The 43,764-nt window shown below is 40.0% G+C and carries 40 protein-coding genes and 1 riboswitch (1 of these 41 cut by a window edge); of the genes, 24 read left to right on the top strand and 16 right to left on the bottom strand.

All coding sequences use genetic code 11. The annotated features are described in order from the left end of the window. Positions 1-21 precede the first annotated feature (21 nt). On the bottom strand, positions 22-1,368 hold the full coding sequence (locus MKL51_RS04705) for a PGAP1-like alpha/beta domain-containing protein (protein WP_442866708.1): 1,347 nt from the start codon (positions 1,366-1,368) through the stop codon (positions 22-24). 211 nt (positions 1,369-1,579) lie between these two features. Between MKL51_RS04705 and MKL51_RS04700 the strand changes: the two genes are divergently transcribed. Together MKL51_RS04700 and parE are read left to right on the top strand one after the other, a co-directional pair. Next, complete coding sequence (locus tag MKL51_RS04700) at positions 1,580-2,161, top strand: YqiA/YcfP family alpha/beta fold hydrolase (protein ID WP_017387585.1); 582 nt, start codon at positions 1,580-1,582, stop codon at positions 2,159-2,161. A 14-nt stretch (positions 2,162-2,175) separates the two neighbouring features. Continuing rightward, complete coding sequence (gene parE, locus MKL51_RS04695) at positions 2,176-4,059, top strand: DNA topoisomerase IV subunit B (protein WP_017387584.1); 1,884 nt, start codon at positions 2,176-2,178, stop codon at positions 4,057-4,059. 119 nt (positions 4,060-4,178) lie between these two features. Here the strand turns inward: parE and MKL51_RS04690 are convergent, their stop codons facing one another. Together MKL51_RS04690 and alc are read right to left on the bottom strand one after the other, a co-directional pair. Next, entirely contained in the window at positions 4,179-4,682 is a 504-nt protein-coding gene (locus tag MKL51_RS04690) for an ureidoglycolate lyase (RefSeq protein ID WP_017481825.1), read from the bottom strand. Next, positions 4,679-5,689 carry an allantoicase gene (gene alc / locus MKL51_RS04685; protein ID WP_017481824.1) on the bottom strand — a complete coding sequence of 337 codons (1,011 nt, stop codon included), beginning with the start codon at positions 5,687-5,689 and terminating at the stop codon, positions 4,679-4,681. The genes MKL51_RS04690 and alc overlap by 4 nt, the downstream gene beginning before the upstream one ends. A gap of 199 nt (positions 5,690-5,888) precedes the next feature. Between alc and hpxO the strand changes: the two genes are divergently transcribed. Next, positions 5,889-7,046, top strand: coding sequence for an FAD-dependent urate hydroxylase HpxO (gene hpxO / locus MKL51_RS04680; RefSeq protein ID WP_017481823.1), 1,158 nt, complete (start codon positions 5,889-5,891; stop codon positions 7,044-7,046). Between the two features lie 51 nt (positions 7,047-7,097). Here hpxO and MKL51_RS04675 read toward each other — a convergent pair whose 3' ends face one another. The 5 genes from MKL51_RS04675 to puuE form a co-directional block, all read right to left on the bottom strand. Continuing rightward, the gene (locus MKL51_RS04675; RefSeq protein ID WP_014207944.1) at positions 7,098-7,823 is read right to left on the bottom strand and encodes an outer membrane protein OmpK; all 726 of its coding nucleotides are present in this window, start codon (positions 7,821-7,823) and stop codon (positions 7,098-7,100) included. A gap of 121 nt (positions 7,824-7,944) precedes the next feature. Beyond that, positions 7,945-9,312: a nucleobase:cation symporter-2 family protein gene (locus MKL51_RS04670; protein ID WP_017387580.1), complete on the bottom strand. Its 1,368-nt coding sequence runs from the start codon at positions 9,310-9,312 to the stop codon at positions 7,945-7,947. Between the two features lie 24 nt (positions 9,313-9,336). Beyond that, positions 9,337-9,660 carry a hydroxyisourate hydrolase gene (gene uraH, locus MKL51_RS04665; RefSeq protein WP_005066767.1) on the bottom strand — a complete coding sequence of 108 codons (324 nt, stop codon included), beginning with the start codon at positions 9,658-9,660 and terminating at the stop codon, positions 9,337-9,339. Further along, complete coding sequence (gene uraD, locus MKL51_RS04660) at positions 9,657-10,160, bottom strand: 2-oxo-4-hydroxy-4-carboxy-5-ureidoimidazoline decarboxylase (RefSeq protein ID WP_014207943.1); 504 nt, start codon at positions 10,158-10,160, stop codon at positions 9,657-9,659. The genes uraH and uraD overlap by 4 nt, the downstream gene beginning before the upstream one ends. A 99-nt stretch (positions 10,161-10,259) precedes the next feature. Further along, the gene (gene puuE, locus MKL51_RS04655; protein WP_005804409.1) at positions 10,260-11,225 is read right to left on the bottom strand and encodes an allantoinase PuuE; all 966 of its coding nucleotides are present in this window, start codon (positions 11,223-11,225) and stop codon (positions 10,260-10,262) included. Positions 11,226-11,477: 252 nt separating this feature from the next. Between puuE and MKL51_RS04650 the strand changes: the two genes are divergently transcribed. The 4 genes from MKL51_RS04650 (at position 11,478) to dsbD (ending at position 15,152) form a co-directional block, all read left to right on the top strand. After that, on the top strand, positions 11,478-11,828 hold the full coding sequence (locus MKL51_RS04650) for an HPF/RaiA family ribosome-associated protein (protein ID WP_001019316.1): 351 nt from the start codon (positions 11,478-11,480) through the stop codon (positions 11,826-11,828). Positions 11,829-11,981: 153 nt separating this feature from the next. After that, positions 11,982-12,527 carry an ankyrin repeat domain-containing protein gene (locus MKL51_RS04645; protein ID WP_005066773.1) on the top strand — a complete coding sequence of 182 codons (546 nt, stop codon included), beginning with the start codon at positions 11,982-11,984 and terminating at the stop codon, positions 12,525-12,527. Positions 12,528-12,539: 12 nt separating this feature from the next. Continuing rightward, positions 12,540-13,307, top strand: coding sequence for a transporter (locus tag MKL51_RS04640; protein ID WP_014207941.1), 768 nt, complete (start codon positions 12,540-12,542; stop codon positions 13,305-13,307). 18 nt (positions 13,308-13,325) lie between these two features. Next, positions 13,326-15,152 (top strand): protein-disulfide reductase DsbD, encoded by a 1,827-nt coding sequence (dsbD, locus tag MKL51_RS04635; RefSeq protein ID WP_017481822.1) that lies wholly within the window; start codon positions 13,326-13,328, stop codon positions 15,150-15,152. Here the strand turns inward: dsbD and MKL51_RS04630 are convergent. Together MKL51_RS04630 and MKL51_RS04625 are read right to left on the bottom strand one after the other, a co-directional pair. Next, positions 15,147-16,340 carry a GGDEF domain-containing protein gene (locus MKL51_RS04630; protein WP_017481821.1) on the bottom strand — a complete coding sequence of 398 codons (1,194 nt, stop codon included), beginning with the start codon at positions 16,338-16,340 and terminating at the stop codon, positions 15,147-15,149. The two genes, dsbD and MKL51_RS04630, sit on opposite strands and share 6 nt — an antisense overlap. Positions 16,341-16,514: 174 nt before the next feature. After that, positions 16,515-17,426, bottom strand: a complete 912-nt coding sequence (locus MKL51_RS04625; RefSeq protein WP_017481820.1) for an alpha/beta hydrolase — start codon at positions 17,424-17,426, stop codon at positions 16,515-16,517. A gap of 152 nt (positions 17,427-17,578) precedes the next feature. Between MKL51_RS04625 and MKL51_RS04620 the strand changes: the two genes are divergently transcribed. Then, on the top strand, positions 17,579-18,016 hold the full coding sequence (locus MKL51_RS04620) for a DUF2147 domain-containing protein (RefSeq protein WP_002121971.1): 438 nt from the start codon (positions 17,579-17,581) through the stop codon (positions 18,014-18,016). A 38-nt stretch (positions 18,017-18,054) separates the two neighbouring features. Here the strand turns inward: MKL51_RS04620 and MKL51_RS04615 are convergent, their stop codons facing one another. Together MKL51_RS04615 and MKL51_RS04610 are read right to left on the bottom strand one after the other, a co-directional pair. Further along, on the bottom strand, positions 18,055-18,405 hold the full coding sequence (locus MKL51_RS04615; protein WP_002121996.1) for an arsenate reductase: 351 nt from the start codon (positions 18,403-18,405) through the stop codon (positions 18,055-18,057). A gap of 452 nt (positions 18,406-18,857) precedes the next feature. Next, positions 18,858-19,682, bottom strand: a complete 825-nt coding sequence (locus MKL51_RS04610; RefSeq protein WP_017481819.1) for an exodeoxyribonuclease III — start codon at positions 19,680-19,682, stop codon at positions 18,858-18,860. Between the two features lie 38 nt (positions 19,683-19,720). Between MKL51_RS04610 and pyrE the strand changes: the two genes are divergently transcribed. From pyrE to MKL51_RS04595, 3 genes are all read left to right on the top strand, one after another. Beyond that, entirely contained in the window at positions 19,721-20,371 is a 651-nt protein-coding gene (gene pyrE / locus MKL51_RS04605) for an orotate phosphoribosyltransferase (protein WP_000211305.1), read from the top strand. Positions 20,372-20,526: 155 nt separating this feature from the next. Then, positions 20,527-21,294, top strand: a complete 768-nt coding sequence (locus tag MKL51_RS04600; protein ID WP_017481818.1) for a helix-turn-helix domain-containing protein — start codon at positions 20,527-20,529, stop codon at positions 21,292-21,294. 98 nt (positions 21,295-21,392) lie between these two features. Further along, positions 21,393-22,232, top strand: a complete 840-nt coding sequence (locus MKL51_RS04595) for a sterol desaturase family protein (protein WP_017481817.1) — start codon at positions 21,393-21,395, stop codon at positions 22,230-22,232. Positions 22,233-22,664: 432 nt separating this feature from the next. Here the strand turns inward: MKL51_RS04595 and MKL51_RS04590 are convergent, their stop codons facing one another. Both MKL51_RS04590 and MKL51_RS04585 read right to left on the bottom strand, forming a co-directional pair. Continuing rightward, positions 22,665-24,848: a TonB-dependent receptor gene (locus MKL51_RS04590; protein ID WP_031945067.1), complete on the bottom strand. Its 2,184-nt coding sequence runs from the start codon at positions 24,846-24,848 to the stop codon at positions 22,665-22,667. Between the two features lie 230 nt (positions 24,849-25,078). Next, positions 25,079-25,291, bottom strand: a complete 213-nt coding sequence (locus MKL51_RS04585; protein ID WP_002122004.1) for a DUF1737 domain-containing protein — start codon at positions 25,289-25,291, stop codon at positions 25,079-25,081. Between the two features lie 160 nt (positions 25,292-25,451). Here MKL51_RS04585 and gshB point away from each other — a divergent pair, with 160 nt between their 5' ends. From gshB to lpxC, 8 genes are all read left to right on the top strand, one after another. Further along, positions 25,452-26,396 carry a glutathione synthase gene (gene gshB / locus MKL51_RS04580; protein WP_017481815.1) on the top strand — a complete coding sequence of 315 codons (945 nt, stop codon included), beginning with the start codon at positions 25,452-25,454 and terminating at the stop codon, positions 26,394-26,396. A gap of 237 nt (positions 26,397-26,633) precedes the next feature. Continuing rightward, positions 26,634-27,731, top strand: coding sequence for an undecaprenyldiphospho-muramoylpentapeptide beta-N-acetylglucosaminyltransferase (gene murG / locus MKL51_RS04575; protein ID WP_005078668.1), 1,098 nt, complete (start codon positions 26,634-26,636; stop codon positions 27,729-27,731). A gap of 11 nt (positions 27,732-27,742) precedes the next feature. Beyond that, positions 27,743-29,191 (top strand): UDP-N-acetylmuramate--L-alanine ligase, encoded by a 1,449-nt coding sequence (gene murC, locus MKL51_RS04570; protein WP_017481814.1) that lies wholly within the window; start codon positions 27,743-27,745, stop codon positions 29,189-29,191. 37 nt (positions 29,192-29,228) lie between these two features. Further along, a complete protein-coding gene (locus MKL51_RS04565) occupies positions 29,229-30,155 on the top strand; it encodes a D-alanine--D-alanine ligase (RefSeq protein WP_005066802.1) in 927 nt (308 codons plus the stop codon). 2 nt (positions 30,156-30,157) lie between these two features. Continuing rightward, positions 30,158-31,012 carry a cell division protein FtsQ/DivIB gene (locus MKL51_RS04560; RefSeq protein ID WP_017481813.1) on the top strand — a complete coding sequence of 285 codons (855 nt, stop codon included), beginning with the start codon at positions 30,158-30,160 and terminating at the stop codon, positions 31,010-31,012. Between the two features lie 60 nt (positions 31,013-31,072). Continuing rightward, positions 31,073-32,335, top strand: a complete 1,263-nt coding sequence (gene ftsA / locus MKL51_RS04555; RefSeq protein ID WP_002122057.1) for a cell division protein FtsA — start codon at positions 31,073-31,075, stop codon at positions 32,333-32,335. A 164-nt stretch (positions 32,336-32,499) separates the two neighbouring features. Further along, positions 32,500-33,675, top strand: a complete 1,176-nt coding sequence (gene ftsZ, locus MKL51_RS04550) for a cell division protein FtsZ (RefSeq protein WP_002121912.1) — start codon at positions 32,500-32,502, stop codon at positions 33,673-33,675. Positions 33,676-33,785: 110 nt separating this feature from the next. Further along, on the top strand, positions 33,786-34,688 hold the full coding sequence (gene lpxC, locus MKL51_RS04545) for a UDP-3-O-acyl-N-acetylglucosamine deacetylase (protein WP_002121967.1): 903 nt from the start codon (positions 33,786-33,788) through the stop codon (positions 34,686-34,688). Positions 34,689-34,785: 97 nt separating this feature from the next. Here the strand turns inward: lpxC and MKL51_RS04540 are convergent, their stop codons facing one another. Beyond that, positions 34,786-35,232: a DciA family protein gene (locus MKL51_RS04540; protein WP_017387570.1), complete on the bottom strand. Its 447-nt coding sequence runs from the start codon at positions 35,230-35,232 to the stop codon at positions 34,786-34,788. A 100-nt stretch (positions 35,233-35,332) separates the two neighbouring features. Between MKL51_RS04540 and MKL51_RS04535 the strand changes: the two genes are divergently transcribed. From MKL51_RS04535 to MKL51_RS04515, 5 genes are all read left to right on the top strand, one after another. Further along, positions 35,333-36,025: a M23 family metallopeptidase gene (locus MKL51_RS04535; RefSeq protein ID WP_016142757.1), complete on the top strand. Its 693-nt coding sequence runs from the start codon at positions 35,333-35,335 to the stop codon at positions 36,023-36,025. Positions 36,026-36,274: 249 nt separating this feature from the next. Next, complete coding sequence (gene aceE, locus MKL51_RS04530) at positions 36,275-38,992, top strand: pyruvate dehydrogenase (acetyl-transferring), homodimeric type (protein ID WP_014207931.1); 2,718 nt, start codon at positions 36,275-36,277, stop codon at positions 38,990-38,992. Positions 38,993-38,994: 2 nt separating this feature from the next. After that, positions 38,995-40,983: a 2-oxo acid dehydrogenase subunit E2 gene (locus MKL51_RS04525; RefSeq protein WP_017481812.1), complete on the top strand. Its 1,989-nt coding sequence runs from the start codon at positions 38,995-38,997 to the stop codon at positions 40,981-40,983. A gap of 146 nt (positions 40,984-41,129) precedes the next feature. Then, positions 41,130-41,408: a hypothetical protein gene (locus MKL51_RS04520; RefSeq protein WP_005066815.1), complete on the top strand. Its 279-nt coding sequence runs from the start codon at positions 41,130-41,132 to the stop codon at positions 41,406-41,408. A gap of 36 nt (positions 41,409-41,444) precedes the next feature. After that, positions 41,445-41,630, top strand: a riboswitch (yybP-ykoY riboswitch). 15 nt (positions 41,631-41,645) lie between these two features. Further along, positions 41,646-42,221: a TMEM165/GDT1 family protein gene (locus tag MKL51_RS04515; protein ID WP_005066819.1), complete on the top strand. Its 576-nt coding sequence runs from the start codon at positions 41,646-41,648 to the stop codon at positions 42,219-42,221. A 60-nt stretch (positions 42,222-42,281) separates the two neighbouring features. On the opposite strand, the gene MKL51_RS04510 is transcribed toward MKL51_RS04515, so the two are convergent. After that, positions 42,282-43,764 carry the 3' portion of a TonB-dependent siderophore receptor gene (locus MKL51_RS04510; protein ID WP_017481811.1) on the bottom strand. It continues 674 nt past the right edge of the window, so only the last 1,483 of its 2,157 coding nucleotides appear in the window; its start codon lies off the right edge, out of view — the gene reads right to left on this strand; its stop codon occupies positions 42,282-42,284.

Genomic DNA, 43,764 nt, shown 5'->3' with positions numbered 1-43,764 from the left:
GCGTTAGATTGGCTTACACCATTAGAGAAATTTGCTCAGCTTGTTGATTATCATAAGACTTTTCAAACTGTCGCACCTCATGTTTGAATTCGCCCCTTCTTGAACGTAATCATTAGCATGAGGATATAACCAGCGAGTGATCTGTTCGGCAACACTTGAATGATACTGAATTTCAAAGTGATTTAAGCCATAAAACACCGCTTTATGTGAGTCTGGAACTTTAAGCTGAAAACGTGGGTTAGGGTGTTCGCCTAGCGCGCTTTTTACACTCACTAAGTAGTCGCCAATTACGGTCAACGCTTTATTGCGCACCTTTTCAAATTCTAAGGTCCCTGCCACTAAAAAGGTGTTGATATGGGAAGGTAGCGGAGCAGGGGCGCGGTTATCATCCATCATACCAATACGGGCATCCATATGTTCCCAATCATCATCACGAACGCTGCCGTGGCGTAGGTCTAAAATACCATTACTCCGAATATTAACCAGTTGACCGAGTAAGCCGACAAAAGGGAAAGCCCCAAGTTTATCTTGTATGGTAAAGCCAAAGCGCTCTAAGACTGCCCCATGATGTGGAGAGCCAATACAGACTAGATTCTCGACCATATGGATCCATTGATACATATTTTGTTTGCCATAAAACAAGGCACTACGAGAGACTAGCCCGCCCATACTATGGCCAATGATATCGATGCTGGTAATTCTTGGATTACGTTGTACCAAGTCTTCTAATAAGTTCGAAAAACTGCGTCCATTGGCTGAAATACGTCGGCCTGTATTGTAATTTAAATACAACATGGTGTTATGGTCACGCTGCGCTAACAGGCGCTCACCAATGCCGCCATAGTGTGCATTTGACCAAGTCAGATGGTTCATACATAAACCATGAGCTAAAATCACGATACGGCCTGCAAGTTCCCCTTGTTGTATTGCACCGTAGTGATCATATAGCACCATGGGTAAGGCGAGGGGGCTATGCTGTTTCAGTAGATAATCCCCAAAAATCCCATTCAAAATGCCGACTAAAAAATGTAGGCTTGGGGTGAGTGGTTTTTCGTGAAGTGTAGGATATTTTTCAATAATATGACGTAAGCTTGGCGCTAAAAAACAACTCCCATATTTTTGTAAAGCGCCATAAGAAAACTGATATGCCTTTTGCACAAATGGTCGTTTTTGAAAGTTTTTAGCATTTTGTGTGCTCACACCAAAAGCATTTTTTAATACTTCAATATTAATAACTTGAATTAATTCATGTACACCATTTAAGCTGGTACTGAACAGTTGAGCTAAACCTTCTAATACGTCTGCCTGACTAGGTGGCGTACGATCCCATTTACAATAAGTTTCATGTAGTGGTGTTAAGCTCGGCATATCTTTTCCCCATATACGTTATAACCGACGTTTTAAGCTGTACTTTTTATCAACGGCAGCTAACGTTTCCATCTTAGTAGTTTAAATAACACATGTTTTTAAAATACTGATGAATGGTTAGTTGAGTGGTTTTTCTTGTCTGACAATAGTGTTTTTATATACAAACTGAGAACAAAAATGTGAGTTTATTCTCAATTTAGAGGGAAAATATATGAATATTATCTACCTCCATGGCTTTAATAGTAGCTCTCTTTCAATTAAAGGGCTGAGCCTTAAGCAGTATTGTAGCGAATTGGGCATAAATGTGCATTTGCCAGATTTAAACAGATCTCCTGATCTAGTGGTTGAGCAAGTTTCAGCGCTTATTGAATCGTTACAAGACGTGGCTTTAGTTGGTAGTAGCCTTGGCGGGTTTTTTGCGACATATTTTGTCGCAAAATATAATGTTCCAGCTGTACTGATTAACCCTGCTATGCAACCATGGAAACTGTTTGATGAGTTATTTCAAGTTGAAAGTATGCCCTATGTGGTGAATGATCAATGGTCAATTGACCATGTTCAGTTACGGCAGTTACAACAACTGGAACTGAAACAACCTGAAAATGCCGACAAAATACTCGTCTTATTGCAACAAGGCGACGAAATTTTGGATTATCGTCAAGCACAACGCTATTATAGTGCTGCAACGCCATCCTCATTGATTTTGACGGATGCTCATGGCAATCATGCTATGGAAGATTTTGAAGAAAAATTACCGTTAGTGATCGAATTCTTTGCGCACACCATCAAATAAGGAAAACGTACAACGTGACACAATATACGGCTCAATCGCTTGAAGTTCTTTCTGGTTTAGACCCTGTTCGTCGTCGTCCAGGGATGTATACCGATACGACTCGACCTAACCATTTAGCCCAAGAAGTTATTGATAATGCTGTTGATGAAGCATTAGCTGGTCATGCCGACAAAATATGTGTCACGGTTTATAAAGATGGTTCGTTGTCGGTTGAAGATAATGGCCGTGGTATGCCAGTCGATATTCACCCTGAATATGGTCAAAGTGGTATCGAAATCATTCTGACCAAGCTCCACGCAGGCGGTAAATTCAGTACCGATAACTATCAGTTTTCAGGTGGTTTACATGGTGTGGGGATTTCGGTTGTAAACGCTTTATCTACACGTGTTGAGGTCGAAGTTCAACGTCAGGGTAACCTATACCAAATGGCCTTTGAGCAGGGTGAACCAGTAGCACCTTTAGCTGTTATCGAAGGGAAAGCTCCAAAGCGCGCGACGGGTACAACTGTACATTTTTGGCCAGAAGCTAAATATTTTGATAGTCCAAAATTTGCGTTAAAAGCACTGAAACACAATTTAAAAGCCAAAGCTGTTTTAGCTGCTGGTTTAAAAATTACTTATATTGATCAAATTAACGATGAAAAAATCGAATGGCAATTTGAAAATGGCCTCGTCGATTATTTGATGGATGAATTGCAAGACCGCGAAATTTTGCCAAACCCTGCATTTGTGAGCAGCGGTCAGGCAGACCGAGCGGCATGTGAATTTGCGATTTGTTGGAATGTGGAAGGTGGTGAACAGGTTCAAGAAAGTTACGTCAACTTAATTCCGACTGCACAAGGCGGTACTCATGTGAACGGTTTGCGCTCTGGGGTTACCGAAGCATTGCGCGAGTTCTGTGAATTGCGTAATTTGCTACCACGAAACCTTAAACTTTCGGCAGAAGATGTTTGGGATGGCGTGAACTATATATTGTCGCTCAAGTTCCAAGAACCGCAGTTTTCAGGTCAAACCAAAGAGCGTCTTTCGAGTCGTGAAGCATCAAATATTGTTTTAAATATTGCTAAAGATGCTTTCGCGCTCTGGCTCAACCAACATGCTGAAATTGCTATGCAGTTGGCAGAAATGGCAATTTCTAAAGCAGGTCGCCGTTTAAAAGCAGCAAAGAAAGTCGAGCGTAAAAAAATTGTTTCCGGCCCTGCATTGCCGGGTAAGTTGGCAGATTGTGTTGGTCAAACACGTGAAGACAGTGAGTTATTTATTGTCGAGGGCGACTCTGCTGGCGGTAGTGCCAAGCAAGCGCGCGATAAAAACTTTCAGGCGATCATGCCGATTCGTGGAAAAATCTTAAATACGTGGGAAGTTTCTTCAGATGAAGTATTGGCTTCTCAAGAGGTCCACGACATTGCCATTGCGATTGGTGTAGATCCGGGCAGTGATGATTTATCTGAACTCCGTTACGGTAAAATCTGTATTTTGGCCGATGCTGACTCGGACGGTTTACACATTGCGACTTTGCTTTGTGCTTTATTCGTTAAACACTTCCCAGCATTGGTTGAAGAAGGACATTTGTATGTGGCAATGCCACCATTGTTCCGTATCGACATTGGTAAAGATGTTCATTACGCGCTTGATGATGATGAACTTGAAACTATTTTGAAAAATATTAAAGGTAATCGTAATCCGCAAATTACCCGATTCAAAGGATTGGGTGAGATGAACGCGATTCAACTACGTGAAACCACGATGGATCCTAATACACGCCGTTTGGTTCAATTAGATCTTGATGATGCCCATTTTACGGCGGGTTTACTCGACAAGTTACTTGCGAAAAAACGTTCGGCAGATCGTAAGCAGTGGCTTGAGCAGAAGGGTAACTTAGCTGATATCACTGTCTAAAAAGGCGTAAAAAATCCCCGCTCAATTGGCGGGGATTTTTTATGTAAATCTAAATTGTTGGAAATCACCACAACGATTTCTAATATTAAATTAAAATAGACAGATCTGTATATTTTAATTTAGGTCGTAATTTTTATAGCCTGTGGAAATTGAAAAACATCGCAATTCGCTCCACCTCCAATTCGATCCACCACTGCAAAATCACTTGGTGCCTCAAAAGTAAGCAAAGGATGATGCCATGTGCCTGCCCGATAATTAATACTTTGCTTTCCATTCGAGACGAAAGCACATAGTTTTGAAATATCAGGAGTATTTTCGTCTAAAGCAGGCGCCACAATAATTAAAAACTTTTGTTGCTGTAGTGGAATAAATGCTTGAGAACCTTTGGGATGGCGCTCTAACATTGAAATCTCTAAAGGCAGTACACTGGCTTTAATATTACGGAAAATACTAATTCCTGCCTTTGCTTCCCCTTTAATTTCAGTTTCAACAAGCGCATGATAGCGCTCAGTGTGGGCATCGTTAATATGAAAAAAGTCATGCCCATCGCAACAAATGACTTCTCCAAAGGACTGAAAGTTCTCAATGGTTAATGGCTGAATTTGAACATTCTTCATGATCATGACTTGGCAATTTTTCCCCATAAACGAACACGACTAATACCACCGTCTGGAATCATGTTAATACGAATATGCGAGATTTTTTCATGCTGTAAAATCTCATTCACATATTCATGAATATGATCCATTTGCATCGGTTGGGCTTCTAGTAAGTAAGGCCAAAACATACTTTGAGGAATTAACTGTGCATCGGTTGCATTTTCGAGGTAAACCGCCTGAATAGATACTTGTGCAGGGAAGTTCCCTTTAAAATGAGCCGTATCAATTTCAAGTTTCTCAATTTTTCCGCTTTTACCCAACGCAAGAATACACCAGTCATAACCCGGTGCACGGCGGCGTTTGGTTTCCCATCCATCGCCCATGTTGACTCCACGGCCTGGGTTAATCAAATTACGAGGATGTCCAAAGTGAGCATCGCTATACGCAACTACGCGGCCACCATTTTCGAGGGCCAATAAATCGAGAGTCTGTTCGCTGTCAGTTACCTGAATATGAACATCACCATAGACACGTAAACGGGCAATACCACCATCTGGGAAAATGTTAAGGCGTATATGAGTGAAAAGTGCATCATTATTGACCATAAAAATATGATGCTGGCTTGGGCCGAGTTCAGTATTTCCTAAAACATTCTCCCATTTTGCCCCTGTCAGGTCCCCATTTGGTGCATAACATGCTTCTAATGATGCAGAAGCAGGATAATTTCCTGTAAAAAAGCTGGTATCAATATCAAGAGCAGTGATTTTTCCACTTACACCTAACTTCACAATACACCAGTCATAGCCCGCATGACGCTTACGACGCGTTTCCCAGCCGTCCATCCATTTGCCGTTACCATCAAATTTATCTTCAACAAAAATAGGTGCATCAAATTGCAGCATACGCTTTGCTTCTGCAAAGAAATCATCTGAACACTCAATGACTTGTGCACCAATTCGGGCATCTGCTAAATTGGTTTTCGTATTCAAAATCTCAGGAAGTTCAAAAGCTGGAGCGTGCAATGTTGCCATAAGGGGGTATCCGTATTTCTTGTTAAAAACATGATTTTTCATTTAAAACTGCGCCAACACAGAGCGTGCTGAGACGAGTTTTATACATAAATATATAAGCATGGTGCATGCCAGTTTTGTGGAAAAGCTAAATAAATTTTGAACGATGGCATGTTTTTAGCATAAGCACCCTATAGGTGAATATCTATAGGAGCGTGTTATGAATGTGGTGATTATTGGTGCGGGAATGGGAGGTCTAACCACAGGCATTGCATTAAAGAAATTTGGTCACCAAGTTCGAATTTTTGAGCAAACTGAAAAAATTCTTCCTGTCGGCGCGGCAATTTCGCTCTGGTCGAATGGTGTGAAATGTCTGAACTATCTAGGATTAACTGACAAAATCGCCAAACTTGGTGGACAAATGGATGATTTGGCCTATGTGGATGGTTTAACTGGAGATGTGATGACACAATTCAGTTTATTGCCATTAATTGAAGAAGTGGGCCAACGACCTTATCCGGTTGCACGTGCTGATCTACAAAATATGTTGATGGATGAATTTGGTCGTGATCAGATTTATCTAGGCAAAAAAATGGTCAGCCTTGAAGACAAAGCTGATTATGTCGAGGTTCATTTTGCAGATGGCAGTTCAACGCAGGCTGATCTATTAATTGGGGCCGATGGTACGCATTCACTTACACGGACCTATGTGTTGGGGCAGCAAGTACAGCGCCGTTACGCAGGTTATGTAAATTGGAATGGTTTGGTTGAGATCTCTGAAGATTTGGCTCCAGCCCAGCAATGGACGACTTATGTGGGCGAAGGCAAGCGAGCTTCTTTAATGCCAGTTGCAGATGGCAAATTCTATTTCTTTTTGGATGTGCCTTTGCCAGCAGGTTTAGACAATAATCGAGATGACTATAAAAAACTTTTAAAACAATATTTTGTTGATTGGTGCCAACCCGTACAGCAGCTTATTGAACGCTTAGACCCGCAAAAGACCAATCGGGTAGAAATACATGATATTGAACCGTTCACTCAATTTTATAAAGGTCGTGTGGTGATTTTGGGTGATGCTGCACACAGCACAACACCTGATATTGGGCAAGGTGGTTGCCAAGCCATGGAAGATGCGATTTATTTAGCGCGTTCTCTGCAAATTAACACTTTGGGGCTAGAGGATGCTTTACGTCGCTATCAAAACAAGCGTAATGAACGTGCTAATGAATTGGTACTTCGTGCACGCAAACGTTGTGATGTGACGCATATGAAAGATGAAGCCGTTACACAAGCATGGTATGAAGAATTACGCCGTGAACAAGGTGGACATATTATGCAGGGGATTATTAGTAATATTGTGGGTAATCCACTTGATTAAAAACAAAACAGCAAGGAATTTTCCTTGCTGTTTATCTTCTAAATTTGGATTTTAGAAGTGGTATTTAACCAAGGCACTAACGTTATTTTCGTCGGCACCTTTAATACCAAATTTGTTATTCCACACTGAGTGCTCGATACCTAGGTATAGGCGTGTATCAGGAGAAATGTGTTTACCCACATTCCATTTCCACTGAGTTGTCCAGTTTAATTCGCTCGCATGGTCGCCTTCAGCAGTTGACCAATCAAGGAAACCATCTACCAAGAAATCTTCAGATGCGAGTTTAAATGGAATACCATAAACGAATGTCATTTGATAATCGTCGTCAGTGTTCTCATTGTTTGCACGGTAGAAGTTTAAATTTGCATATTGGAAATATGGGATATCTAAATCAACTGCAAAACCATAAAGGAAGTTGTCGAAGTTGTTGCCGTCTTCACTGTTACCTTCCCAAGTAGTACTAATGAGTACATCTTTGATTGGGCCATACGACAATTTTTTACCAGACACTTCGCCTAAACTTAGTCGTGGTGATAACTCAAAGTAAGTACTCTTGTGGTCATTTTCACCACGCATGCGGTCCATAAAGAAAAACACATCAGCGTATTTAACTTTTGCTGCATATTCCAAAGTAATCGTGGTTTCTTTGTCATCTACAACTTCATAGTTTTCACCATAAAGTCCAGTCACACTAAAATCTTGCCAAATTGGTTTTGCCTGAACCATGGCAGTTGCAGATAACAAGGCACAAGTCGCCGCAAGTTGCTTTAATTGCATTTAAATGATCTCCCCCCAAATAAAGCACGCTAAGGATACAGGGTCTTAAGCAAAAATGAAGCCAAATTTGATCAACGGTTAAAAAAAAGCCCACCGAAGTGGGGCGCTAAAAACTAAATCTTTAATGAGTATTTCTTGTGTTTATTGTTTGGCTTAAATGTGGGGTGCGCGAGCTACGAAATGAAGGTAAATGATTAAATAATAAATTCAACAAGATAGCAAAGAGACAAGTTGAACTAATGCCCGAATGGAACAAAGTTTGTACCCAAACTGGGAAATGAGCATAAAACTCATGGTTAATAATTGGGATCATCCCAGCTGATAAAGCGGTTGCGACAATAATTAAATTTTTCTGATCGTTATAATCTATTTTTGCCAAAGTGCGAATTCCACTCGCTGCAACCGACCCAAACAAGACCAAACCTGCACCACCAAGTACGGGCATTGGAATCGCTGCAATCAAACGACCCATAATAGGTAGTAGTCCTAAAATAATCAGAATGACACCACCTGCTGCGACTACAAAGCGGCTTTTGATGCCTGTAATCGCAACCAGTCCAACATTTTGGGCAAAAGCACTTTGCATGAAAGAACCAAAAATAGGCGCAAAAGCACTTGAGAACATATCTGCACGAACACCATTGGCGATACGTTTTGAATCGACTTCAGTTCCTACAATGTCTCCGACAGCAATAATATCGGCTGTGGTTTCAGTCATAATGACCAAGGTCACAATCAACATCGATAAGATAGCGCTGAGCTCGAAAGTCGGTAAACCAAATGCAAATAAGTGCGGAAATTGGAGCCATGCGCCTGAACTCACCTGACTAAAATCACCAAAACCCATGAAGTAGGCGAGGGTAGTACCAACCACAATAGCCAACAAAATTGATAAACGTCGAATGCTTGCTTGCGGCAGCATATTTAGAACAATCACAATGCCTAAGGTCAGCAGTGCCAAAGAGATATTTTCTACGCTACCCCAGTCGGGCGCTTTGTTGTTGCCACCCATCATCCAGCGAATCGCAACGGGTAACAAAGATAGACCAATAATCGTGATAACGCATCCCGTCACAACAGGTGGGAAAAAACGAATAATTTTTGAAAAGTAAGGTGCAAGGCATAGTCCAATTAGAGAGGCGGCAATGACCGCGCCGTAGACAGCAGGTAAACCACCGCCTGTAGTGATAATGGCGACCATGGTGGCCACACCCGCAAAAGATACACCCTGTACCAGAGGTAATTTTGCGCCTAAATATTTGGTTCCGATTGTTTGGATCAGGGTTGCCAATCCACCTACAAATAGGGCCGCTGCAATTAACATTCCGATTTGTGCTGAGCTTAAGCCAGCTGCCGTTCCAATAATCAAAGGCGGGGCTACAATGCCACCATACATGGTCAGCACATGCTGTAAGCCGTAAGCAAAACTTTTGGAAATTCCTAAGTATTCATGCTCTGGAGAAATTGCATTTTTTTGCTGATGATTCATATTTTTCTCCTATTTATAATTGAGTTAGCTACCGCGATAAGTGGAGTAAGCAAATGGGCTAATCAGTAATGGAATGTGATAATGCTGATTGATGTCTTCTATAAAAAATTGGATACAAACACGTGGGAAAAAAGTTTTGACTTGCTGCGATGAAAAATAAGGGGCAATTTCAAATTCAAGTTGATAAGCACCTTCTGCAAAGTCTGTTATTCCAAAATCACTCACTCGACCATCTTGATTGGTGGTTGCTGTTGCTATCAGCTCATGGGTTGCTGCATGAAACAACTTCACTTCTACGTCTGCAGCTGGTTTACCTAAATTCGTATCTAAAATATGAGTGCTGATCATGCTTGTATTTCCTGAGATAGACGTAATAGAGCAATCGCTGCAAGTTGCTCATGTACAATTGTTTTTTCGATAGCCAAGTCGTTTTGTAGTCGTTCATGTAGCTTTTTTAAAATTTCATCGCTACTAAGGCCTGCCGCTTTAATTAAAAAAATAAAGCCAAACTTTTGTTCATAATCCATGTTGCCTTGTAGCAGAGCCTGTTGTGTTAGTTCATCTAAAGAAATGCCAGCTTGTTCTTTAGAGGAAAAATCTTGCTCTTTTGCATTGAGTTGTTTTTTAGCTTGGCGTTCACCAATTTTTGGATGGGTTGCTAAAGCCGCTAGTATCTCTTGCCATGACCACATTTGACTTAACTGTTCTGCATATTCCAAAAGTGATGCTTTTGTTGAATAGGGACGATTTGAGATGATTTTTTCGGCCCATGCTTGAATGTGGACACAGTTTTTTAACAAAGTCTTGAGTTGTTCTGGTGGGGCTTGATTAAACTCGGCTAAAAACACTGTTATTCCTAAACTCGTTGTCTTGATATAGAGTTTTAGCAATAACAGTGCCAATAGCGAGTTTTGGTTCGCTTAAGAATTTTGAAAATTAAAAATCAATTATTTAGTTATGTGATTTTTATACCAATGTTCAGCAATTTCCTGACGACGACATATCCAGACCCGATCGTGCATTTGAATATAGTCGAGAAATTTCTGTAGTGCTTTAAAACGGCCCGGACGCCCTAAAATGCGGCAATGCATTCCAATCGACATCATTTTTGGTGCAGTTTCTCCCTCTGCATACAACACATCAAAACTATCTTTCAAATATTGAAAAAACTGTTCTGAACTATTAAATCCGCCTGGTGAACAGAACTTCATGTCGTTACATTCTAAAGTGTAAGGAATAATCAGATGAGGACGTGATGCGCCATCAGCATTGGTAAGCGTTGTCCAAAAAGGCAGGTCATCACCATAATAATCTGAGTCATATTGTATTTGTGGAAACTCTGCGAGTAACTGACGTGTATTGGGGCTGTCACGTCCGGTGTACCAACCTATCACTTTATTTTCAAACAGGTTTTCTAAGACAGTTAAAGCCTGCTCCATATGCTGTTTTTCGACTTCAATATCGGTATCTTGATAGTGAAGCCAGCGGTAACCATGAGAAACCACATCATAATCAGCTTGCTTAATCGCTTCTACAATATAAGGGTTGCGAGCAAGTGCCATTGCAACCCCAAAAATGGTCATTGGAAGTTTGCGCTTTTGGAATTCACTATGAATGCGCCAAAAACCAGCACGTGAACCATATTCGTACATAGAGTCCATTGACATATGTTTAGCTGGGTAACTTGCAGCGCCAATAATCTCTGATAAAAACTGTTCGGAGCCCTCATCGCCATGCTCTATATGTTTTTCGCCACCTTCTTCATAATTAAGCACAAATTGCACAGCAACCTTGGCATTATTAGGCCATTTAACCTGTGGAGGCTGTCCGTGATAACCGATTAAATCACGTGAATAAGGAGACTTCTGGATTTGCTCAATAAGCTCTGCTCCAGATAGATAAGATTTGGACACGATTGCTCTCCTTTTGTTCAATTTTTCATAAAAATTTAAAAAATCAGCTTGCATATTTTTATAGATGGACTGATATTGAAGGTATGAAGATCTTCAAAATAAATTAAAAGCAGTACGTTTAAGTCAGGAGATAACAAACCATTACACCATCAAAATGTACAATTGAAGTCAGTTCATGCATGCTTAAAACATGCCAACATAAAAAAGTTTTGCATAGAAAAGATCCACAGTAAGAAAGAGAGGATGGTATTTATGAATATTGAAATCCGCACAGATAAAAACATCCATAACAGCGAACGTTTAATTACTTATGTACGTGCAGAACTTACTCAAGAATTCCAACGTCATAGCGAACGTATTACGCATTTTTCGGTTCATTTTAGTGATGAAAATGGGGACAAAGGTGGTGACAAAGATATCCACTGTATGATTGAAGCGCGTCCTTCAGGTTTGAAACCAGTTGCAGTACATCATAAAGCAGGAAATATTGACGCCTCGATTCATGGCGCGATTGAAAAATTAAAACGTAGCCTTGAACATACTTTTGAGAAAAAAGAACACCCGAGAGGTGGTCAACCAGAATTCATTGATGATGAAGTTTAATTTAAAATCCTAAAAAGCCCTTCGGGGCTTTTTTTATATTTAATGAAAATAAAACTATTCACAACATTAGGTTTGCAATGCGATGCAATCAACCTCTAAAATCTTCAGAAGAGATTAGGCATAATAGCCCTAATATATTTTTGAGAGATGGTCATGTTAACCACCCAGCAGCAAGCTTTAATTAAAGCCATAGAAGAATTAGAACTCGCGCAAGTGCAAAAATTACTTGCTGAAGGACTTGATCCGAACTTTATTGATCCGGAACAAGGACCACCTGTATCAATCATTTGTGATGGAATTTTTAAATGGTGGGAAGATGTATCAGAAGCTTATGAAGCGGGTACACCACTATCAAAAGAAGAAAAACAACAATCATTACAGGTTTACCTCGATATACTCGAAGCGTTGATTCAAGCCAAAGCGAATGTACACCTTTGGGATGCAGAAGAGTTTTATGGTCCTTTATGGGATGCAGCAAGCTCGGCATGTGCGCCAGCCGTTCAACGTTTATTAAATGAAAAAGTTGATCCAAATACACGTGATGAAGAAGGACTCACTATTTTATCTTCAATCAGTCAGTTGTTCTTTGATTGTGACTTTGATGAAATAGATTGGTCAGAAGCGCTTCAAGAAGAGCGTGAAACATTAGAGTTATTGCGCCAACATGGGGCAAAAATGTCAAAAGAACTAACTACTTGATTGGATAATAGAATGAGAACATTTCAAATTTTAACTTTTGCTTTGACCACTGTTGCCGCAGGAAGTACTTTTGCTGCAGAGTTCTCTTTTGACCGTCCAGGTGCTGGCTTTGGAACAGGGATTACTCCAGTTGGTAAATTGGCTTGGGAACAAGGTTTGCCAAGTGCAACTTATACAGAGTCAACGGTTGATGGCGTCAAAGAAAAAACCGTAACTGTAAATGAAGATATGTTATTCCGTACCGGTTTAGCCGACGGCTTGGAATTACAATTAGGTTGGCAAGGTCCAGCATGGACTCAAACTAAACGTGCTGGTAAAAAACATGACACGTCAGGCTTTGGTGATGTCAGCATCGGTTTGAAAAAAGCAATTGATCTAAACGATGAAAACTTATCAATGGCTGTGTTAGCTGAAGCGATCATTGCCACTGGAAATGATGAATTTACTGCACATGACGATATTTATAGCTTAAGTTCAGCAGTCGCTTATAAATATAATGACTTAGTCGGCACATCAATTACCATGCGCTACGAAGTACAAAATAGTAACTGGGCAGTAACTGCAATCCCGACGATTGATTATAAAATCGCAGGTAAGTTGTCAGGTTATTCTGAGTTCATTTACCGTAAAGCTGAAAGCCAAGACTACGAATATGGTTTAGGGACAGGTTTAGTATACGCCGTAAATGATCGTACCCAGCTCGATGCAAGTATCGGGGTTGATTTAGAGGGTCAAGACAAGAGCTACAACGGTGGCTTAGGCGTGGCATTCTTGTTCTAATCGAAGCAATTTAAATTTATGTTAATGAAAAAGCTTATTCATCAGGGAATTCTTTATTTTCTAGCAGTTGCTGTTTGTGTGTTTAGCCAGTTGGTTTCTGCGCAAGATAAGCTACTCTCACCCGAACAAGCTTTTTCATTTTCGGTTGAATCTTCTGAGCCGCATACTGCGAGTTTGTCTTGGCAGATTCAGCCAAATTACTATCTTTATCAGCATAAATTTTCTGTACAACAAGGTACTCAACCTTTAACTTTAAAGTTACCTAAAGCGGTTGCCCAATATGATGAAAATTATGGGCAAAGTCAGGTTTACTACCATCAAGTTAATTTCCAAATTAAGACTAAGCCTTCAGAGCACTATAGTGTGACTTGGCAGGGCTGTGCCAAAGACCGTATTTGTTATCCACCCCAGACCATTGAGTTTCAAACCGATGCAGATGGCTTGGTGGGTGTACAAAACCAAGCAGGAACAGCGCCAAAACGATTACTAGATTTAGCGAATACACAATCCGACACTTCCTCGAGTTCAGAATCTTTAGAAAAAGAGCAGAGTACAGAGACAGCAGCTGATACAACTACACCTCAAATTGCACAAGATCAGATCTGGTCAGCTAAATTAATTGAACACTCGCTTTGGTATGGAGTTTTATTATTTTTAGGTTTAGGCATGTTGCTCGCATTTACACCATGTTCTTTACCGATGCTTCCTATTTTAACTTCACTGATCATTCGCGAACATAAAGGTTTAAAGGCTTGGACCATTGCGCTTACTTTTGTATGTAGCATGGCATTAGTTTATGCAGGCTTGGGTTTAATTGCTTCTTCGGCAGGCTTAAATTTCCAACGCTGGTTACAACAGCCAGCAACTTTAATTGCTTTTAGTTTGCTGTTTATTGTTTTTGCTCTGAACTTATTTGGTTTGTTTGAGCTTCGTTTACCTCAGACATGGTTAAACCGACTTGACCGTATTCAGTCAATGCAACAAGGCGGTACTTTGGTCGGTGCTGGGGTTATGGGTGTCGTTTCTGCGCTTTTGGTGGGTCCTTGTATGACCGCACCTCTCGCTGGAACTTTATTATTTATTTCTCAAACACAAAACCAATGGCAAGGTGCTTTGCTTTTATTCTGCCTAGGTTTTGGAATGGGAATTCCACTACTGCTTGCAAGTATTTTAGGGGCAAAATTCTTGCCTAAAGCAGGCGACTGGATGCATCAGATTAAAGTGATTTTTGCTTTTCTGATGTTGGGTTTAAGCCTCTACTTTATTCGTCCTTTATTGCCAGATTTGGGTATGCAAGTGCTTAGCCTCGTATTAGGCCTTGCTTTTATAGGCTATGCTGTTTATCAGTTTTTCTGGAAAAAAGGGCAACTACAATGGCTCTACGCGATTTTATTATTAATCGTTACACCTTTTGTAGCCTATAACCAATATCAACATATTCAAAATCGAACTTTGCAAAGTTCTGCCCACATGGCCGAGTGGCATATTGCAACAACAGCAGCGGACTTTGAAAAATTTCTAGCGGCAGCGCCTACTGATCGGGCTATTGTGGTTGATGTCTATGCAGATTGGTGTGTTGCTTGCCAACCGATTGAGCACCGTATTTTAAAAGCACCTGAGGTTCAATCTGCTCTTGCACCTTATTATTTAATTAAGCTTGATTTGAGCCATTATGACCAGTCGCATGAAGCACTACTCAAGCAGTGGAATATTTTAGGACCACCGACCTATTTATTTTTAAGTCCAGAGCAAAAAGAGATTCGTGCTTTACGTTTAACGGGCGCTTTTAGTCAGCAAGAGCTTTTGCAGCAACTTGCGAGTTTGGCAAAATTCAAAGAATCATAAGGTATCGATAGCTTCTGTCTGATGAAATGTACGTACCTGATTACGTCCTGAAGCTTTTACCGCATAGAGAGCTTGGTCTGCCTGTCGAATAACCAGATAAGGATCTTGTGCAAAAGCTGAACTGCTTATTCCAAAACTTGCACTAATATGAATAGGATTATTTTGGGCGCTACAAACAGGTAATTCTTGTAAAGCACAGCGACAACGCTCAGCAATTTTTTCAGCTTGAATAATATCGGTGTGGGGGAGTAATAAAATAAATTCTTCTCCACCAAATCGACCAATAATATCCTCGCTACGCAAATTCTCAGAAAGACATTGAGCAATTTCAATTAAGACCTGATCACCTTGGTGGTGGCCGTATATATCATTAATTTTTTTAAAATGATCGATATCAAGAAGTACCACAGCATAATCAAATTGTTGTTGGTGTAGCGACTCCAAATGCATGTTTAAACTACGTCTATTTAATACATTAGTTAATGGGTCGATTTGGCTTAAACGTTGAATATAAGTTTCTCGCTGACGCCATTGGGTGAGTAATATTTCAAATAAAACAAAACAGGCCAATAAAATAGGCATAATAAAAAAAGCCATACTTCCTAACCAGAAAGAATTGGTTTGGGCATGATCCATGGCTCTAAAATTAAATAAAGGTGCATACGCTAAAGCACCTGTCATACTTAAATATGTACATACAGTTAAAATAATTGTGGCAGGTACAAGAGCGCTATAAACAATTTTACGGTCAAATAACACCAGACCCACCCCAATCGTACCCACATAACCGACCATAGTGGCAGGGCTGATACTGCCAATTAAATATCCATCATGACATAGCATAAGTGCAAAGAACTGCACGCTAATGAAAGGAATAATTCGTTGAGCCCATTCATCATTTTTGTAGCGGTAACATGGAATAATCAAAAGGACTAATAAAAATAAGGTAAATAAATTGAGCCAGATTTGTGATTCAACTAAAGGCAGATTTGCCCATTGCCAAACACTTGGTGTAATTAAAATATAGCCTTTCCATAAAATCCAACTGAAATTCATTGCGCAAGCAAGTGTGAGCATCAGTGCGCTTTTTTGTAATGGCGTCCAGTTGATGATGTGATTATTGTGGATGAAATCGATTATCACCTGTTTTGTTCTATGTATTGGATGAGTGATTAAACGATTTTTCATAATAAATAAGGGCTCCTAAATATAGATGCCTCTTTGTTAGACTATCCTAAAATTGGATTGTTTCAATAATTTATATTTTAAACATAACATGATTTTCAATTTATATATGATGACTTTTTATAAAGAAAATGATGTGAAAAGTTTTGAGGCCTATTCACATCATTTATAAATAAATTAAGTTTTATCAAGCTCATGGGCAAATTCAGCAATATCTGCCAATGCTTGTCTAGCTTCATCAAACCATGCATTAAACATCTGGAAGTTATGCCACATGCCCGTATAAAGTTTGAATTGAACTTTAACGCCAGCATCTTCAGCTTTTTCTCTAAAACGCTTGGCATCGTCTAATAAGATTTCTTTAGAACCCACTTGAACCAAAGTTGGTGGTAGGCCATGCAAGTCATCGAAGATAGGGGAAACACGCGGGTCGTCGGCTGCGATGTGATTGCCTATATAGTACTGAGTGCCTGTTTGTAGTGCCTCAATTGATAATAAAGCATCATGTTTTTTGTTAAACCGAAGAGACTCACTCGTGAGTGTTAAATCCAAAAATGGAGACAACAAGATCAGGCCACTCGGCATGAGTTCAGGTTGTTCTTTTAAACGTAAGCAAAGTGCTAACGCTAAATTTGCCCCGCATGAATCACCCGATAAAATAATATCTTTCGGCTGAATACCTTGTACCACCAAAGACTGATAGATGTCATATAGGGCTTCAGTTGCCTCAGGGTAAGGATGTTCAGGTGCAAGCGGATAGTCCACATGAATAATCTGCATTTGAGTACGGGCAGCTAAATCCGTCATAAAAGCATGATGTGTTTTGACACTACCAAGGAAAAAAGCACCGCCGTGAATGTGAAAAATCAGTTGAGTTGCAGAATCTTGCGGTTTGATTTCTTCACCTTTAATACCTGCTAGTCGAATCGGGCGCACGGAAACATTTTTTTGTCGTGGGAAAGCACGACACATCTGATCTAGCACAGGACGTAAGGCAGTAGCCGGCAAATTTAGCTGGCTTGGCTTGCGAATTGTTGTTTTAAGAAAAGTTTCTGTAAAATAATATTTCCAAACATTTGATATATTCATATAGCATCCATTTTTATGCTAGTTTCTTGTTTTCTTGTAAATTTTATTTTGCAAGATTACAAGGTTACACGAAACAGTCACATTCAAAAATTGCAATATCTTTGCGACTTCTGAATACTGAAAATCTTGAAAGACCCAAGGATATTACAAAAATGAAAAAGATTGCTTTAGCTTTAGGACTCATTGGTATGGCTGCATTTGCCAATGCGGCTGATTCACTCAATGGAACGGTATGGAAAACGATTGATGATCAGACCAACAAGCCAAAAGCCGTAGTGAAATTTACGGAACAGAAGGACGGAACCTTAACTGCAACCATTCAGAACATTTTGACACCGGGTGAAGAAAACGCTTGTACAAAATGTGAAGGTCCGTACAAAAACAAACCGCTTAAAGGTGTCACCATTGTACATAATTTAAAAAATGTAGGTGGTAACAGTTATGAAAACGGTACGATTTTAGACCCAAAATCAGGTAAAACTTACAAACTGAAAGGTGAGTTAACCGATGGCGGCAAAAAGCTTAAATTACGTGGTTATATTGGCGTTTCTGCACTTGGTCGTAACCAAACGTGGATTCGCGCGAACTAAAAGTTTTAATAAAAAAACGAGCCAAATGGCTCGTTTTTTTAGGCTTGAATATTTTGATAGGCGGTTTCATCAAAACCCACAATAAAACCCTGTGAAGTTTTTAAAACAGGTCTTTTAATCAAACTTGGTTGAGCAATGAGTGCTTCAATCAGGTGATCTTCACTGCTTAGAGCACGATTTTGTTCTTCTTCTGAAAGCTTGCGCCAAGTCGTTCCTTTTTTGTTGAGAACGGTATCTTTTCCAATTTCTTTTAACCAGATTTTTAAAGTATCTGCATCAATGCCTTGTTTTTTATAATCATGAAAATCATAGTTAAGCCCTTTAGCCTGTAAGGCATCAAATGCTTTTTTCATTGAGTTACAGTTTTTAATTCCATAAATTTTTAACATTTTATCGGACCATGTCAAAAAGAGAGAGCACACAGCCTAACCCAAAATGCTTTTAAGCACTACTTTATACCGATACTTTTAAAACAAATGAAAATTAATGATTAATCGAAAGAGAAATGTCATGTTATTGTCATAAGATAAGGTAATAATGAGCTTAATAAGAAGAAGTTAAAACTAAAAGAACTTAGCGCAAAATAAGAGACAGAAAAGAGAAAACCCGCATTTAATCATCCTGATCATGCGGGTCTCATTTCAACGTCCAATGTCACATCCTTGCAAATAAACTTATCATAAGTTTATTTTATCTTCCTACGGCGTCCTATCCTTTTGCGTCATCCTGACTGCTTCCCTGTGCCGTGGGGCTATAATGCCGTTAAAGCTGTGTAAGAAAAATACTCAAAAACGACATATGCTGTAAGCGAAAACGACAATGTAAGTGAACGAGTGTTCACTTATTCTTGAATTTTATAGTCGATAATAACGGGTGCATGGTCGCTAAACCATTGATCTTTATAAACCCATGCGTTAATTGTACGTGCTTTCCAGTCTGGTGAGCATGCATGGTAGTCAATACGCCACCCTACATTTTTTGCACGAGCTTGACCGCGATTTGACCACCATGAATAAAGTTCTGCTTCTTCGCGAACTACACGGAAGGTATCCACATAGCCAAGTTCATCGTAAATATGGTCAAGCCATGCGCGCTCATGTGGTAAACAACCAGATGATTTCTGGTTACCTGACCAGTTTTTGATATCAATACGTTTATGAACAATGTTGTAGTCACCACAAATGATGACTGACTTGTTTTCATCACGCCATTGTTTCAAGATTTTTGCGTATTCACCTAAAAATAAATCTTTACGTGCTTGCGCTTCTTCACCACTTGAGCCCGAAGGTAAGTATAATGATGCAATATGTACCGGATGTGACAAACCTAAATCGAATTCCGCGGAAATAAAGCGGCCTTGACTGTCAGCCAGTTCAAACCCTAAACCATCTTTAACTGAGACGAAGGGTAGGCGGCTATATATTGCAGTCCCCGCGTAACCTGCACGCTCTGCTGGAAAGAGATGGGTATGCCATCCTTCGGGTCTAAATTTTTCAGTCCATTGTTCATGGGTAATGCGGCTTTCCTGCATGCATACGACATCGGCATCTGATTGTTCTAACCATTCAAGTAAGCCTTTCGTTACTGAAGAACGTAAGCCATTTACGTTAATGGAAACGACTCGAAGAATTTTTACATCACTTGGATACTGATCCTTTGGTATCATGCGAAAATTTAACCTCAATTGTGAATTTGGAGCACCTCATGACAACGCCTGTGTCATTTCACCCGCAAGCATTTATCGAACTCGCATTATCACGCGGTGTGCTTAAATTTGGTGAGTTTACTTTAAAATCTGGACGCGTGAGTCCTTATTTTTTTAATGCAGGCCTACTCAACGATGGTGAAGCTTTATCTCTTTTAGCGCAAGGCTATGCTGATAAATTAACACAATGTGAAAATGTTGATGTGATTTTTGGACCAGCTTACAAAGGTATTCCTTTTGTAGCAGCGACTGCTGTTGCTTTGTCTCAAGTCCATAACAAAAGTGTGCCATGGGGCTTTAACCGTAAAGAAGCAAAAGATCATGGTGAAGGCGGTGTATTAGTTGGTGCTGCGGTTGAAGGTAAAAAAGTCTGGATTATTGACGACGTAATTACCGCAGGTACAGCGATTCGCGAAGTGGTAACAATTTTGAAAAATGCTGGTGCAACTATTGCGGGTGTGTTGGTTGCGCTAGATCGTCAAGAACGTGGTCAAGGTGAACTTTCCGCAATTCAGGAAGTTCAAAAAGAATTAGAAATTCCTGTACACGCACTCATTACCATGAAAGATTTAATGGATTATTTGGAAGCGAAAGGTGAAAAAGAAGCGCTAGCAAATATGCAAGCGTATCGTGAAAAATATGGTATCTAAGTCTATATTGAATTGAAAAAAGGAAGCGATGGCTTCCTTTTTCATTTATTAGAGGATTAAATTTTATATATTCCATCTCAATACTAATATAACTGAATTATTTAAATATCTTTATAAAGCATTCAATTTTAGCGTTAATCTTGTAAAATCTAAACATGATAAAAAAAGAGCAGCTATCACATTGGCAAGGTCAGATGGCTATTGGTTTGGGTTACGGTTATTTTTGTGGACAAGCAGGAGATAACAGACCACATCGACATCTTGCGCATCAGATCACTTTTCCCCTCGATCCACTACAATCTATGCAGATTATTGGATACGAGCAGTTACATACGGGTATGGGTTTTTTCATTCCAGCAAATACTGTTCATCAGTTACAGAAAGGCAAGTATTGCTCGATTTATTTGGATGGAACTTATTATTTAGGGCAGGCTATACATCAATTTTTTGCCTCAACTTCTCAGATACAAATACTGCCAACAACGCTTCTGGAGCAATTGCGGCTTTATTTTTTGCATACTAATAATATTACCAAAGCCTTTGCTCAATTACAGTGCTATTTTGATTGTATGGTAGCTAGTGAACGTGCTCAATTAATGAATGGCTATATCTATCAACATCTATTATATAATTATGTTCCTTCACGTCAGGAGCTGGCGGCGTTACATCACTTATCTGAAAGTCGTCTAGCACATTGGTTCAATTCCCATTTTGGTATTTCATTACGTAGTTATCGCAAGTGGTTACGCTTGATTATTGCACTTAAAAATCTACATGAAGAAAATAATTTAACTGCAGCAGCGTATCAGAGTGGCTTTACCGATCAAGCGCATTTTTCTAGAACCTGTATGCAAATGTTTGGCATACAACCTTCGGCTGTCAAAAACATTCAAAACAAGATGATTTTGTTGCCTGAGTCTTAAGTAAATTCACTTTTTTAAATAAAATATAGCCGTTTTATTCAATTTAAACATCAAACAATCCTGCATGGTAGTGATCAATCTAAATAGAGGACATCATCATGCTAAAGTATAGTCATTTTTTAATACGTTATTTGAGTTATCCGATTTTATCTGTTACCACCTTAGCAATAGTATTATTGATGGCTTATCAAAAAATACCCTATTGGCCATCCGCACTAGTATGCATTGTATCCATTAGCGCTATGGTTGCAATGTTAGAGCGCTTTTTGCCATATCAGCAAAAATGGTTACATGATCAAGACGATACATTCACTGACATTTTTCATGCGATTTTTAATGTAGCACTTATTCTAATAACCGCAACAATTTTACAATTTATCCTTAAATTCGAGTTTTTTTCTAAATTATGGCCTATTCAATGGCCAATATGGGTACAATTTTTACTGGTGGGGATAATTATCGATTTTGGTTTATGGTATATGCATAAACTGAGTCATCGTCGGCGCTGGTTGTGGAAATTACATGCCATTCATCATCAACCTAAACGCTTATATTGGTTAAATGGTGAAAAACGTCATCCATTAAGTGCGATTGCACTAGCAACACCTAGTTTATTGGTGTTAACGATATTAGGGGCACCAACCTTGCTGATAGGTTGTTGGCTAACCTTTACTGCGGTACATTTAAGTTTTCAACACGCCAACTTAGACTATCGGGCAGGGCCATTAAAACATGTATTTGCTGTTGCTGAAGTACATCGTTGGCACCATAAACAGGGCTTTGGCAGTAAAAATTTTGCCGAGGTTTTTGTGATTTGGGATCATATTTTTGGCACTTTTCACTACGAAGAAAAAGCAGTTTCCGCAGATAGTTTGGGCATTCGTACCCCTATATCGAATCGATATTTCAAGCAGTTGTTGTGGCCATTTAAAAAATAGCTGTAATCATAATTCTTGGACTATGAAATGGTCTAATTAAATCATCAATAACTTTAGAATTATCAGGTATTGATGATTTAAATTTTCATGGATAGAAGTTGAAGTAACTAAACGACAAACTGAAGGGTTGGTGAGAAATCACAGCAAATGCCAATTGGTATATGACTTTTAATTTTAAAAAGTACCGTGCTGAGCTATCTAGAGTTTAGCCTTATTTAATAGTTCATTTAACATAATGGCGAATCTGCGAAATCTTTCTCATCACACTTTCTACACTCTAGCATCATGCCTAATTTCTCTTTGCATCCTTGTTCAGTCATCCCAAAGGTGAAAAAGAAGCGTTTGCAAACATGCAAGCTTATCGCGAAAAATACGGTATCTAAAAAGAAAAAGGCATACCTCTAAATAGGGGTATGCCTTTTTAATATTTACTTAAAACTGATAATTCAAACGCAATAACACATTACGTGGTGTGCCTGGCATACTGTCTGAACGCCAATACTCTTTATTGGTTAGATTATTCACCGCAAGTGTGACATTCCATGGGTCTGCACTATAGCCAATCGCTGCATCGACACGGTTAAAGCCTTCCATTTTTACTTGATTATTAAGATTTGGATAATAAGACCCGACATAGGTCACGCCCACCTCGGTATACCACTGCTCGGTTGGTAAATAACGAACAAATAAATTACCTGTATTCTTAGATGTGTTGGCTAAATAGTTACCTTCTTGTTCAGGCTTTTGTTTATCTTCTTTCACTTTTGCATCTGTGTAGCCATAACCACCACGGACAAAGACATTATCAAGTACGCGGCCAATAAAGCTAAATTCAAGACCACGAGATTGATGCTGACCCGCAGTTGCCCATACTTCTGGTTGCTCATTAGGATTTGGTTTATAGCGGATATTATTTTTACGAATATCAAAGATAGAAAATTGAGTATTTAAACGATTATCTAACCATTCGCTTTTTACCCCAACTTCATATTGCTCGTTATATTGAGGCTCTTTATCCATTTTTGTAACATCGGTGCTTCCAGTAACTTGGTTAACACCCATTTGTCCGCCAAATGGTGCAAAGCTTTTAGAGTACGACGCGTAAAAGCTATGTTCCGGAAGCGGTTGCCACACTAAACCAACATTTGGGCTAAAGCTGCCATCTTTTACATTACGGTGTTCTTTAGTCAGCTTGTTGGTGGTTGAAAAGTCAAAGTAATCGTAGCGCACACCCAGCATGAGTTTAAGTTGGTCATTTAGACCAATTAAATCTTGAATAAATACGCCGTAAGTTGTGCCTTCATTATAGTTGTGCTGTTTCATCACTAGTGGGCCACTGCCACGACTATACTCTCGTTCCCCTGTGATCGGATTGACGTAGCCGTAAATAGATCCATCTTTGGTAGCGTTCGCTAGACGTGGCTCTCGTTGCTCATAAGTCCAGTCTGTACCCACCATAATTTGGTGTTCAAGCGAGCCTGTTTTGAACTTGCCCTTAATATCAAAGGTATTGGTGGTGGTCTTATTGCTGGTTTGTTGCCAGTAGTAAATTTGGTCGACGTAACCTTTTTTAGTACAAGACTCATTCTTTGAGTTTTTACCATCTAAACCACAATAAGTTCCAAAATAAAAGTGGTCAAAGTTTTGTTCTGCTTGTCGGTAACTTGCTGCCCAGTGAAAGTTCCAATCAGGCGCATATTGATAATTCACATCGGTGCGGACCACTTGCAAAATATCATCAACATAATCGCCGTCTTGAGCAAATCCCATTTTGATCGAAGTTTCCGCAGGCAGAATGTCACGTGATGGTCCGCGATCAGGTACACGACCTAATTTGTCATAGGTATATTGTGTGGTCCAAGTGAGTGTTCCATCGTCATTTTTATAAGTGAAACTTGGTGAAAACATTTCAATCTTATTTTCAATACTAGAGCGGAAGCTGCCTGACTCGCCATATTCTCCAGTTAAACGTACTGCTAAATTGTCATTAAGTACTTGGTTGATGTCAGCCGTTGTTCCGTAGTTATCATATGAACCAGCATACGCACCAACTGAACTTTTAGAGTTAAAATTGGCGAACTTACTCACCATATTCACAACACCGCCGCCAGCACTACGGCCATATAAAACAGAGGCGGGGCCTTTTAAAATTTCAATACGTTCGATATTTGCTGTACTACGACGTACTTGTCCGCTTTCACGTATGCCATCACGGTAAATATCACCTGTATCGGCACCAAAGCCACGAATCGTGATCCCATCACCGCGCATATCATAACTGGTTGATACCCCTGGGGTGCCTTGCAGCATAACGCTTAAATCATTTGATCCATAAATTTTATATTTCTGAACATCAATCGTATCAACGGTTTGAGGAATATCTTTTTTATCTAAACCATTACGTGTGACATTGGCTTTGTCATAGTCGATATAACTTTTAATCGGATCGAGCTCACTCATGGCCTCAATTTTTATGGTGGGCATGGTGGCCGCTACTTTTGATGAGTCAGTCACATCTTCTGCATAGGCACCTTGAATATTCAAGATCATTAAACTGAGTAAGCTCAGCGGGAAAAGACGCTTCATTTGGGGAGATGGTATAGAAATTCTTAACATAAAAATAAAATCAATTAACAAAAATAAAAGTATAAATGATAATTATAATCATTTAATTGTTTAGAATAAAAGAACTATTATCTTAAAAAATGACATATTTATTTTTTAATAACTGATTTTTAATAAGTTAATTAGCAAATTAAACGAATTGTATGAGTTGACTCATTAGTTTTTCTTGTTAATTGGGTTTTAAAGGGGGCTTTTCATCGATTAAAAGCACCCTTTTGGAATTACGCGTTATTTTTGAGAACATCTAAAATATCCATTTCTGGATCATAATTTTCATCAATTGTTTTGCAAATTGCTTGTCCCACAATGACATGCGTGCCATTAAAGGTCATAGTGGGTGCTTCATATAACTCCCAACCATGATTCAGAGCTTTAGTCACTCGTGCACAAAAAGCAGAGTCATCGGGGCCAGTTAAATAGCGATAAAGTTTCATGTTTACCCTTTAAAAATAATATTTTATGATCATAGTTTAACTGAATTTACCTTAGTTCAAGATAAAGAAATAACCGATAAGGTTTTACTGAAATTAAGAAAAACCAGTGAAAAATCTCAGTTATACTCATGCTAATTTAAATTTTAAGAAGAGCTTGAGCATGCGTGTACTTGTCGTCATGGATCCGATTGAAACCGTAAACCTTAAAAAGGATTCAACCATGGCAATGTTGTGGACGGCGAGCCGTCGTGGACATGAATTAGGTTATGCATTACAACAAGATTTATATATCGATCAAGGCAAAGCTTACGGCCTCATTTCACCGTTAAAGGTGTTCGAAGATTACAACCATTACTATGAGTTAGGCGAAAAGAAAAAAGAATCTATCGCGGCTTACGATGTTGTGCTCATGCGTAAAGATCCGCCATTTGACATGAATTTTGTCTACACGACTTACGTGCTTGAGCAAGCTGAACGCGAAGGCTCCTGGATTATTAACAAGCCTCAATCACTGCGTGATTGTAATGAAAAACTCTTTGCAACGCAGTTTCCAGAACTACAAGTGCCTACACTTGTGACATCTCAACAAAGTTTAATTCGTGAATTTATTAAAGAACATGGCGATGTGATTGTTAAGCCACTTGATGGTATGGGTGGTATGGGCATTTTCCGTTTATACCAAGACGGTGTAAATATTGGTTCTACATTGGAAATGCTGACAGAATTAGGTACTCGTCCAATTATGGCTCAGCGCTACATTCCTGAAATTGTAGAAGGGGATAAGCGTATTTTAATGGTAAATGGCGAACCTATTCCTTACTGCCTAGCTCGTATTCCACAAAATGGTGAAGTGCGCGGTAACTTAGCAGCAGGTGGTTTAGGTCAAGCGCGTCCGCTTACTGAAAATGATAAGCAGATTGCAGCGAAAATCGGGCCTTTCTTACGTGAAAAAGGATTGGTTTTTGTAGGCTTAGATGTGATTGGTAATTATGTCACTGAAATTAATGTCACTAGTCCAACCTGTATCCGCGAAATTGATGCTCAATTTGGTACATCAATTGCCGATGATCTATTTGATGTATTAGAAGCTGGCCGTACAGCTTAATTATTTATTTCAGGTGATTTTCAGTGGTATTTATTGGAAATCACCTGAAAATATATGAATTAATAAAATAACAATACTAAATACACCACAGCTTTGTAGGCATATTTTCAAAAAAGCACATCTTTCTGTTATAAACGAGTGAAATTAGCTTTTCGTTAATGAAGCTTTAGGATTAAAATAAACGGCTACAAAAATAGATGACAATTTCCATTGTTTTTTGAGTTGAAGAATTAGACCGTGACCGATTCACAGCAAAGCAAACCCAAACATGTCATGATGATGGCTGCCGGTACAGGTGGACATGTTTTTCCAGCCCTCGCCGTAGCCAAACAACTTCAACAACAAGGTTGTCAGGTTTCATGGTTAGCCACGCCAACAGGTATGGAAAATCGGTTATTAAAAGATCAAAATATTCCAATATATCAAATTGATATCCAAGGTGTTCGTGGCAATGGATTAGTCCGTAAAGTTGCTGCACCTTTTAAAATTTTAAAAGCCACTTTTAGTGCAATGCGCTATATGAAACAACTTAAAGTTGATGCGGTTGCAGGCTTTGGTGGTTATGTAGCTGGTCCAGGTGGTTTAGCCGCACGTTTGTTAGGCATTCCTGTACTTATTCACGAGCAAAATGCAGTTGCAGGTTTTACCAATGCACAGTTATCTCGTGTTGCTAAAGTGGTGTGTGAAGCATTTCCAAATACCTTTCCTGCTGGTGGAAAAGTTGTAACCACAGGAAACCCTGTGCGTCGTGAAATCACTGATATTTTAAGCCCAAAGTGGCGCTATGATGAGCGTGAGCAAGCAGGCAAGCCTTTAAATATTTTAATTGTGGGCGGGTCTTTAGGTGCCAAAGCACTCAATGAACGCTTACCTCCAGCATTAAAACAATTACAAGTTCCACTCAATATTTTTCACCAGTGTGGTCAGCAACAAGTTGAGGCAACTCAAGCACTTTATGCAGATGCACCAGCTAATTTAACTGTACACGTTTTGCCATTTATTGAAGATATGGCAAAAGCTTATAGTGAGGCAGATTTAATTATTTGCCGAGCTGGAGCACTCACGGTAACAGAAGTTGCAACAGCAGGTGTAGCCGCAGTTTTTGTACCACTCCCTATAGCAGTTGATGACCATCAAACTGCAAATGCCAAATTTCTGGCGGATGTCGGTGCTGCGAAAATTTGTCAGCAATCGACCATGACACCAGATGTTTTAAATGAATTGTTCACTTCGCTGATGAACCGCCAATTACTTACTGAAATGGCAGTGAAAGCGCGTCAACATGCCCAACCAAATGCGACTCAGCATGTGGTTGATCTTATCCAAAAAATGTAATCGGATTTACTATGTCTCCATCAACAGCTGCGAACCAAGCAAAAAAACTGATTAAAGTGCCTGAAATGCGCCGTATCAAACACATTCATTTTGTGGGGATCGGTGGCGCTGGGATGTGTGGCATTGCAGAGGTTTTGGGTAACCAAGGCTATAAAATTTCCGGTTCAGACATTAAAGCGTCTAAAACTACAGAACAATTAGAGAAAAATGGCATCAAAGTTTATATTGGCCATCAACCGGAAAATATTAAAAATGCCAATGTGCTTGTAGTTTCTACAGCAATTGATCCGGAAAATCCGGAAATTAAAGCTGCAATTGAACAGCGTGTTCCAATTGTACGTCGTGCAGAAATGCTAGGCGAGCTTATGCGTTACCGTCACGGCATTGCTGTGGCTGGTACACATGGTAAAACCACAACTACAAGTCTTTTGACGACAATGTTGGCTGAAGAAAACCTTGATCCAACTTATGTTATTGGTGGCTTACTTAACAGTACAGGCGTAAATGCAGCTTTAGGGGAAAGTCGTTTTATCGTAGCTGAAGCTGATGAATCAGACGCATCTTTCCTTTATTTGCAACCAATGGCAGCGATTGTAACCAATATCGATGCTGACCATATGGATACCTATGAAGGTAGCTTTGATAAATTAAAAGATACGTTTGTACAGTTTCTTCATAACTTACCATTTTATGGCTTGGCTGTCGTTTGTGGTGATGATGCGAACATTCGTGAAATTCTGCCGCGTGTAGGCCGTCCGGTCATTACTTATGGCTTTAATGAAGATAATGACATTCGTGCAGTTGATATTGAACAAGATGGTATGCAATCGCACTTCACTGTGTTGCGTAAAGGCCGTGAACCATTGCGTTTAACAATTATTCAACCAGGCTTACATAATGTTTTAAATGCCTTGGCAGCAATTGGTGTTGCCACAGATGAAGGCGTTTCTGATGATGCAATTAGCCGTGCATTAGAAGGATTTAGTGGTGTTGGCCGCCGCTTCCAAGTGCAAGGTGAATTTGAACTTGCTGATGGCAATGTTAAGTTAGTTGATGACTATGGACACCATCCGAAAGAAGTAGAAGCAACTATTAAAGCTGCTCGCCAAAGCCATCCGGACCGTCGTTTGGTTATGTTGTTCCAGCCACACCGTTACTCTCGTACTCGCGATTGTTTTGATGACTTCATTGAAGTGCTCTCTCAAGTCGATCAATTATTATTGTTGGAAGTTTACCCTGCCGGTGAAAAACCTATTGTGGGTGCAGATAGCCGCACTTTAGCGCGTAGTATTCGTTTACGCGGACAAGTAGAACCGATTTTGGTCGATCCGGTTGAAGGTAATTTGCAAAACATCATGCAAAATGTGTTACAACCAAATGACTTGTTATTAACACAAGGTGCGGGTAACGTGGGAGCAATTTCAGTAGAACTTGCACAACACCATTTGTATGTGAAATAAACAAAAAGTATTGAATAATCGGGTTAAGGATTTAAACGTGTCAAATGCTACAAAATTCGGCAAAGTTGCCGTGTTGTTTGGTGGGAAATCGGCTGAGCGTGCTGTGTCTTTGGATAGTGGTCAGGCAGTTTTGGACGCTTTGTTACGTTCAGGTGTTCAGGCTGAAGCATTTGATCCACAAGACCGCAGTGTGACTGAACTTGTAAATTATGATCGTGCATTTATTGTATTGCATGGTCGCGGCGGTGAAGATGGCCAAATTCAAGGTGTGCTTGAATGGTTAAATCTGCCTTATACAGGAACAGGCGTGCAAGGTTCTGCTATTGGCATGGATAAAGTTAAAACCAAGCAAATCTGGCAAGGTAGCGATTTACCTACAGCGCCATATCGCATTATTACTAAAGAAACAGATTTAGATGCGGTGATTGCTGATTTAGGCTTACCTGTCATTATCAAACCTGTACATGAAGGCTCGAGTGTCGGCATGAGTAAGGTTGAGAAAGCAGAAGACTTTGCTGCTGCAATTGAAAAGGCGACTCAGCACGATGCTGTGGTGATGGCAGAAAAATGGATCACTGGTCGTGAATTCACAATTTCATTCCTCAATGGACAGCCTTTGCCGGTTATTCGTTTGCAACCACCAGCAGATGTTGCTTTCTATGACTATGAAGCGAAATATCAACGTAACGATGTAGAGTATGGTATCCCTTGTGGTCTGAGTGAGGCTGAAGAGAAAAACCTACAAGCATTGTGTTTACGTGCTTTTCAGGCTGTGGGTGCAGAAGGCTGGGGCCGTATTGATGCGATGCAGGATGAGCAAGGCAATTTCTGGCTTTTAGAAGTAAACACTGTTCCAGGTATGACCAGCCACTCTTTAGTTCCAAAAGCTGCTAAAGCTGTTGGTTATAGCTTTGATGAATTGTGTGTTGCGATTCTTGAGCAAACATTGGAAGGTACGGCTTAAATATGGCACAACTTCCGGCTTCCATGCGCCGTAAACGTGCGGCCATCACCTCTATTCATGATAAACCGCCTACGCGTAAGCAGAAGCTTGCGAATGCTGGTGGATGGGTGCTGTTGGTTATTGCTTTTGTAGTGCTGGCAGTCGGAATTTATGGGTTATATAAAGTTATTACAGATGCAACAGTTGCAAAACTAGAAGTTGTAGGTTCAGCATCTTCTGTTGAAACCCAACAAGTGATGCAACATGTTGCTCCAATTATAAAAGCGAATTATTTCACATCTGATTTAGAACAGATTCGTGACAAAACATTAGAAATTTCATGGGTAGACCGAGTTGTTGTATCTCGTGCTTGGCCCAATGGTATTCGTGTTCGTGTCATGCCTCGACATGCTATCGCCCGTTGGGGAACAGGTCGCTTGTTAAGCGATGGAGGCGATGTATTTAGTGAGGCGGAGCCGACAATTCATTCTGAACTTCCGTTGCTTCATGGGCCGGTAAGTCAGTCAAAAATGATGATGCGACGCTATAATGAAATTAATCAATTATTCCATCCTGTTAATTTACGCTTAAAAGAGTTATATCTGACTGAGCGAATGACTTGGTTTATGCAATTTGATTCTGGTTTGCGTATTATTGTTGACCAAGATCAAACAATGAATAAGTTGCAACGTTTAAGTCATCTGGCACAATCTGACTTAAAACCGGTGTGGTCGAAAATCTCAGCCATTGATTTGCGATATCGTAATGGATTATCTATTCAATGGAAGAACGCAACACCACCTAAAATTGTGAATGGTCAGTTTGTTGTAACGAGTGATGACACAAGCATTGCAGGTGGAACAAAAGCAAAGCCATAATACGTGGCTTTAAAATAGGCAATTTGCCTGGTATTAAACAACAAAGAAATGGTATGAGTGATGAGTGAAGCTGTTCCCTCAGTTGTTGCGATTGACATTGGGACGCATAAAGTTTCAGTTTTGATTGGAAAAATTCATGCGCCGGATAACATTCAAGTTATCGGTATGGCAACTGCTCGCAATCGAGGCATGAATAAAGGAAAAATTGTAAGCCTCGATAAAGTCATTGCTGCGATTAAAAATGCTGTTGCTGAAGCGGAAAATATGGCCGAATGTCGCATTCATAGCGCATGGGTATCTATTCCGAGTACCGAGTTGCAAAGTTTTTATGCCTCTGGTCGCACACCAGTATCTAATCCAGCACATGTGATTACAACAAATGAAGTCGTGCGCGCGTTAGAATTGGCAAAAGCAAGTCATGTGACTTCTGATTACTATTTAGCAAGTGCAGTGCCATTAGGCTTTGAGTTGGGTGATTCTGCTGAATGGGTGCAGAATCCAATTAATATGACTGCCCATAGTATGACTGGACATTATCAGTTAATGATGATGCCTATAGCGACTATGCAAAACCTTGATCGTGCCATGAAAGGTGCAAATATCGGGGTTGAAAAAATGGTGGTGTCTTGTCTGGCAACCGCTGAGGCAAGCTTGCTTAAAGATGAAAAAGAGTATGGTGTTTGTCTGGTTGATATTGGCGCAGGCATTACCAATCTTGCTGTTTATCTAGATGGTCGTTTAGCTCTAGCACGTACATTGCAGCGCGGTGGTGAGCACGTTACACGTGATATTGCTGCTGTATTGCAAACCACGACAGAAGAAGCTGAACGAATTAAAATTCTGCATGGTTGTGTCGATTTAAGTGCTGTTAAGCCAGATCACATGATTCAGGTAGAAGGAATTGATGGCCCTCAAACGATTAGCCGAATTGAGTTGTCAGAAATTATTATTGCCCGTTATGAAGAGATCTTTAGCCAGATTCGCGATGAACTCGAACAAAGTGGTGCAATTCATGGTTTATACCATGGGGTAGTATTGACAGGGGATGCTTGTCAAATAGAAGGTATGGTGAGTTTAGCTCGTCGTATGTTGGGTGTATCTGCACATTTGGGTAATCCGCCGTTACAGGTTTATGCTGATGATCAACATCAAGCAGCCTTACGTCGTTCTATGTATGCAACAGCAGCTGGTTTGCTCATGTTTAGCCAAAGTGAGTTGCAAGATGCTGTTGAAGAGCCTGAAGAGGCAAATGACCGTTCGGTATGGGAACGAATGGTAAATGGCTGGAATGCGTTTAATAGCAAATTAAAAGCCATTTTTTAGGATGTATGTATTTATTGGTAGAATTGTTAGGAAGTTGTAAGAGAAAACCGCTGTACTTGACAAGGTTGGTATTGCACAGCATTCTTAAAATTAGTTATTTTTGAAAATCAAGGCAGTATACGGGCTGAAGTGACTGCCATAATGTATTAGGAACCCTAAAGGTCATGGCCTCATTTGAATTTATAGAAGATGAACTAAACGATGGCAACGGTCAAGCCCGTTTCACTGTATTTGGTGTAGGTGGTGGTGGCGGTAATGCCGTTCAACATATGGTGCAGTCTGATATTCAAGGTGTTAAATTCGTTTGTGCCAATACAGACAAACAAGCACTGGACTGTATGAATGCACCTTTCAAAATTCAGTTAGGCGAGCAAAGTACACGTGGTCTAGGTGCTGGTGCTAACCCTGAAGTAGGGCAAGTTGCAGCAGAAGAAAGCCGTGAAATCATCCGTCACCACCTTGAAGGTACGGATATGGTTTTCGTTACCGCTGGTATGGGTGGTGGTACGGGTACTGGTGCAGCGCCTGTTGTGGCTGAAGTTGCCAAAGAAATGGGCATTTTGACCGTTGGCGTAGTTACAACTCCATTTAACTTTGAAGGCCGTCGTCGTTTAAAGTCTGCTGAACGTGGTATTGAAGCACTTGAAGCACATGTTGACTCATTGATTATTATCCCTAACCAACGCTTATTAAGCGTATATGGCGATATTTCAATGAAAGATGCTTATAAAAAAGCTGATGATGTATTGTTAAACGCTGTACGTAGTATCTTTGACTTGGTTGTTAACCGTGGTCACATTAACCTTGACTTCGCCGATTTGAAAACTGCAATGAGTACTCGCGGTTACGCAATGATGGGTGCTGGTTTAGGTCGTGGTGAAGATCGTGCGCGTCAAGCTGCTGAACAAGCGATCCGTAGTCCATTACTTGATAACGTAAATATTATTAATGCCAAAGGCGTGTTAATTAATATTACGGGTGGTGATGATATTACGCTACGTGAGACTGAAATCATTACTGACGTTGTGAACCAGATTGTTGACCTTGATGAAGGTGAAATCTTCTACGGTACAGTATTTGATCCAGATGCACGTGATGAATTACGTGTAACAGTGATTGCAACTGGTTTAACTCGTAATGCAGCAGACGCTGAACCAAGAAAACGTAATACGGTAAGCCATGCATCGTCTCAATCAGCTCAATCTGTTGATGAAGATGACGTTCCTGCAATTAATAAGCGTCAAAACGCCGATAATGAAGTCAGTAGCACAGCAAGTTCTACTCCGCGTTCTTCTCCAATGAGTATTCAAGATTACTTGAAAAATCAGCAACGTAAGTAAATTATCGTTAGATTGAATGAAGGGCAGTGTTTAAACACTGCCTTTTTTTATTTTTGATCAATGACTAAATATGCTAACGTATAGCGGTTTTAAAAAAGAAGTTACAAAGCATGGTGAAACAGCGTACTCTCAATCGTGTGGTAAAAGCGAGTGGAATAGGTCTTCATAGCGGTCAAAAAGTGATGATCAATTTCATTCCACATACCGTGGATGGAGGTATTGTATTTCGCCGTATCGATTTGGATCCGCCAGTCGATATCCCTGCTAATGCATTGCTCATTCAAGAAGCTTTTATGTGCTCCAACTTGGTAACTGGAGATATAAAAGTAGGAACAATTGAGCATGTAATGAGTGCGATTGCAGGTTTAGGAATTGATAACCTGATTGTTGAGGTATCTGCTTCTGAAGTTCCAATTATGGATGGTAGTGCCGGTCCATTTATTTACCTCTTAATGCAAGGTGGATTGCGTGAACTGGATGCGCCGAAAAAATTCATAAGAATATTAAAACCAGTTGAAGCACTCATCGATGATAAGAAAGCAATTTTTAGCCCTCACAATGGTTTTCAATTAAATTTCACGATTGATTTTGACCATCCGGCATTTGCTAAAGAATATCAATCTGCGACTATCGATTTTTCGACCGAAACTTTTGTTTATGAAGTCAGTGAGGCACGTACTTTTGGTTTCATGAAAGATCTGGATTACCTGAAGGCAAATAATTTAGCACTAGGCGCAAGTTTAGATAATGCAATTGGTGTAGATGATACAGGGGTCGTCAACGAAGAAGGTTTACGTTTCGCTGATGAATTTGTTAGACATAAGATTTTAGATGCAGTAGGTGATTTGTATTTGCTTGGTCATCAAATTATTGCCAAGTTTGATGGCTATAAATCAGGACATGCTTTAAATAATCAGTTGTTACGCAATGTTCAAAGTGATCCGAGTAATTATGAAATTGTAACATTTGATGACGAGAGTCAATGTCCAATTCCATATGTGAGCGTGACATAAGTCCTTGTCTTTACTTGGCTATGTTATAATGTAACATTAAAAAGTGTGATTATAATCACATAATAATAATGATTCTAATTAAGAAATAGAAAGCTCGTCATTTTTTATTGCTTGCCAAACGTAGTAAAGCTTGGCTAAGCTTAGGGTCGCTCACGAAGTCGGCTGCACTACGTAACATTTCTTGTGTTTCCGGGGGAATGGGTTTAGATGGCTCAGATGAGGGTACATTTGGAATATTTTTATTTCTCAATCGGACCTGAATTCGTTGTAAGTCTTTTAACCCTTCAAGCTGAGATAATTTAGATACATATTGGTTCTGTAAATAGCTGAGTTGACTAATCATCGCTTGATTTTCACCAGTAATGATTAAAGAGCCATTTTGATAACACACGACCTGCCATTGTTCCGGTTGGGGCAATAAGGGTTGGATAATTTTCGTAAGTCTTTGCCATTGCGCGACTTGCGTTGTTAGAAACGTAAGGTTTCCTGTTTTTATGTGTTTTCCGGTTTGTTGAAAAACGTTATCGGGTTTAGACATGGTCATTCTCGGATGGATTCTTGTCTTAATCTTAAGCGTTCATTTCAATCGATATCAAGGAAGAGATCATAAGGAACTTGAGTAAGAACAGTTTCAAGAGGTTTTTATGCACACGCGTCGTATTTTATTAGCGTTTTCACTTGCCGCTTCGGCAGCATCGGTTGCTTTTGCAGATTATCAAACAATTAACCAATCTACTGACTCAGATCGATTGGAACAGCTATCAAAAACATTATCTCAAGGTTCATATACTCATCCTGACGATTTAGATCTTCCGGCGAGTGCGAAAGTTTCAGTGACCTTACGCCAAAAAACAGTTGAACTCAACAATGAGTCGCTTGCAAAGAAGTACGGTAATGCGACCGCAAAGAATTCTTTTAATGCCTCTTCTTCAAATTCTTACTCTTGGTTAGTTTCTCACCCTCTTCCTGATACTGTACGAGTTTCTTCAAACTTTGGTGGCCGCACTATGGGTGGCCGTGCAGAACATCATGGCGGATTAGATATGGCTGCTCCGAGTGGCACGCCAATCTATGCTACAGGCCCAGGTATTGTAACTAAATCTGGCTGGGGCACTGGCTATGGTCAATATGTTGAAATTAACCACGGCAATGGTTATTTAACGCGTTATGCTCATGCTTCACGTCTAATGGTACGTGTAGGCGACCAAGTCTCTGCCGGTGAACATATTGCTAATGTAGGGTGTACAGGTCGCTGTACTGGTCCACATTTGCATTATGAAGTAGTAAAAGACGGTCAACGTAAGAACCCAACTACTTACTTAGCGATGCTTCCATAAAAGCATAGTTAAAAAGGTAAGGTTATTAAATTTATGAATCTAAAACTAAGCTAAACCTTTTTTAACGCAAAGATTGTATAAAAAAACGCCATTATTGGCGTTTTTTTGTTATTTTGTTTACTGCTCGGTCAATGACTATTCATTCAGAAAATAATAGGGCCCCCTCACATTCACCCGAGGCAATAACTTGAAAGGGGTAAAACGTGGTAAAAATACAAAGTAGATTAGAGAACAAGGAACAGGTGAATTATGGCGTTTTACGGTGACTCCGACGCACAAGAAACCCAAGAATGGCAAGATGCATTCGATTCAGTTTTACAACATATGGGAACTGAACGAGCGGCATTCTTGTTGGAAAAACTTTACCAACAAGCAATTGCTAAGCATGTTCCAATTCAACGTCTCAATACACCTTACTTAAATACAATTTCTGTTGAAGAACAACCTGCAATGCCAGGCGACCAAGATATGGAACGCCGTATTCGTGCATTGATTCGTTGGAATGCCTTAGCAATGGTACTTCGCGCGAATAAAACAGGTGATGATTTAGGTGGACACTTGGCGAGCTTCGCATCAAGTGCAACATTATATGACGTAGGTTTTAACCATTTCTTCCGCGCAAACAGCAATAGCTTTGGCGGAGATATGATTTATTACCAAGGGCACTGTGCTCCTGGTATTTATGCACGTTCATTCCTTGAAGGACGTTTAACTGAAGAACAGTTAAGTAATTTCCGCCGTGAAGTTGGCGGTAACGGTTTACCAAGCTATCCGCATCCATATTTAATGCCTGACTATTGGCAATTCCCAACTGTATCAATGGGTCTTGGTCCAATCATGTCGATTTATCAAGCACATATTCAAAAATATTTGATGAACCGTGGCTTGATCAAAGAAGAAGATCGTAAAGTTTGGGCTTATCTTGGCGATGGTGAGATGGATGAGCCAGAAAGTACTGGTGCTATTTCACTTGCTGGTCGTGAAAAGCTTGATAACCTTATCTGGGTTGTTAACTGTAACTTACAGCGTCTAGATGGTCCTGTACGTGGTAACGGTAAAATCATTCAAGAGTTAGAATCTTTATTCCGTGGTGCAGGCTGGCGCGTAATTAAAGTGGTATGGGGCCGTCATTGGGACCCACTTCTTGCAAAAGACACCTCAGGCGCTTTGAAAGCGGTAATGGAAGAGACAGTTGATGGTGAATACCAACGCTATCAAGTGAAAGGTGGTGCATACACGCGTGAAAAATTCTTTGGTAAGTACCCAGAAGCTGCGGAACTTGTAAAAGATTTAAGCGATGAAGATATCGATAATCTTAACCGTGGTGGTCATGACCCTTACAAAGTGTTTGCTGCCTATGCAGAAGCAATGAAAGCTAAAGGTCAACCAACAGTTATTCTTGCGAAAACTGTTAAAGGTTACGGTTTGTCTGAAGAAATTGAAGCGGTGAACAAAACTCACCAAATCAAAAAAATGCAGATCGATTCATTAAAATATGTACGTGATCGTTTTAACCTGCCATTTACAGACGATAAGTTAGAAGAGCTTCCATTCTATCGCCCAAGTGAAAACTCTCCAGAAATGAAGTACATGAAGGCGCGTCGTGAAGCGTTAGGTGGTTACCTACCTGCACGTCGTAAAGAGAGTGAAATTTTAGCGATTCCTGAATTATCTGTATTTGATGCTGTATTAAATGGTTCAGGTGGTAAAGAACAATCTACCACTATGGTGATGGTTCGTTTAATTGCTTCTTTACTCAAAGAAAAAGCGATTAAAGACCGCGTAGTACCAATCGTTCCAGATGAAGCACGTACTTTTGGTCTAGAAGGTATGTTCCGTCAGCTTGGTATTTATGCTGCTCACGGTCAAAAATATACTCCAGAAGACCAAGAACAGTTAATGCATTACCGTGAAGCAAGTGATGGTCACATGCTTCAAGAAGGGATTAACGAAGCTGGTGCGATGAGTGCATGGGCTGCGTTGGCAACAAGTTATTCAACGAATAACTTGCCAATGATTCCAATGTATATGTACTACTCAATGTTTGGTTTCCAACGTATTGGTGACATTGCATGGGCAGCAGGTGATGCGCAAGCTCAAGGTTTCTTGTTGGGTGCAACTGCTGGTCGTACAACGTTGAACGGTGAAGGTCTACAGCACCAAGATGGTCATTCACATATCTTGGCGAACACTATTCCAAACTGTGTATCTTATGATCCATGTTTTGGTTATGAGTTAGCTGTAATCGTGCATGACGGTTTAAAACGTATGTATGTGAACCAAGAGCGTGTGTTCTACTACTTAACTGTAATGAATGAAAACTACGAGCATCCTGCAATGCCTGAAGGCGCTGAGGAAGGCATTAAACGTGGTATGTACTTGTTCGAAAAAGATGAAAAAGCAACTGTCCAATTACTTGGTTCAGGTGTAATTCTTCGTGAAGTAATCAAAGCTGCGAAAATCTTACGTGATGAATACCAAATCCATTCAAACGTTTGGAGCGTAACAAGCTTCAATGAGTTGTCACGTGATGGTATGGCATGTGAAGAATACAACCGTTTACACCCACTTTCTGAAGAAGTGAAAGAGTCTTGGGTATCTAAACAGTTACGTGGCACAGAAGGTATCGTTGTTTCAGCAACAGACCATATGCGTGCTTACAGCGAACAAATCCGTGCGTATCTTCCAGATGGTCGCCCATTTGTTGCATTAGGTACAGATGGATACGGTCGTTCAGATACACGTGCTAATTTACGTAGTTTCTTTGGTGTTGATGCTGCACATATCGTTGTTGCTACTTTGAAAAAATTAGCTGACGAAGGTGAAGTGGACGCACGTTTAGTTAAAGACGCAATTTCTAACTTTGAGTTAGATACTGACCGTCCAGTGGCATGGGCTCCTCAAGCGCATCCAGAAGTTCAGGCAGTTGCTGAATATAATGAAACGCAAACAGGTGAGGGGAACTAAGCATGCAAATTAAGACCCCTGATATTGGTGTAGATAAAGCAGTTGTTGCTGAAATTTTAGTAAAAGTTGGCGACAGCATTGCAGAAAATGACAGCCTTGTTTTGCTTGAGTCAGATAAAGCCTCTGTTGAAGTGCCTAGCACTTCAGCAGGTGTGGTAAAAAGCATCTTAATCAAAGAAGGTGATAGCGTAGCTGAAGGTACGGTATTGCTTGAACTTGAAGCTGAGGGTGCTGCACCAGCAGCTCAAGCAGAAGAAGCTCCAAAAGCTGCACCAGCAGCTGAACAAACAGCAGCACCGGCAGCGGCTCAACAGCCTTCAACTGCTGCTCAACCAGCAACGGCAACCACTAGCCAAGTGGTTGAAGTTCAAGTTCCCGATATTGGTGTTGAAAAAGCACTAGTTGGTGAAATTTTAGTAAAAGTTGGCGAACAGATTGATGTTGAACAAAGCATCGTTGTGGTTGAGTCTGACAAAGCAACTGTAGAAGTACCAAGCAGTGTTGCAGGTACTGTAGAAAGCATTCAAGTTAAAGAAGGCGATACAGTTAAAGAAGGTGTTGTGCTCATTAAAGTAAAAACAACATCTGCATCAAGTGCGCAAGCAGAAGCTCCTGCTTCTACAACAGCAGCTCCGGCGGCAGCACCTGCACCAACTCAGCAAGAAACTGTAGCATCGACTGCTACTCAATCTGGACCAGTTGACATTAACGTTCCTGATTTGGGTGTAGATAAAGCAGTTGTTGCTGAAATCTTGGTTCAGGTTGGTGACAAAGTTGATGTAGACCAAAGCCTTGTTGTTGTTGAGTCAGATAAAGCAACTGTGGAAGTTCCAAGTACTGTTGCTGGTGTTGTGAAAGCAATTCACTTGCAAGCAGGCCAACAAGTTTCACAAGGTGTATTGCTGGCAACAATTGAAGCTGAAGGCCAAGCACCTGCTGCTGCACCAGCGGCGAAAGCAGAATCAGCTCCAGCTCCACAGGCAGCAGCACCTAAAGCGGCAACGCCTGCTCCGACTCAAGCAGTATCTGCTCCTGTTTCTTCTGGTAATGATAAATTAACCAAAGAACAAGAAGCCGAAAACGCTAAAGTTTATGCAGGACCAGCTGTGCGTAAGCTTGCTCGTGAACTTGGTGTAGTTTTATCTCAAGTTAAAACTTCTGGTGAACATGGCCGTGTTGTTAAAGAAGATATCTTTGCGTATGTGAAGACTCGTTTAACTGCCCCGCAAGCGGCACCAGTTGCTTCGGCGGCACCAGCGGTTTCGGGTTTGCCAAAGCTTCCTGACTTCACTGCGTTTGGTGGCGTAGAAGAAAAAGTACTGACACGTTTGCAGCAAGTATCAATTCCGCAATTGTCGTTGAACAACTTTATTCCGCAAGTCACTCAATTTGATTTAGCTGACATTACTGAGTTGGAAGATTGGCGTAATGAGTTAAAAGGTAACTTCAAAAAAGAAGGTATCAGCCTGACGATTATGGCATTCATTATCAAAGCGGTTGCGTACTTGTTAAAAGAAGAGCGTGAGTTTGCAGGTCATCTATCTGATGACGGTAAATCAGTGCTCTTGCGCAATGAAATCCATATGGGAATTGCGGTAGCAACACCTGATGGTTTAACTGTGCCAGTACTTCGTAACCCAGACCAAAAATCAATTAAGCAAATTGCAGTTGAATTGGGTGTGTTGGGTCAAAAAGCACGTGATAAGAAATTAACACCAAAAGACTTACAAGGTGCGAATTTCACCATTTCAAGTTTGGGCGCAATTGGTGGTACAGCATTTACACCACTAGTGAACTGGCCGCAAGTTGCAATTTTGGGTATTTCACCTGCAACGATGCAGCCTGTTTGGAATGGTAAGGACTTTGATCCACGCTTGATGTTGCCATTGTCATTATCTTATGACCACCGTGTAATTAATGGTGCAGATGCGGCTCGCTTTACTAATAAGCTTACGAAACTTCTTAAAGATATTCGTACTTTATTAATCTAATATTTTTAAATGAATCATTAAAACCTCGCTTCGGCGGGGTTTTATTTTGATATTTAATTTAATTGGTTTTAAGTTAATCTAAAGACGAAAAATGAAGTGTCGAGAGAGGAGAAATTTCTCGTTAGTCGGTAAAGGAGAAAGAATAAATGGTAGGATTTTTAAAAATCATGGTGCCGATTCTATTAATTGTATTTTTATTAATGGGATTGTGGGTGAGTGTTTTACACTTTCCTTGGGAATGGATGACCTACGTTACAATGGGCTTGGAAGTATTTGTAGCAATGCTTATTTTGCCATTTGAATTTCAGTCTCAGCACGTAACTGGCATTAATCATTTTGGATTTATTAACTTAAGTATTTGTTTAGCTTTACTATTGGGTCTAGGACGATTATTGGTTTGGGCGTGGATAAAATTTTTTGCCTGAATGTTTGAAAAATAGAACTACTCGAATATAATAAACGCATACTTCATTGGGGAGTAGCCGCTATTCATTTCTAAATGAATAGGTGATGATCAACATAATTGTTCAACAGAACATGGTCATCATAGCTTAAACGTCTCATCGTTTCCGAGTTGGCAAGACCTTTGATTTACCACTCTGCAGATATTTGGCTAGCAGGAGGGGTAGGTCATAGGCATTTATGCTAGCCAGAGAAACGACATGCAAGAATTTCTGATTTCTACTTCAATTGTTGCCCTCGCTGAAATGGGCGATAAAACCCAATTATTGGCCCTTTTACTGTCTGCACGTTTCCGTAAGCCAATCCCTATTCTTATTGCGATTCTTTTAGCTACTCTAATTAATCATGGTATTTCTGCTGTACTTGGACAGTGGATTACAACCGTGCTGAGCCCCGAAATTTTAGTCTGGGTCCTTGCCGCTGGCTTCATTGGTATGGCGTTCTGGATGCTTATTCCAGATAAGCTCGATGATGAAACAGATAGTATTAATAAATGGCAAAAATTTGGTGTTTTTGGTGCAACCTTTATCTTGTTTTTCTTAGCAGAAATTGGTGATAAGACTCAAATTGCAACAGTGGCTTTAGCGGCACGTTATGACAGCATTTTCTGGGTTATGCTTGGTACAACAATAGGTATGATGATTGCCAATGCACCCGCTGTATTTATTGGTAATAAACTGGCTGAACGTTTACCCATCTCGCTCATTCATAAAATTGGTGCCGCTATTTTCTTAATTGTAGGTATCTCTACTTTAATACAGTATTACTTCTTCTAAGGCATTTAAAGCTGCTATAAAAAACGCACTCGAATAGAGTGCGTTTTTTTATAGGTAATTTTAATAGTTAAATTTCATAGTAAAGTTAATTTGACGTGGATTACCTAAAGTCACCAAATTTTCATTTAAGGCACCTGTATAATAATCTTTATCGAATAGATTACGGATCGCAAGTTGAGCACCCCAATGTCCTGCATCATAGCCAGCTTCTGTATCAAATACGGTATAGCCTGGAATATGGACATCTAACTTATCCATAGTTTTATAGGTTTCACCTCGGAATCCACCGCCGACATACCAACCAAGTTTTGAGGCAGGGTCAAATTTATAACGAGCCGACAGGCTGTAAGCATGCTCAGGAATATTGTCGAGTGCTTTTCCTACATTGCTCGCGTTTGCATCTTTACTAATTTCAGCATCAATTGTGTAGGTATAGGCAGCTGTTAATTTTAAACCTTCTAAAATTTCTGCGCTTAGCTCAGTTTCAATACCGCGAGTTAACTGTTCGCCACGTTGTACTTTATAGCCACTATTCGCAGTATCAGTGACTAAAACATTTTGACGTTTTAAATCGTACCAAGCGATAGCACCTTGAACTCGTTGATCTGGGCTTTGTAATTTCATTCCGACTTCAACCTGTTTCCCTTCTTCAGGTTTGAACGGATTATTATTTACATCAGTACCGCTATTTGGGGTAAATGAAGTGGCATAGCTGACATAAGGAGCCACAATGTCATTAAGGGTATACATGACAGAGGCACTGCCCGTAAATGCATTGTCTGATTGTTTACTTGTACTGCCAGTCACCAAACTTGTGGTTTGAGTTTGTGCCCAGTCTTGACGACCAGATAAGCTTAAAAGTAATTGGTCATTAAGCTGAATGCGGTCACGTAAATAAAGCCCTAAATATTTGAGACGATTGATATCACGAACATTTTGAGTCAATTTTACATTTTGACCGTAAACGGGGTTATAGATATTTAAATCGCCAATATCGTATTTATCATTGGTGTAGTCACTTTTTTCCTGAAAAGCATCTACCCCAATATTAAGGTCGTGTTGCATGCCATATAAATCAAACTGTTTATTGAAACGGTTATCGATGGCAAAGCTTAAATTATCAATAATTTGGTGGCGGCTATTATTTTTACGGCTAATGGTTGTGTAGTCGATTTCACCTTGTTTGTTTTTTGCCCAAAAGTTGTTACCCGTGCGAGCAAAGACAGCGGTACCATCCATTTCAGTTTTTTGTACGGCAAAGTTCTGATTAAAGTTCCAACCGTTATCAAAAGCGTATTTAAAGGTATAACCTGTACGGTAAACATCGGCCTCATATTTACCAAAATTAGGATCGCCAATATATAAACTTCGGTCTATAGCGCCGTTAGGGTTATCTTTTAATGTACCAATGACAGGTAACCCTTGTTGACGGATGTATTCGCGATGCTGATAGCTTGCGATGACAGATAGATCAGTGTTATCCCCTAATTCAAAGTTATAAGAGGGAGAGATGTAGTAATTTTTAAAATACACATAATCTGTT

Origin of the sequence: Acinetobacter sp. AOR18_HL, from assembly GCF_027855145.1 — a bacterium.
GTDB lineage: Bacteria > Pseudomonadota > Gammaproteobacteria > Pseudomonadales > Moraxellaceae > Acinetobacter > Acinetobacter pittii.
This window is presented reverse-complemented; position numbering and strand designations above follow the sequence as displayed.

Bases quoted from the DNA above. Each gene is read 5' to 3' on its own strand.
- MKL51_RS04705 (WP_442866708.1), bottom strand. From the start codon at position 1,368: ATGCCGAGCTTAACACCACTACATGAAACTTATTGTAAATGGGATCGT.
- MKL51_RS04700 (WP_017387585.1), top strand. From the start codon at position 1,580: ATGAATATTATCTACCTCCATGGCTTTAATAGTAGCTCTCTTTCAATT.
- MKL51_RS04690 (WP_017481825.1), bottom strand. From the start codon at position 4,682: ATGATCATGAAGAATGTTCAAATTCAGCCATTAACCATTGAGAACTTT.
- alc (WP_017481824.1), bottom strand. From the start codon at position 5,689: ATGGCAACATTGCACGCTCCAGCTTTTGAACTTCCTGAGATTTTGAAT.
- hpxO (WP_017481823.1), top strand. From the start codon at position 5,889: ATGAATGTGGTGATTATTGGTGCGGGAATGGGAGGTCTAACCACAGGC.
- MKL51_RS04675 (WP_014207944.1), bottom strand. From the start codon at position 7,823: ATGCAATTAAAGCAACTTGCGGCGACTTGTGCCTTGTTATCTGCAACT.
- MKL51_RS04670 (WP_017387580.1), bottom strand. From the start codon at position 9,312: ATGAATCATCAGCAAAAAAATGCAATTTCTCCAGAGCATGAATACTTA.
- uraH (WP_005066767.1), bottom strand. From the start codon at position 9,660: ATGATCAGCACTCATATTTTAGATACGAATTTAGGTAAACCAGCTGCA.
- MKL51_RS04650 (WP_001019316.1), top strand. From the start codon at position 11,478: ATGAATATTGAAATCCGCACAGATAAAAACATCCATAACAGCGAACGT.
- MKL51_RS04645 (WP_005066773.1), top strand. From the start codon at position 11,982: ATGTTAACCACCCAGCAGCAAGCTTTAATTAAAGCCATAGAAGAATTA.
- MKL51_RS04640 (WP_014207941.1), top strand. From the start codon at position 12,540: ATGAGAACATTTCAAATTTTAACTTTTGCTTTGACCACTGTTGCCGCA.
- dsbD (WP_017481822.1), top strand. From the start codon at position 13,326: ATGTTAATGAAAAAGCTTATTCATCAGGGAATTCTTTATTTTCTAGCA.
- MKL51_RS04630 (WP_017481821.1), bottom strand. From the start codon at position 16,340: ATGAAAAATCGTTTAATCACTCATCCAATACATAGAACAAAACAGGTG.
- MKL51_RS04625 (WP_017481820.1), bottom strand. From the start codon at position 17,426: ATGAATATATCAAATGTTTGGAAATATTATTTTACAGAAACTTTTCTT.
- MKL51_RS04620 (WP_002121971.1), top strand. From the start codon at position 17,579: ATGAAAAAGATTGCTTTAGCTTTAGGACTCATTGGTATGGCTGCATTT.
- MKL51_RS04615 (WP_002121996.1), bottom strand. From the start codon at position 18,405: ATGTTAAAAATTTATGGAATTAAAAACTGTAACTCAATGAAAAAAGCA.
- MKL51_RS04610 (WP_017481819.1), bottom strand. From the start codon at position 19,682: ATGATACCAAAGGATCAGTATCCAAGTGATGTAAAAATTCTTCGAGTC.
- pyrE (WP_000211305.1), top strand. From the start codon at position 19,721: ATGACAACGCCTGTGTCATTTCACCCGCAAGCATTTATCGAACTCGCA.
- MKL51_RS04600 (WP_017481818.1), top strand. From the start codon at position 20,527: ATGATAAAAAAAGAGCAGCTATCACATTGGCAAGGTCAGATGGCTATT.
- MKL51_RS04595 (WP_017481817.1), top strand. From the start codon at position 21,393: ATGCTAAAGTATAGTCATTTTTTAATACGTTATTTGAGTTATCCGATT.
- MKL51_RS04590 (WP_031945067.1), bottom strand. From the start codon at position 24,848: ATGTTAAGAATTTCTATACCATCTCCCCAAATGAAGCGTCTTTTCCCG.
- MKL51_RS04585 (WP_002122004.1), bottom strand. From the start codon at position 25,291: ATGAAACTTTATCGCTATTTAACTGGCCCCGATGACTCTGCTTTTTGT.
- gshB (WP_017481815.1), top strand. From the start codon at position 25,452: ATGCGTGTACTTGTCGTCATGGATCCGATTGAAACCGTAAACCTTAAA.
- murC (WP_017481814.1), top strand. From the start codon at position 27,743: ATGTCTCCATCAACAGCTGCGAACCAAGCAAAAAAACTGATTAAAGTG.
- MKL51_RS04560 (WP_017481813.1), top strand. From the start codon at position 30,158: ATGGCACAACTTCCGGCTTCCATGCGCCGTAAACGTGCGGCCATCACC.
- ftsA (WP_002122057.1), top strand. From the start codon at position 31,073: ATGAGTGAAGCTGTTCCCTCAGTTGTTGCGATTGACATTGGGACGCAT.
- ftsZ (WP_002121912.1), top strand. From the start codon at position 32,500: ATGGCCTCATTTGAATTTATAGAAGATGAACTAAACGATGGCAACGGT.
- lpxC (WP_002121967.1), top strand. From the start codon at position 33,786: ATGGTGAAACAGCGTACTCTCAATCGTGTGGTAAAAGCGAGTGGAATA.
- MKL51_RS04540 (WP_017387570.1), bottom strand. From the start codon at position 35,232: ATGACCATGTCTAAACCCGATAACGTTTTTCAACAAACCGGAAAACAC.
- MKL51_RS04535 (WP_016142757.1), top strand. From the start codon at position 35,333: ATGCACACGCGTCGTATTTTATTAGCGTTTTCACTTGCCGCTTCGGCA.
- aceE (WP_014207931.1), top strand. From the start codon at position 36,275: ATGGCGTTTTACGGTGACTCCGACGCACAAGAAACCCAAGAATGGCAA.
- MKL51_RS04525 (WP_017481812.1), top strand. From the start codon at position 38,995: ATGCAAATTAAGACCCCTGATATTGGTGTAGATAAAGCAGTTGTTGCT.
- MKL51_RS04520 (WP_005066815.1), top strand. From the start codon at position 41,130: ATGGTAGGATTTTTAAAAATCATGGTGCCGATTCTATTAATTGTATTT.
- MKL51_RS04515 (WP_005066819.1), top strand. From the start codon at position 41,646: ATGCAAGAATTTCTGATTTCTACTTCAATTGTTGCCCTCGCTGAAATG.